Source organism: Bacillus sp. EB106-07-01-XG149, assembly GCF_058791555.1.
In genome coordinates, this window is the sequence record NZ_JBYTDP010000002.1 from 1,073,476 (window position 1) to 1,131,146 (window position 57,671).

The 57,671-nt window shown below is 35.6% G+C and carries 58 protein-coding genes and 2 pseudogenes; 18 read left to right on the forward strand and 42 right to left on the reverse strand.

The annotated features are described in order from the left end of the window. The first annotated feature begins 46 nt into the window (after positions 1-46). On the forward strand, positions 47-661 hold the full coding sequence (thiT, locus tag AC3WTA_RS11785; RefSeq protein WP_001246580.1) for an energy-coupled thiamine transporter ThiT: 615 nt from the start codon (positions 47-49) through the stop codon (positions 659-661). A gap of 209 nt (positions 662-870) precedes the next feature. Here the strand turns inward: thiT and AC3WTA_RS11790 are convergent, their stop codons facing one another. The 6 genes from AC3WTA_RS11790 to AC3WTA_RS11815 form a co-directional block, all read right to left on the reverse strand. Continuing rightward, on the reverse strand, positions 871-2,724 hold the full coding sequence (locus AC3WTA_RS11790) for a sensor histidine kinase (protein WP_001225372.1): 1,854 nt from the start codon (positions 2,722-2,724) through the stop codon (positions 871-873). After that, positions 2,721-3,410, reverse strand: a complete 690-nt coding sequence (locus AC3WTA_RS11795) for a response regulator transcription factor (protein WP_000041851.1) — start codon at positions 3,408-3,410, stop codon at positions 2,721-2,723. Before AC3WTA_RS11795 ends, AC3WTA_RS11790 begins: the two co-directional genes overlap by 4 nt. Positions 3,411-3,449: 39 nt before the next feature. Next, a complete protein-coding gene (gene srtD / locus AC3WTA_RS11800; protein ID WP_000771570.1) occupies positions 3,450-4,070 on the reverse strand; it encodes a class D sortase, LPxTATN-specific in 621 nt (206 codons plus the stop codon). 88 nt (positions 4,071-4,158) lie between these two features. After that, positions 4,159-4,605 (reverse strand): LPXTG cell wall anchor domain-containing protein, encoded by a 447-nt coding sequence (locus AC3WTA_RS11805; protein ID WP_000728026.1) that lies wholly within the window; start codon positions 4,603-4,605, stop codon positions 4,159-4,161. A gap of 177 nt (positions 4,606-4,782) precedes the next feature. Then, positions 4,783-5,115 (reverse strand): hypothetical protein, encoded by a 333-nt coding sequence (locus tag AC3WTA_RS11810; RefSeq protein ID WP_000415593.1) that lies wholly within the window; start codon positions 5,113-5,115, stop codon positions 4,783-4,785. A 183-nt stretch (positions 5,116-5,298) separates the two neighbouring features. Continuing rightward, on the reverse strand, positions 5,299-5,514 hold the full coding sequence (locus tag AC3WTA_RS11815) for a hypothetical protein (RefSeq protein ID WP_002096247.1): 216 nt from the start codon (positions 5,512-5,514) through the stop codon (positions 5,299-5,301). Positions 5,515-5,674: 160 nt separating this feature from the next. Here AC3WTA_RS11815 and hpt point away from each other — a divergent pair, with 160 nt between their 5' ends. After that, positions 5,675-6,202 (forward strand): hypoxanthine phosphoribosyltransferase, encoded by a 528-nt coding sequence (gene hpt, locus AC3WTA_RS11820; RefSeq protein ID WP_001019292.1) that lies wholly within the window; start codon positions 5,675-5,677, stop codon positions 6,200-6,202. A gap of 82 nt (positions 6,203-6,284) precedes the next feature. Then, a complete protein-coding gene (locus AC3WTA_RS11825) occupies positions 6,285-7,187 on the forward strand; it encodes a diacylglycerol/lipid kinase family protein (protein ID WP_000167909.1) in 903 nt (300 codons plus the stop codon). A 40-nt stretch (positions 7,188-7,227) separates the two neighbouring features. Here the strand turns inward: AC3WTA_RS11825 and AC3WTA_RS11830 are convergent, their stop codons facing one another. Both AC3WTA_RS11830 and AC3WTA_RS11835 read right to left on the reverse strand, forming a co-directional pair. After that, complete coding sequence (locus tag AC3WTA_RS11830; RefSeq protein WP_000830219.1) at positions 7,228-7,737, reverse strand: DUF2199 domain-containing protein; 510 nt, start codon at positions 7,735-7,737, stop codon at positions 7,228-7,230. A gap of 24 nt (positions 7,738-7,761) precedes the next feature. After that, positions 7,762-8,433, reverse strand: coding sequence for a DUF7003 family protein (locus tag AC3WTA_RS11835; RefSeq protein ID WP_001168082.1), 672 nt, complete (start codon positions 8,431-8,433; stop codon positions 7,762-7,764). 182 nt (positions 8,434-8,615) lie between these two features. Between AC3WTA_RS11835 and AC3WTA_RS11840 the strand changes: the two genes are divergently transcribed. Continuing rightward, positions 8,616-9,611, forward strand: a complete 996-nt coding sequence (locus AC3WTA_RS11840; RefSeq protein ID WP_000492764.1) for an Rpn family recombination-promoting nuclease/putative transposase — start codon at positions 8,616-8,618, stop codon at positions 9,609-9,611. A 301-nt stretch (positions 9,612-9,912) separates the two neighbouring features. On the opposite strand, the gene AC3WTA_RS11845 is transcribed toward AC3WTA_RS11840, so the two are convergent. Together AC3WTA_RS11845 and AC3WTA_RS11850 are read right to left on the reverse strand one after the other, a co-directional pair. Beyond that, positions 9,913-10,092 carry a hypothetical protein gene (locus tag AC3WTA_RS11845; RefSeq protein ID WP_002096244.1) on the reverse strand — a complete coding sequence of 60 codons (180 nt, stop codon included), beginning with the start codon at positions 10,090-10,092 and terminating at the stop codon, positions 9,913-9,915. A gap of 74 nt (positions 10,093-10,166) precedes the next feature. Next, positions 10,167-10,518, reverse strand: a pseudogene (locus tag AC3WTA_RS11850) (YxeA family protein). A 216-nt stretch (positions 10,519-10,734) separates the two neighbouring features. Here AC3WTA_RS11850 and AC3WTA_RS11855 point away from each other — a divergent pair. Both AC3WTA_RS11855 and AC3WTA_RS11860 read left to right on the forward strand, forming a co-directional pair. Then, positions 10,735-11,193 (forward strand): helix-turn-helix transcriptional regulator, encoded by a 459-nt coding sequence (locus AC3WTA_RS11855; RefSeq protein WP_000360680.1) that lies wholly within the window; start codon positions 10,735-10,737, stop codon positions 11,191-11,193. 489 nt (positions 11,194-11,682) lie between these two features. Beyond that, a complete protein-coding gene (locus AC3WTA_RS11860; RefSeq protein ID WP_000289929.1) occupies positions 11,683-11,862 on the forward strand; it encodes a cold-inducible protein YdjO-related protein in 180 nt (59 codons plus the stop codon). Positions 11,863-12,020: 158 nt separating this feature from the next. Here the strand turns inward: AC3WTA_RS11860 and AC3WTA_RS11865 are convergent, their stop codons facing one another. The 11 genes and pseudogenes from AC3WTA_RS11865 to AC3WTA_RS11915 form a co-directional block, all read right to left on the reverse strand. Next, positions 12,021-12,200: a hypothetical protein gene (locus AC3WTA_RS11865; RefSeq protein WP_000924556.1), complete on the reverse strand. Its 180-nt coding sequence runs from the start codon at positions 12,198-12,200 to the stop codon at positions 12,021-12,023. 204 nt (positions 12,201-12,404) lie between these two features. Then, positions 12,405-12,518, reverse strand: a pseudogene (locus AC3WTA_RS11870) (LPXTG cell wall anchor domain-containing protein); the annotation flags it as partial. 145 nt (positions 12,519-12,663) lie between these two features. Next, positions 12,664-13,320, reverse strand: a complete 657-nt coding sequence (locus AC3WTA_RS11875) for a YkyA family protein (RefSeq protein ID WP_070169178.1) — start codon at positions 13,318-13,320, stop codon at positions 12,664-12,666. Positions 13,321-13,337: 17 nt separating this feature from the next. Further along, positions 13,338-14,159 (reverse strand): peptidoglycan-N-acetylglucosamine deacetylase, encoded by an 822-nt coding sequence (locus AC3WTA_RS11880; RefSeq protein WP_000517280.1) that lies wholly within the window; start codon positions 14,157-14,159, stop codon positions 13,338-13,340. Between the two features lie 83 nt (positions 14,160-14,242). Next, complete coding sequence (locus AC3WTA_RS11885; RefSeq protein WP_000924809.1) at positions 14,243-16,105, reverse strand: FtsX-like permease family protein; 1,863 nt, start codon at positions 16,103-16,105, stop codon at positions 14,243-14,245. Positions 16,106-16,746: 641 nt separating this feature from the next. Next, positions 16,747-17,508 carry a rod shape-determining protein MreC gene (gene mreC / locus AC3WTA_RS11890; RefSeq protein ID WP_001198151.1) on the reverse strand — a complete coding sequence of 254 codons (762 nt, stop codon included), beginning with the start codon at positions 17,506-17,508 and terminating at the stop codon, positions 16,747-16,749. A 200-nt stretch (positions 17,509-17,708) separates the two neighbouring features. Further along, positions 17,709-18,062 carry a YxeA family protein gene (locus tag AC3WTA_RS11895; RefSeq protein ID WP_000724320.1) on the reverse strand — a complete coding sequence of 118 codons (354 nt, stop codon included), beginning with the start codon at positions 18,060-18,062 and terminating at the stop codon, positions 17,709-17,711. Between the two features lie 112 nt (positions 18,063-18,174). Beyond that, a complete protein-coding gene (locus tag AC3WTA_RS11900; RefSeq protein WP_001225801.1) occupies positions 18,175-19,683 on the reverse strand; it encodes a sensor histidine kinase in 1,509 nt (502 codons plus the stop codon). Next, positions 19,667-20,368 carry a response regulator transcription factor gene (locus tag AC3WTA_RS11905; protein WP_000033681.1) on the reverse strand — a complete coding sequence of 234 codons (702 nt, stop codon included), beginning with the start codon at positions 20,366-20,368 and terminating at the stop codon, positions 19,667-19,669. The genes AC3WTA_RS11900 and AC3WTA_RS11905 overlap by 17 nt, the downstream gene beginning before the upstream one ends. Positions 20,369-20,396: 28 nt before the next feature. Then, entirely contained in the window at positions 20,397-21,011 is a 615-nt protein-coding gene (locus tag AC3WTA_RS11910) for a DedA family protein (RefSeq protein WP_000418951.1), read from the reverse strand. After that, positions 21,011-21,589 carry a class I SAM-dependent methyltransferase gene (locus AC3WTA_RS11915; protein ID WP_001176096.1) on the reverse strand — a complete coding sequence of 193 codons (579 nt, stop codon included), beginning with the start codon at positions 21,587-21,589 and terminating at the stop codon, positions 21,011-21,013. The genes AC3WTA_RS11910 and AC3WTA_RS11915 overlap by 1 nt, the downstream gene beginning before the upstream one ends. Before the next feature lie 308 nt (positions 21,590-21,897). Here AC3WTA_RS11915 and AC3WTA_RS11920 point away from each other — a divergent pair, with 308 nt between their 5' ends. Further along, positions 21,898-22,356: a hypothetical protein gene (locus AC3WTA_RS11920; protein ID WP_001064712.1), complete on the forward strand. Its 459-nt coding sequence runs from the start codon at positions 21,898-21,900 to the stop codon at positions 22,354-22,356. A 67-nt stretch (positions 22,357-22,423) separates the two neighbouring features. On the opposite strand, the gene AC3WTA_RS11925 is transcribed toward AC3WTA_RS11920, so the two are convergent. Then, positions 22,424-24,373 carry an ABC transporter permease gene (locus AC3WTA_RS11925; protein ID WP_000176143.1) on the reverse strand — a complete coding sequence of 650 codons (1,950 nt, stop codon included), beginning with the start codon at positions 24,371-24,373 and terminating at the stop codon, positions 22,424-22,426. Beyond that, complete coding sequence (locus AC3WTA_RS11930; protein WP_000859659.1) at positions 24,360-25,130, reverse strand: ABC transporter ATP-binding protein; 771 nt, start codon at positions 25,128-25,130, stop codon at positions 24,360-24,362. The genes AC3WTA_RS11925 and AC3WTA_RS11930 overlap by 14 nt, the downstream gene beginning before the upstream one ends. Positions 25,131-25,436: 306 nt before the next feature. Between AC3WTA_RS11930 and AC3WTA_RS11935 the strand changes: the two genes are divergently transcribed. Beyond that, positions 25,437-26,309, forward strand: coding sequence for an AraC family transcriptional regulator (locus tag AC3WTA_RS11935; RefSeq protein WP_492332887.1), 873 nt, complete (start codon positions 25,437-25,439; stop codon positions 26,307-26,309). Positions 26,310-26,351: 42 nt separating this feature from the next. Here the strand turns inward: AC3WTA_RS11935 and AC3WTA_RS11940 are convergent, their stop codons facing one another. Both AC3WTA_RS11940 and AC3WTA_RS11945 read right to left on the reverse strand, forming a co-directional pair. Beyond that, on the reverse strand, positions 26,352-26,987 hold the full coding sequence (locus AC3WTA_RS11940; protein WP_000716341.1) for an SdpI family protein: 636 nt from the start codon (positions 26,985-26,987) through the stop codon (positions 26,352-26,354). Next, positions 26,984-27,256, reverse strand: coding sequence for an autorepressor SdpR family transcription factor (locus AC3WTA_RS11945; RefSeq protein ID WP_001070539.1), 273 nt, complete (start codon positions 27,254-27,256; stop codon positions 26,984-26,986). Before AC3WTA_RS11945 ends, AC3WTA_RS11940 begins: the two co-directional genes overlap by 4 nt. A 207-nt stretch (positions 27,257-27,463) precedes the next feature. On the opposite strand from AC3WTA_RS11945, the gene AC3WTA_RS11950 reads away from it, so the two are divergent. The 6 genes from AC3WTA_RS11950 to AC3WTA_RS11975 all read left to right on the forward strand — a co-directional run bounded on the left by AC3WTA_RS11950 (position 27,464) and on the right by AC3WTA_RS11975 (position 36,025). Then, entirely contained in the window at positions 27,464-28,159 is a 696-nt protein-coding gene (locus AC3WTA_RS11950; protein ID WP_000276736.1) for a response regulator transcription factor, read from the forward strand. Positions 28,160-28,161: 2 nt separating this feature from the next. Then, a complete protein-coding gene (locus tag AC3WTA_RS11955) occupies positions 28,162-29,184 on the forward strand; it encodes a sensor histidine kinase (RefSeq protein ID WP_000765339.1) in 1,023 nt (340 codons plus the stop codon). A 94-nt stretch (positions 29,185-29,278) separates the two neighbouring features. Continuing rightward, positions 29,279-31,258: an FtsX-like permease family protein gene (locus AC3WTA_RS11960; RefSeq protein ID WP_000145074.1), complete on the forward strand. Its 1,980-nt coding sequence runs from the start codon at positions 29,279-29,281 to the stop codon at positions 31,256-31,258. 68 nt (positions 31,259-31,326) lie between these two features. Then, positions 31,327-33,282, forward strand: a complete 1,956-nt coding sequence (locus tag AC3WTA_RS11965) for an ABC transporter permease (RefSeq protein WP_000145019.1) — start codon at positions 31,327-31,329, stop codon at positions 33,280-33,282. Positions 33,283-33,302: 20 nt separating this feature from the next. Beyond that, on the forward strand, positions 33,303-34,055 hold the full coding sequence (locus tag AC3WTA_RS11970) for an ABC transporter ATP-binding protein (protein ID WP_000393250.1): 753 nt from the start codon (positions 33,303-33,305) through the stop codon (positions 34,053-34,055). Continuing rightward, on the forward strand, positions 34,052-36,025 hold the full coding sequence (locus AC3WTA_RS11975; protein WP_492332888.1) for an FtsX-like permease family protein: 1,974 nt from the start codon (positions 34,052-34,054) through the stop codon (positions 36,023-36,025). Before AC3WTA_RS11970 ends, AC3WTA_RS11975 begins: the two co-directional genes overlap by 4 nt. 54 nt (positions 36,026-36,079) lie before the next feature. On the opposite strand, the gene AC3WTA_RS11980 is transcribed toward AC3WTA_RS11975, so the two are convergent. The 16 genes from AC3WTA_RS11980 to AC3WTA_RS12055 form a co-directional block, all read right to left on the reverse strand. Further along, positions 36,080-36,271, reverse strand: coding sequence for a YjcZ family sporulation protein (locus AC3WTA_RS11980; RefSeq protein ID WP_001290386.1), 192 nt, complete (start codon positions 36,269-36,271; stop codon positions 36,080-36,082). 170 nt (positions 36,272-36,441) lie between these two features. Further along, positions 36,442-37,767 carry a gluconate permease GntP gene (gntP, locus tag AC3WTA_RS11985; protein WP_087982671.1) on the reverse strand — a complete coding sequence of 442 codons (1,326 nt, stop codon included), beginning with the start codon at positions 37,765-37,767 and terminating at the stop codon, positions 36,442-36,444. Positions 37,768-37,880: 113 nt separating this feature from the next. Next, the gene (locus tag AC3WTA_RS11990; protein ID WP_000539289.1) at positions 37,881-38,606 is read right to left on the reverse strand and encodes a GntR family transcriptional regulator; all 726 of its coding nucleotides are present in this window, start codon (positions 38,604-38,606) and stop codon (positions 37,881-37,883) included. Next, complete coding sequence (locus AC3WTA_RS11995; RefSeq protein ID WP_001227488.1) at positions 38,606-39,622, reverse strand: sugar kinase; 1,017 nt, start codon at positions 39,620-39,622, stop codon at positions 38,606-38,608. The genes AC3WTA_RS11990 and AC3WTA_RS11995 overlap by 1 nt, the downstream gene beginning before the upstream one ends. Beyond that, positions 39,615-40,370 (reverse strand): 2-dehydro-3-deoxy-phosphogluconate aldolase, encoded by a 756-nt coding sequence (gene dagF, locus AC3WTA_RS12000; protein WP_000181913.1) that lies wholly within the window; start codon positions 40,368-40,370, stop codon positions 39,615-39,617. Before dagF ends, AC3WTA_RS11995 begins: the two co-directional genes overlap by 8 nt. Position 40,371: 1 nt before the next feature. Continuing rightward, complete coding sequence (locus AC3WTA_RS12005; RefSeq protein ID WP_070169184.1) at positions 40,372-41,475, reverse strand: DgaE family pyridoxal phosphate-dependent ammonia lyase; 1,104 nt, start codon at positions 41,473-41,475, stop codon at positions 40,372-40,374. Next, complete coding sequence (locus AC3WTA_RS12010; protein ID WP_070169185.1) at positions 41,453-42,553, reverse strand: amidohydrolase/deacetylase family metallohydrolase; 1,101 nt, start codon at positions 42,551-42,553, stop codon at positions 41,453-41,455. The genes AC3WTA_RS12005 and AC3WTA_RS12010 overlap by 23 nt, the downstream gene beginning before the upstream one ends. 278 nt (positions 42,554-42,831) lie before the next feature. After that, a complete protein-coding gene (locus tag AC3WTA_RS12015) occupies positions 42,832-43,692 on the reverse strand; it encodes a D-Ala-D-Ala carboxypeptidase VanY (RefSeq protein ID WP_000759418.1) in 861 nt (286 codons plus the stop codon). A 91-nt stretch (positions 43,693-43,783) separates the two neighbouring features. After that, entirely contained in the window at positions 43,784-44,881 is a 1,098-nt protein-coding gene (locus AC3WTA_RS12020; protein ID WP_001085282.1) for a HAMP domain-containing sensor histidine kinase, read from the reverse strand. Next, complete coding sequence (locus tag AC3WTA_RS12025; RefSeq protein WP_000790344.1) at positions 44,874-45,572, reverse strand: response regulator transcription factor; 699 nt, start codon at positions 45,570-45,572, stop codon at positions 44,874-44,876. Before AC3WTA_RS12025 ends, AC3WTA_RS12020 begins: the two co-directional genes overlap by 8 nt. Before the next feature lie 195 nt (positions 45,573-45,767). Next, positions 45,768-46,874: an o-succinylbenzoate synthase gene (gene menC / locus AC3WTA_RS12030; RefSeq protein ID WP_070169186.1), complete on the reverse strand. Its 1,107-nt coding sequence runs from the start codon at positions 46,872-46,874 to the stop codon at positions 45,768-45,770. Then, positions 46,875-48,320 (reverse strand): o-succinylbenzoate--CoA ligase, encoded by a 1,446-nt coding sequence (locus tag AC3WTA_RS12035; protein ID WP_000210386.1) that lies wholly within the window; start codon positions 48,318-48,320, stop codon positions 46,875-46,877. Positions 48,321-48,522: 202 nt separating this feature from the next. Then, the gene (gene menB, locus AC3WTA_RS12040) at positions 48,523-49,341 is read right to left on the reverse strand and encodes a 1,4-dihydroxy-2-naphthoyl-CoA synthase (protein WP_000963888.1); all 819 of its coding nucleotides are present in this window, start codon (positions 49,339-49,341) and stop codon (positions 48,523-48,525) included. Positions 49,342-49,409: 68 nt separating this feature from the next. After that, positions 49,410-50,222, reverse strand: a complete 813-nt coding sequence (menH, locus tag AC3WTA_RS12045; protein WP_098251595.1) for a 2-succinyl-6-hydroxy-2,4-cyclohexadiene-1-carboxylate synthase — start codon at positions 50,220-50,222, stop codon at positions 49,410-49,412. Beyond that, a complete protein-coding gene (gene menD, locus AC3WTA_RS12050; RefSeq protein ID WP_001059226.1) occupies positions 50,219-51,973 on the reverse strand; it encodes a 2-succinyl-5-enolpyruvyl-6-hydroxy-3-cyclohexene-1-carboxylic-acid synthase in 1,755 nt (584 codons plus the stop codon). The genes menH and menD overlap by 4 nt, the downstream gene beginning before the upstream one ends. Further along, positions 51,970-53,364 carry an isochorismate synthase gene (locus AC3WTA_RS12055; protein WP_000616713.1) on the reverse strand — a complete coding sequence of 465 codons (1,395 nt, stop codon included), beginning with the start codon at positions 53,362-53,364 and terminating at the stop codon, positions 51,970-51,972. Before AC3WTA_RS12055 ends, menD begins: the two co-directional genes overlap by 4 nt. Before the next feature lie 194 nt (positions 53,365-53,558). On the opposite strand from AC3WTA_RS12055, the gene AC3WTA_RS12060 reads away from it, so the two are divergent. Both AC3WTA_RS12060 and AC3WTA_RS12065 read left to right on the forward strand, forming a co-directional pair. Further along, positions 53,559-54,512 carry a 1,4-dihydroxy-2-naphthoate polyprenyltransferase gene (locus tag AC3WTA_RS12060; RefSeq protein ID WP_000425755.1) on the forward strand — a complete coding sequence of 318 codons (954 nt, stop codon included), beginning with the start codon at positions 53,559-53,561 and terminating at the stop codon, positions 54,510-54,512. A 148-nt stretch (positions 54,513-54,660) separates the two neighbouring features. Next, on the forward strand, positions 54,661-55,392 hold the full coding sequence (locus AC3WTA_RS12065; RefSeq protein ID WP_000957359.1) for a yteA family sporulation protein: 732 nt from the start codon (positions 54,661-54,663) through the stop codon (positions 55,390-55,392). Between the two features lie 44 nt (positions 55,393-55,436). Here the strand turns inward: AC3WTA_RS12065 and cspD are convergent, their stop codons facing one another. Beyond that, the gene (gene cspD / locus AC3WTA_RS12070; protein WP_001193051.1) at positions 55,437-55,637 is read right to left on the reverse strand and encodes a cold-shock protein CspD; all 201 of its coding nucleotides are present in this window, start codon (positions 55,635-55,637) and stop codon (positions 55,437-55,439) included. A 321-nt stretch (positions 55,638-55,958) separates the two neighbouring features. Here cspD and AC3WTA_RS12075 point away from each other — a divergent pair, with 321 nt between their 5' ends. Further along, the gene (locus tag AC3WTA_RS12075; protein ID WP_001147831.1) at positions 55,959-56,741 is read left to right on the forward strand and encodes a TIGR00266 family protein; all 783 of its coding nucleotides are present in this window, start codon (positions 55,959-55,961) and stop codon (positions 56,739-56,741) included. Positions 56,742-56,913: 172 nt separating this feature from the next. After that, positions 56,914-57,636, forward strand: a complete 723-nt coding sequence (locus AC3WTA_RS12080) for a lipase family protein (protein ID WP_001260114.1) — start codon at positions 56,914-56,916, stop codon at positions 57,634-57,636. The last annotated feature ends 35 nt before the right edge of the window (positions 57,637-57,671 follow it).

The window sequence follows — 57,671 nt, forward strand, 5'->3', positions numbered from 1 at the left end:
TGATATCTATTCTTTTTTGTACAACTTGGTTTTAGGGGGAGACAATATGCGTAACACCAATTTACAAGCGATGATCGAATCTGCTATTCTTGCAGCCTTCGCCATGATTATCGACATTTTACCATTATCACTTAAACTTCCAACAGGCGGTTCCATTTCATTTGCTATGATTCCTATTTTTATTATTGCATATCGCTGGGGCTTTAAATCTGCTTTCTTAGGTGGCTTAATTTGGGGATTATTACAAATTGTTGTAGGTGATGCTTACATTTTAACACCTGTTCAAGCATTTATTGAGTACTTCATTGCCTTTGCTTTTATTGGATTTGCTGGTTTATTCTATCGACCAATTCAAAAAGCACTTTTAACTTCCAATGAAAATAACGAAAGAAAGAAAGTTATTGGTTACATTATTCTTGCTACATTTGTTGGTAGCTTTGCACGCTATTTCTGTCATTTTATTGCCGGTATTATTTTCTTTGGGCAATATGCACCGAAAGGTCAATCAGCTGTGCTATATTCATTAATCGTAAATGGTGCCACAATGCTTGGTTCTTTTATTTTATGTACAGTTTTACTTATATTTTTATTCCTTACTTCACCACGCTTATTCAAAAGCATCAGTGCTTATCAAATGAATACACAAAAAAAGGGCGCTTAATGAGCGCTCTTTTTTTCATATCGTAATATCAATTAAAAATACAATAAATGCACAAAAGAAAATAAATACCATTATACTTAGCCACTTGCTATGCACGGTTCATCGACTCCTTACATAACCTCATTTTCTATCCAAAGTATACTGTTTAAAAATAAAGATTAGGTAAAGATAATATGAAAATAAATTAAAAAAAGCGTAGCATGTACCATCTACGCTTTTTTTGGTAAGTAGAAGTAAAATAATACACCGTCTTCTGTATTCTTTACCCCATATTCAGCATCGTGTAGTTCTAAAATATTTTTAGAAATAGCTAGCCCAAGACCCGTTCCACCTTGTGAACGCTGACGAGCTGCATCCACGCGATAAAAACGGTCCCAAATTTTATCTAATTGTTCTTCTTCAATGTGAGTACCTTTATTTTCAATACACACTTTTATACGATCCTGCTCATCTATTGTGGAAATCATAATATCCTCTTTATTTGGTGTATAACGTATGGCATTCGTAATGAAGTTTACGATGACTTGTTCAATCCGACTTTGATTTGCCATCACTTCAACTGAACATATATTTTTATGCACACGAAGTTCTTTTTTCTCTATGTCCACAGAAAGGTATTCACATATATCTTCAATTACTGAATCAATATAAAATAAACCCTTTTTCATTTTATATGTACCTGACTCAAATTTAGCTAACTCAAGCATATCCAAAATTAAAGTATCCATTTTATCTACTTCTCGTTCCATCGCCTGAAAATAGTACTCTTTTTTATGTTCAGCTACTCCATCTTTTAAAATAGAAATACAGCTTTTCATAATACTCAGCGGTGTTTTCAATTCATGCGACACACCAGAAATAAATTCTTTCCGCGTATTTTCTAACTTTCTTTCCTTTTCAATATCTTGTTCTAGCTGTCCAATATGCGAATGGAGCTTATTAGATAATACATTAATATTTTTCGATAAATCACCAATTTCATCTTTTGAAGTAATCGGTATTTGTTCTGTGAAATCTAAGTGTGCTATTTTCTTCGTCGTATCATTTATTTTTAATAACGGCTTTGCAATTTGTTTTGAATAATAAAACGAAGCTAGAAAAATGAGAACGACTACAAATGCAATGATGTAAATGTAGTAATCTTGCACCATTTGTACTGCTTCATCTACAGGCTGTAAAGAAGCCATTGCATAAATATATGTTACTGATCCGTCTTTTTCTTTTATTGGCTTAATTAATAATTTATATTTTATATCATTCTTTTCATCGTCCATTGTTTGTGTTGTATATTGTATGTGTTTGTTCTCTTTTAATAATAAATCAGTTTGAAAAACCTTAATATTATCTAAAAATATGCTATTTTTATAAATTGGATTCACAGGACCGTTTACATCTGGTAACTGTACTTTTGTAACACGTCCTCCTATGTAAAAATCTGGTTCTTGGGCAGCTTGCTCCTGAACGGCCGGCCTCTTCTCCTTAACAACTTGTTCCCCGACTGCTTTCTTTTTCTCCTCATATAATTTACTCATTTTCTCATTAAATGCTTTTTCTAACGGTTTATTAGATCCGCTTAAATTCTGCTTAGATAAAGAAAAAGAGAATGGAATAAAACTATCTTCTTTTCTCACTCCAGAAAAATAAATTTCTTGTCCTAAAAACTGCTCTGATGATTTATTATCAATCTCCTCTATATTGACGAGATTACCTAAGGGAATCTTGAATATTTGTTGTCCAAAGCTCTTTTGTTGCATACGATTTATTGTTACTTCAAAATAAAAATCATCCGCATGTTTTAAATTCCCATTCTGATCTAACGTTGTAATCCACGTATTATTTTCTCTTAAAAAATCTTGCTCCAGCTTCTGAATTCCTTCTGCACTTCCTGCATAATTCAAATAATTCTTCTCAAAAGTATTTAAATTCACTTTAATATCTTCTACTTTTCGATTCGCATAATATTGTTTAAAAAATATCGTTTGTCCAATAAATATCGTCACTAAAATTAACATGCATAATGCTGTTGTGAGGGTAAATAATTTTAGTACAATCCCTTTTCTCATACATTTCCCTCAAATTTATAACCTGTTCGTACTACAGTTGTAATGCACTTTGCTTTCTCTCCTAATTTATTTCTTAAATTACGAATATGACTATTAACCGTTCGATCATCACCAGCAAATTCATATCCCCAAATTCTTGAAATTAATTGTTCCCTTGTTAGTACAATTCCTTGGTTTTTCATGAAATACACTAATATTTCAAACTCCGTATGCGTTAAACTAACATCTGCCTCATCAACAGTAACAGTACGTGACGGAAAATGGACGTGGATGCCATGAATCGATAAAGTATCATCTTCGTTCTCTAAAGGTTTCTTCGATCCTTTTCTACTTTCTAATAATCGTTTCGCTCTTGCTAATAGAATGGGTGGACTATACGGCTTCGTCACATAGTCATCTGCCCCAAGTTCAAAACCAAGTAACGTATCGTCTTCATCTACGCGCGCCGTCAGCATAATAATAGGCACCTCAGACGTCTTTCTAATTCTTCGGCAAACAGACCATCCATCGAGTTCTGGCAACATAATATCTAAAATAACTAAATCAACCTCTTCTTCCTCAAATACAACTAAAGCTTCTTTCCCATCTCTTGCTTCAAACACTACATATTGCTCGCTCAAAAAATAATCTTTTAATATTTCACGCAAAATATCTTCATCTTCCACAATTAAAATGTTTTTTGACATAACTTATGTATCCCCCTTCCGTTTTCAGAAACTATCACTTCATTTTGAATAACTAGCCGTTAACTTCGCCTCGATAATATATCTATCTGGTGCATCCCCTATATAATCAAATGGATAGCAAGTCGTCAGTGTTAATATCGGTTCTTCTTTTTTTATAATAACAGTACGATCATCTGCATGGGTAATCCATGTCTTTTGAATTTCATATGTGTAAATTTTATTATCATACTCTAAAACAAGAGTATCTTTTTCTTTTAACTCCCCTAAATCGGTAAATACAGTATCCCGGTGCCCACTCAAAACAGTATGTCCACCTCCAGATGGCGTTGTCGTTAAATCACTAACGAACATTCCAACTCCTTTCTTCAACGTTGTCTCATCTGCTCCCCAATATATAGAAAACTTCTTCTTTATTTTCGGTATATGTAACAGTGCAACCTTTTCTCCTTCTTTATGTTCTGTTTGAGAAGAAGGTACTTGGGAAGTTACAGGCGTTTCATAAGAAAGTTGATTATCTTGTATATTTTCAAGGCTCTTTAATTCTTCTTTTGTTAATTGTTGAGCAGAGCTTTTTCCTTTATACCATTCCATAGCGTAATATGATCCCATAAATAGTCCTATGGCCATCAATATGATACCGATATAATTGAGTAACTTCATGTTCATCCCTCCATGCCAAAAATGGTAGGAATAACCTACCATTTTTAATATATGAAATTATTCCATTCTTTATAGGACAATATTTTACTTACGCCTTAACTTTATTGCGACGATTCAAACCAAATAATGTCCCTATCCCTACAAGACATGCGCTTAGTGCCATCATTGCTACATTATTGGATGCTGTGTTTGGTAATTTTTCACCTTGTACAACTGGCTTTGCTACTTCTTTTTTTGCCATATCATTTTTCAACTGTTCTTGTGCTATTCTCTTTTTCTCTTCTTCACTTTTTTGCTGTTCCTTAATCGCTGCTTCTTTTTTCGCTTTATCGTTTTTCAACTGCTCTTGCGCTATTCTCTTTTTCTCTTCTTCACTTTTTTGCTGTTCTTTAATCACTGCTTCTTTTTTCACTTTATCTTGCTGCAGTTGCGCCTGTTCTTCCTTCGTTACTGTTCCAGTATCCGCGCTTGCTACTGAAGAATATCCTACTGTTAAAAGTGCCATTGCACAAATTGGTAATAGTTTCTTTTTCATTTTATTTCTCCCTTTTTATACTTTTTACATCACTTCGCATCGGATGTATCACTAGAATAAACAAGAGATATAAATATAAAATGCAGATGAAATATATTTCATTTAAAGATTTCATTGTAGAAAAATAAAAAAACATCGCAATATATACGATGTTTTTTCGGGTGTGTGTCTCAATATTTACATGTTACTTTCGCATGATTTAGAAGTAGAACGGGCCGGAGCGATAACTAATTGTCTCGGCTCAGTTTTCTTTAAGTGATTTTTGACGTTACACTTACGACGTTGAACAACCCACGCTTTAATAGGGTTTGTCAAAATAATCTTTTGCTCTTCATTAGGGGCCTCTTCTTCAAACCTACAACTTTCGCTCCATTTATTCCATTTCATTGTAAATTTAGAAGAAGAATGATCGTCTTCTCGATCAAACAAGTGCAAAAAATCCATTTCGCCAGCTAGCATTACGGTGTTGCTAGTTGCTAAAAAAGAAAAGGTCGTCCAACGTTTCTCCATGCCCTCCTACTCCTTTTTCACATATAGAGTGCCTAAAACTTAATTTACCTAAAATATGCTTGCCTTTTACCTTACACTTATAGTTTATCCAAAACACTACTATGCAACTATCGATTTGCCTTACAACTACCTTACATTTTTGTAAGAAACAAAAAACCTTCACTCTCTATACGTGAAGGTTTCTCAGTTCTCATCTATATGATCTTTCATATGATCGACTCCAGCTTCTTGCAGCTGCGACATCATACCGTGGGAAATTGCGCCTAATACTAAAGTCATTCCAATTAGTGAAATCCGAATCGCTGGTACATCAATTATGTAAGCCAAACTACCAAGAACAATTGTTAAAAACAATGCTTTTATAAATGTTGCACTTGTATACTCTTTCTTTCTCATCATAATCACCCTTTTGGAAGCGTTTTCTTTATGTAATCAGTATATCATATCATCTGACTATATTGTGGGGATTTCTGTAAAAAACTTATATCTTCTTTGACTTTTCCCTTTCTTTCCTTTACAGTCGAAATGTTCACAAGTTTTACACTGTAGGAGGACTCCAATGAATATTGAAATAAAAGATACTTTAATTTCTGAAGAAAAATTACAAGAAAAAGTAAAAGAACTAGCACTTCAAATCGAACGTGACTTTGAAGGAGAAGAAATCGTAGTAATCGCTGTATTAAAAGGATCTTTCGTATTCGCTGCCGATTTAATTCGTCACATTAAAAACGATGTAACAATCGACTTTATTTCTGCATCTAGCTACGGAAATCAAACAGAAACAACTGGAAAAGTAAAACTATTAAAAGATATTGATGTAAACATTACTGGAAAAAACGTAATTGTCGTAGAAGACATTATCGATTCTGGTTTAACACTTCACTTCTTAAAAGATCACTTCTTTATGCATAAACCGAAAGCATTGAAATTCTGTACGTTACTTGATAAACCTGAGCGTCGTAAAGTAGACTTAAAAGCTGAATATGTTGGCTTCCAAATTCCAGACGAATTTATCGTTGGCTACGGTATCGACTGTGCAGAAAAATATCGTAACTTACCATTTATCGCTTCAGTTGTAACGGAATAATATAATAGAATAAACTTTCATCAATTATTGGTGGAAGTTTATTTTCTATCACGATTCGTAAAAGACAAAGGGAGAGAAAAAAATGACAAAGACAAAATTTGAAAAAGTACTCCTCATCGTAAATCCAAAAGCAGGGCAAGGCGATTTACATACGAACTTAACGAAAATCGTACCACCTCTTGCCGCAGCTTTTCCTGACTTACATATCCTTCATACGAAAAAGCAAGGTGATGCAACAAAATATTGTCAGGAGTTTGCTAGTAAAGTAGATTTAATTATCGTCTTTGGTGGTGACGGCACTGTATTTGAATGCACAAACGGCTTAGCACCTCTTGAAACTAGACCTACACTTGCAATCATTCCAGGCGGAACTTGCAACGACTTCTCTCGCACACTCGGTGTTCCGCAAAATATTGCAGAAGCAGCAAAACTTATCACAAAGGAATATGTAAAACCAGTTGACGTTGCAAAAGCAAACGGACAACACTTCTTAAACTTTTGGGGCATTGGACTTGTATCTGAAGTATCAAACAATATTGATGCAGAAGAAAAAGCAAAGCTTGGGAAAATTGGTTACTACTTAAGTACCATTCGAACTGTCAAAAACGCTGAAACATTTCCAGTAAAAATTACGTACGATGGACAAGTATATGAAGACGAAGCTGTCCTTGTTATGGTTGGAAACGGTGAATATCTTGGTGGTATCCCGTCCTTTATTCCGAACGTAAAGTGCGACGACGGAACACTTGATATTTTCGTAGTTAAATCAACTGGTATTCAAGCGTTTAAAGATTATATCGGAAAGAAACTATTTGAAGACTCAAATGAAAATGACATCTTCCACGTAAAGGCGAAATCCATTCATATTGAAACAGAAGAAGAAAAAGAAGTAGATACAGATGGAGAAAGCTCGCTTCATACACCTTGTCATATTGAATTGTTGCAAGGGCACTTTACGATGATTTATAATCCTGCGGTTGTGTAATAAAAAAACGAGTGCTAGCACTCGTTTTTTCTCTTCTAATCTAGTTATATCGTTGAATCATTTCTTGTATTTCTTTAACTCTCTCTAAAGTAATTCCATTTCTTTGTTCGATCGCTAAAGGATGCTCGGTTGGTTCTAATTCAACATACGGTGCCATTCCAACTTCTCTTATATGTATATTTGTTTTTAAATTTAATGTTTCTGGATAAACTGGTATTTCTACAGATAACCACCCAAAATAAGGGTCACTATTTTCTCGGCCTCTCTCATCCCACTTTTCTAATACTTCATCATAACTTTCTTTACTAAGTGATACCCATACAGTCCATATGAAATTTTCGTGGTAATCAATGATAGGAATCTCTAAACAACCTCTAATAAAGTAATGTTCATCGTCCATTACACAAAGTTCTGATGTTAAATGGAAGCGTTCCTCTCTTTCATGAGGCGCTACCTCGTAATAATAATATGGTGCTTCACTTCCATAGCATAGAGGTAGTGCAAAACGATTCATTTGTACTTTTTCTCCGGATTTTCTTCTTCTTTTCATTTATTATTCTTTCTCCTATCCTTTTCAGTCACAAGCAAACTCCGCCCAATCTTTCCAGTGCGTATTAGAATCCTTATTCACAATAATGGTTAGATCTTTCTGCTCTATTGCAGCGGCTACTGATTGGAAAAATTCATTTTCACTTACTTTCTCGTCTTCAACATGTTGCCATTTTTCCGTTTCATATGCTACTTCCCAATCACCTTCTAAGCCGAACTCTTCTAAAATTTCTTCTTTTTCCCACCATAATAAATTTCTAGCTTCATCATTAGTCGCAAGCATACGCATGAAATCTCTTGGATAAGACTCTATCGTTTGTACCTCTATTTCATTATTCATATAATCTTCTTCTGTAAATTGATATTCAAAATGATGTTCGCGAATTTTTACACTACCGCTATGAATATTAGGTATAAATTCACCTTCATCATCAAATAATTCATAATCTCCATCATTTAATTGCAAAATACCATCATCACCAATTGTATGATTTATTCTATCACCGTATACGTGGATATCATTACATACACCTAATGAACCTACACCGACAACTTGAAATACCATTAACCAATCCTTATTGTCTTTAAAGAAAAGAGAGAATTTCACTTGTGAAATATCCATATATTCATTATCAAAGGTAGGAAATTCATAGTTATTTTGCTTTTTATCTAATAGTTTCAAAATATCTTTTTGCATCTGTATCATCTTCACCTCTATATAAAACTTTCAATTTCACCAGAGTATAGCATAGACATAACTGCCTTTCATTTTCTAATAATACTTCTAATAAAATAGCAAAATGGCCTGTTTGCATACCCTAGTTCTTTTTAGATACAATGAAGGAAAGAAGCAACCTGACACAAGGGAGAGGAAAAGCTGTGTTCAGCCAACAGTTAGTTAATTTACGCATTGATTTTGCATTTAAACAATTGTTTGGTACGAATGGTAGTGAAGATATTCTAATTGCATTTTTAAACGCTATGTTACAAGAGTCTTTAGATTCACCCATTACTTCTCTACAACTAGAAGATCCGCATTTACATCGGGAATATGAAGAGGATAAGTTATCTATTTTAGACATTTCAGCGACATTAAACACAGGTACAAAAGTAAATGTAGAAATACAGCTCAATAATAATCACGATATGATGAAACGTAGTTTATATTATTGGGGAAAATTATACACATCTCAATTACAAAAAGGAATGCCATACAGCGCTCTTCGTAAAACCATCACCATTAATTTATTGAACTTCATAATGTTTTTAGATCACAAAGAATTTCATACAACGGGCACATTATGGAATACACAACAACAAAAACTCTTGAGTGATGACATAGAAATTCACATTGTAGAAATTCCAAAGTTAACAAAACAATGGCATGAAGAAAAAGTAAATCCGTGGAAAGATCCATTTGTTCGTTGGCTTTTATTGCTTTCAGCAAATGAGGATGAGCACTTAACTAAAACATTGGAGGATATTGCTATGAACCAAGATCCTATTTTAAAAAAAGCGATAAATAAATGGGAACGTATGAGTCAAGATTCTTCTTTCCGACAAGCCTATGACGCAAGGGAGAAAGTTTTAATGGATGAAGCAGCAAAATTCGCCCACGCAGAGACAGAAGGAATAAAAAGAGGAATGGAACAAGGAATAGAACAAGGAATAGAACAAGGAATAGAACAAGGAATGAAACGAGGGCTTGAAAAAGGGCTCGAAAAAGGTATTGAAAAAGGGCGAAAAGAAGGGGTTCAACAAGGAAAAATTCAAATGATTAAAGGTATGCATGATCTTGGTATACCACTTGAAACAATTGCTAAGGCAAGTAAATTAAGTGTGCATGAGGTTGAGCATATTTTAAAACATAAATAGTAATAAAAAAGGGCTTGAGTTGTTTCAAGCTCTTTTTTATCAACTTTCCTCGATATCATCCAATTTAGTCTTATAACATTCATTACACTCTAGCATAGTAGAAAGAATCCCTCTTTCATCAGGTAATAACACCCTCAAAACTTCTCGATCTATCTCTACGAAATACTTCATAATAATGGGATATCCTTCAATAATATTCGTATACTCAATTCCTTTTTAAAATTTTTTTCCGCTCTTTATTTCTTCTATTTTCAACATAAAAAATCCGAAACCATACAAAATGATTTCGGATTTCCTATAGTTAAAATATTAAATTACATTTCGAACAAAAAGGAGCAGAATTTCCTCTCCGAATTTTCGCATCACATTTTGGACAATATACATATCGCTCTTCTATCCTTTGTCGTTCTATCATCTGTAAAGATACGACTCTCATACTACACATAATCCCAATTAATATAAGGCTAACGATGAGTAGCATAACCCTCACTCCCCTCTTTATATTTTACCATAAAATAACAAAAGCGATTTCCTTATTGAGAATCGGTTTTATCTTTATAATCCTAACTTCGCCTTCGCGCCATCAGCAATTTTATCTACCTCTATTTCTACTTTATCATGTAAAAACTTACCTCTCGTAATGACATGCCAGTATGAGCCTTTTTGTAATTTATCTACTCCATCAATTGTTACTTCTTTCTTATCTCCATTCTCATCATAAGCTGTAACTGTATATTCAAACCCTTTATTTCCACCTAACTCTTTTTCATCTGTATCAATAATTGCGTAACGATATTCTAAATCAAGGAATGGATGGATTCATTCTATCAATCGCAGCACTCCCGTTTAATAAATATGCCGCTCCTGCGACGATAACAAGTAATGCTCCAAAAATAAACCTTTTCATCTATATTCCGCCTTTCATTATGTTTTCTTTAAGATGTTTCTAAGTATAGAGCGTATTTCTTAATAAAAACTCATACGGTTTCTTAACATCTCCTTAAACTAAAAGTGAAATATTAATTAGAAAGATCCAAACAGCAAAAAGTAACTTTTCACACTACCATTGACAAAATCACACCCGTAGTGTAATTTTACACCACAAGAAAAAAGGAGCTGCATTATGGATAAACAAGAATTTATTGAACTCGTTAATTCAAAATTAAAACTCATTCGTGTTGAGAACGATTTGTCACAAGAAAAAATGTCAGAAGTTATTGGTTTATCGAAGAAAACATTAGTAGAAATTGAAAAAGGAAGACGCACGCTAACATGGTCAGGTGCAGTTTGCGTCGTAACACTCTTCGAACAGAGCGATACAGTCCAGATGACATTCGGGGATGATGTGAATGAAATTATAAAAACAATCGCTTTTACACATTACAATACGCCCTTCCCGAAGACGTTAGGAGGAAAAATGTGGTGGCGACAAATAAAAGAATTAAATGGTTACCAAATACAACAAAATATTTTATCTCAACATTACAGAATTTTAGATAAAGAAGACCGCAGAATATGCCATTCATTCGAATTGGATGAAATTGAAAAGCGATTTATGGAAATGGCAAAAACATCTCAATAAAGTTCAACTAATCGGGCTTTTAAGGGCAGCCCGACTCCCACCTAACTTCTTCGCTCCAACCAAATTTTGAGGTGGGGTCCCTACTTACCCATTTATGCCGGATAAATTTATTAAACTTCATAATGTTTTCAAAACAAAAAGTCTTCCATGCAACGAGCATACTATGGAAGACACAACAGCAGAAACGCCTAAGTGATGACATAGAAATTCCAAATTTAACAAAACAATGGCATGAAGAAGATGTAGAAAAACACCGAGAAGGTTGCCGGTATACACTGTATCAAATTGAATGATTACCAAAGCTTTCAACGATGATTTATAATCCTCAGCTTATATAAGCCTTATTTTGCTATACTTTAACAATTACTAACCTTCGCATTTTTTCAAAAAATAAAGTATAATGAACTAATATAAAAAAGGTTGTTAACAAAATCGTTAACAACCTTTTTTGTTTTTCTGAAAAACTTTTCAATTTAAGGGAGCGATCACATGTATTGGAGAAAAAATGATAAACCTGTAGTAGAACCAGAAGCAATTGCTGTATGGGAATGCCTAGAAGAAAACTGCCGTGGATGGATGCGTAAAAACTTTGCATTAGAAGCAGAACCGAAATGTCCGTTATGCAAAAGCGATATGGAAAGCGGCGAACGCTTATTACAAAAGATATAATAAATTCTCTTCTTCACCTTTTATAAACTGAAACATAGAGGATTCTCTTTCTCCTTATTTACAATGTGCATCGAAAGCAAATAAACTATACAAAAAGTTTTGCGTATCCTCGCAAAGCTTTTTCAATATCTCAAACTCATTCCAACTATCATTCTTTACTAAAAAAATAAATTACATTTTGAATAAAAAGGAGCAGAATTCCCATTTCCAGTTCTCCCATTCCCCTTAAGACAATACACATAAAAATCTTTTTTTCTCTGTACCTCTACTATCAAAGAAATTACTACTTTCATCCCGGTCATAATTCCTATCAAAATGATGCTAAGAATCAATAACATAGTGTATCCTCACTTACAAAAAAAGTGAAATATTAGGAAATCTTATTTCATATTTTATACCCCTATATTCATTAGATCAATTCGCTACAATCATTTCTATATGGTTTCAAAACAATCTAATATAAACTTTTACTAGATTTATATCTAGGATTACATACTACACCTCTTTCGGAAGGACAATTTTTTATAGGCTCATACAAAATTTTATGCTTGAATCTTAAGACGAGTAAATCCAAATACAGATCCTAACGCTACAAGACATGCACTTAGCATCATCATTGTTACGCTATTTGATGCTGTATTTGGTAGTTTTTCTCCTTAAGAATATTAAAAAGCCCCAAACTATAATAGTTTGAGACCCTTGAATTCTATATTCTATTTTTGAGTAAGAAACAAACTTTTATTTTTGATTTTTTCCTTTTGTACTTAATAAATAAGATTAAATGATATAGGAATAAAGTATTTACTTCTCATCTTTAATTTTAATTTTCGCTTGTTTATAAAAATCTAATTTCTCTTTGTTATATTCTTTTGTATATCCATTAAATTTCTCTTTTTCTCGTTGAATGTCCTCATTCATTTGATTTACACCTTTAATCTTTTCACTAATCTTTTTTAAGTTCGTTTCTTTTTCGCCTAAGCTTTTATATACTTCTCTTTCAAATCCCATTAATTTTTGATACGAATCATTTATCTTATTAAAAGATGCATAGCGCTTTTTATAAATATCCTGTATGTTTTTTGCTTGTTTTTGAAGAGCAGCATCTTCCATTTTATCTATAGTTTTATGAACTGATTTTATTTCTTCCTGTGCTTTTTCAAAAGCTTCTTTTTCTTTGTTCCATACTTTTTCACGTTCGTCCATACTTTTTGTAGCTTGCTCTATCTTCGGCATAATTGCTTGGTTACTATCTTTACCATCATTTATAATTTGATTGTATAACTCTTGATCTTGTTTTTCTAAACCCTCTAGTTTTTTCGCATCTTCAGAAACCGCCTTTTCTTGCTTCGTTGCATTTTCAAATGCGACGTACAATTCTGCTTCTGGCTTTGCGCCAAAACACCCTGTCAATAAGCTTATAGATATAATTCCGGTAATCGTTAACGCTTTATAAGTCAATGTCAATTCCTCCTATGTTACATTCGTTTATCATGCATAAAGTTCAAGGGGAAATGATCATCTTCATGATATGCTTCAAATTCATACCCTTTTTCTTTTAAACCTTTAATAATAGCCGGTACTGCAGCGATAGATTGCGGATGAATATCGTGCATTAAAATAACTTCTTTGGGATTTGTCGCACTAGCAAGTACATTTTGAACAATTTTCGCTTTCGCAGTATCAATTGGTATACTATTATATTCCCAATCTAATGAATCAATTGTCCAATCCCATACTCTAAGACCATTTTCTACAACTTTATTACGAAGTTCTTCGTGTAATCCTGGCTTTGAACCATATGGTGGGCGTGTTAGTTTTGGGGCATGTCCGAGAATACTAGCAATTAAGCCTTGATCCTCTTTCATTTCATCTACGTAGCCACCTTGGGCATATAATTTTCTATTATTGTGCGTCATACTATGCATACCAACATAGTGTCCTTCCGCTTCTTCTCGTTTTACTAAATCAGGGTATGATTTTACATTTTGACCGATTAGAAAAAATGTTGCTTTTGCATCATTTTCCTTTAATATGTCTAGTAACTGTGCCGTATATTTTCCTGGTCCGTCATCAAAAGTAAGATAGGCAATTTTCCTAGTTTGACCATTAAATTGCGTTGGTGCAACCTTATTCATCTCCACTTTTATTTGTTCATTTGCATTTTGAACTGGATTCTCTTGATTTGCTATCGCTTTTGCAGGTGAAGTTATTGCTTGAAATACAAAAAAAGCCCCTCCCACTACAACTATAGCTACCATCATTACAACTATATTCTTTACCTTTAACAGTTTCCCCATTCTATTAATTCCTTTCTACGTCCATTACTTACTTATACTAAAAATATTACTCTAGTTTTTTACCCCTTCCCCCGGCATCCATTCTATTTTTCCTTTGGAAGCACAATCCTCTTATATAATTGAACAGTGATCAAATAGTAGACACCGTAAATGATTAAAAATATACAAATCGGAAGTCCAATATTCACATATGGATTTACAAAAAACTTAACAAATGTAAATATATTCATTCCTACCAAAACGTGTATAAGACCCAATATGGCTGGAAATAAAAATACAATGCCTAATTCTTTATACATAGATTGTATAAGTAATTCTTTACGTACCCCAATTTTCCGAAGCATCTCATACCGCCCTATATCTTTCGTAGCTCCAGAAAGGATCTTAAACATTAAACAACTTGCCATCATAGCTAAAAAAGCAAGACCTAAAAAGAATCCCATAAAGGAAGTTCCTTTTGAGAAGACGAGCATAGATTCATAATCACCATAGTTTGTTGGTAAATATACGTCTTCCTTAGGCTTATTAATAGCAACGGCTATTTTTTCGATTTGACGATTATCCATCTCTTTTAACTCTGTCTTATACCGTAAAATATTATCGATTTTAGCAATAAAAAACGTATGCTCATTACCTTGAATTGCTTTATACCGGTTTTCGTCGACGATATATACAGGTTTACGATTATATACAGTAATATTCGATCTAAAATCACTATCCATACTCTTATCCCAATTCAGTGGTAACGTAGAACTAGATGGATCAACTTCCTCTCCCTTAAACATCCTATAGCTCGAAGATGGAAGTTGTTCAGAAATATGTGTTGTCTCTTTCTTTCCGAACAGAAGTGGCGGATTCTCTAATAATTCCTCTTTTAAATAGTAAACAGCCTCATTATCAACTTTATATTTATATTGTCTTTTATCTATAATTTTCATTTTTTCCATAGCTTTATAATCCGCTGCTTCTGGATCATGAATTGTAATATCATACCCTGACATTCTTTCTGCTGTAAGGATTACGTTTTTCTGTAAAGACATGCCACCAGCCATTGCCCCCACGCCAAGACCAATTAACATCGTTACCGTTCCTAATATTTTCGCCAAACTACTTACACGGAACTGCAATTGTGCAAATGTAAATGCATTTAATTTCTTCTCATTTAAATAGCGCGTTTTCTTTAGCCTATTAACAATCATAGGTAAGAACGAAATAAATATAAGATATGTCCCAATTGTAATCGTGAATAATGGCAGCATAATGGCGCCAGCACCTTTTATTCCTACGAAGATTACGAAATAATATCCTACACCTAGTCCTAGCAAACTACATAAGAGTAACAATATCGTGGCTGGTCCTTTCATTCGTATGCGCTCCGTTTGCTGCTCTGTACGAATTAAATCTAGTTCTGTTTTAAGTGCTATACGAATGGCATTCACAACGGATGTAAGTAGAAATAACGCACTAAAGAATATAAATGTTATTTTGAATGCAGGACCATAAAATGCTTGATAACCTTCCGCTGAAATTTCCAATTGTTTCGTTAGAAATTTGCTAACGAAATTGGAAAGAATAGCTCCGAATACACTCCCTAATGCTAGTGAAATCATTCCCATAAACAATGTCTCAAAAAATAAAAGTTGGCTGATTTTACTCTTTTTGGCCCCTAAAATAAGATACATGCCGAGTTCCTTCCGCCGGAGTGAGAGAAGAAATGAGTTTGCATAAAAAATATAAAAGAATGTAATAAACGCCACCAAAATCGATCCTATTTGAAATACAAATACGATTGAACCAATAATACTGTTATTCATTGTAAACTCTTTATTTAACGCAAGCGTTTGAAACATATAAAAAATAGAAATTGAGATGACAAGACCTATTAATAAAACGATATAATCCTTAATCATTTTTTTCATACTAGAAATAGAAAGTTTTAATAACACACTCTACACCCACGCTTCTCTACAGTGTGGTGTACTACATTCATCTTTTTACTATAACCTCTTTGTACAACGTTCTCTTCAAATATTAAAGTTTTCATATTGCCTCCTGTCATTTGGCTAGTGCTGCGATCATGCTATTTTCATAGCCACTAACTATCATTTTATCTTTTCCCTACAAACAGCAATATTGATTCCTCTTACATTATCCTTACATTTTTGTAATGTACACTTCCGAAAAAAACATTACAATATACAAATCAAACATTTTATAATCCGATTCATATACCTTTTGACATCAATATTCTCACGCTCAAATAATATATTTACACATATAAAGTCGAAGGATATTATATAGGTTTTCTAGCCTATTTAAGAGGTTATATAAATAATTAATATTAAAAATGTACAAAAAAAAAGCCCCACTGTAATACTTAATAACTTTGCACTTATCATCAGTTTACCTCTTCATTATAATTGTCCGAGATAAAGATAAGATAAAGATAAAATAAAAACATTATAAATATATAACCATATATTATTAAATTTAGTACCGTTTTACTTTTCCTTATCCCTCTTACTCTTTATTTTACGTTCATTCTCTTCGTTTCTAACTCACCTCTCAAAGGCACTACATAAAACTATTATTTAGGTTCTATTAAAATTACATCTTCTAAATCATATAAATTCGCCTTTGGTTTTGCATAAATAATATAAGCAAGACCATATTGATCCGGTTCTTGCTCTATCACCTCTGCTACTTCAAGGCCAGGTGGTATTTTCTGACTCAATTCAGAGGTAATAATACTATCACCTATTTTTATTTCTTTCGCTTTATCTGATGGAATATTATCAATTCGAAGAGCCTGTTTTTTCTTATCATACCCTGTAACAAATCCTAAAATGGATGAATTATTTTGAAGGGTGATTGCTAAACGATTCGTTCGTTCATCATTCGTAATTAATTTCACAACAGATGTATATTGATCTACACTCTCTACCTTTCCAATAAAACCTTCCACTGTAATAACAGCCATACCAACCTTTACACCATGTTGTGCTCCTCTATCAATAGTGACTTCTCCATACCACTCTTCTGCTACACGAGTTACTACTGTAGCTTGAATTAAATTGTATTTTCCTTGTTCCTTTAATTCTTTCGTTTTGTTGATAAGTTTAGTAAGGTTTTCTTTCTCCTCACTTAATATTTGCACTTTACTCTTTAACGATTCTTGATGTTCAATTTTCCCTTTCAATACCTGATTCTCTCTATATACTTTATAGATGTCTTCTATATTATGAACAATATTTTGGACATGCTTATTATTTGTACATACATACACCATCAATAAAGCCAAAAGAATAATTGAAAGAAATAATAATATTTTCTTCTTAGAAACCTGCATAATTATCCTGCTACTCCCTACTATTTTTTATCTACATACTATAGAATACTAGTCATTGTACACAGAAGAAATGCAGTTTAAATAAAGTTAAGATAAACTTTATCTTCTTTATAAAAAATTTAGAACTTATCATATACTGCTACAATCTTCGAAGTTTGCTCGTTACCTTATCCATGGAATGCCACTTATAATTTCTATAACTAATTATGTTGTATTTGTACTTTCTTAGGTATTTCATCTATTTGTACTTCTTCCCATTCCATACCATAACTTCCTTTAGATCTAATCTTTAAATATGCTCCTATTCTTAAATGTTTTGAAGCAGTCATCGCAATCTTTTGCTCTTGACCAGATTCATTATATCCTTTGAATTTATATTCCCATCTAGCAAAACCTTTGTTTTCAGCTCCATATTTACCATCATTATCAACAACAGCATAATAAATATCTTCTTTAATAAATGGATTGAATTGATCTACAATCGGTCCCCCCTTTCCTATAAGTAATGTAACTCCAACTATAATCAATACGATAAACGAACTTATTTTTTTCATGAAACTTTCTATTCTCCTCTTCTCAGATACTTCCCCTTAAAGGACTTCCTCTAAATCCATCGCAGCGCTATTACGTATTAAAATGTAACCAAATTTCCTAGTGCTCTTCTAATTAAATTGGCAATAAGATAATAAATTGAATAACCCCATTTTCATATTCTGCTCGAATTTCTCCTTTGTGCAATTCAACAATGCTTTTTGCAATTGCAAGTCCCAAACCTGAACCTTCTACAGCTCTACTTCTCGATTGATCTTTTTTATAAAAACGCTCAAACAAATTCTCTAATTCTATTTTTGTAAATTCTTCACTATGATTCGCTATAGAAATTTTGATATGCTGTTCTTCTCTTTGAAGTAAAACCCGAATTTCTGCTTTATCTATACTGTATTTAATTGCATTTATTAAAAGATTTTCAAACACACGTACCATTTTTTCTGAGTCCACAACAGCATATATACGATCTTCTTGAAATTCTTTTACAAAAGAAATATTATGCTCCTCCGCTTGTGGTACTAGCTCTTCTATTAATTGATCAAGTAGTTCATTTATACACACTTCTTGCGAATCTAACGCCATATTTTCATCTGTTAGTTTTGTATACTCAAACAAATCTTCTATTAACATCTTCAACTGCTCTGATTTTGAAAATGCAATTTTTATATACTCATCATGCTGTTCTTTATTTTCATATTTCGCATCACCTAGTAAACGTAAATACCCCATAATAGAAGTAAGTGGTGTTCTTAAATCATGTGATACATTTGTAATCAATTCACTTTTTTGCTTCTCTATTTGTTTTTCCTTTTCTATATTAGCCAAAAGCTTTTCTGCCATTTGATTAATATTAGAAGTTAATAAACCTATTTCATCTTGACCTGCCTGTTTGATTTTATATTGTAAATTACCTTTCGAAAACTCCCTTACTCCTTCTGCCATCGCTTCAATCTGATTCATCTTCCTTTTCGTTATATAAAAGAAAGATAGTATAAAAGTGATAAAACCTAGTAAAGATGGAAATGGGCTGCTATCATTCACTATATACTTCACATTTCCTTGTGGTATACCACTTGCAATGATATACATATTTTCCGTATTAACAGTAACCGGATAAAAAGTTGTAAACTCCTTACGCTTTTGTTCAGTTCCATCTTGAATTAAATTTTGCGCCTCTACATATCGTACTTGATCCATTTTAAAATCCATCACATTACGCATCGTCTCATGAAGATTGATTTGTTCTTCCGGCGCTCCCTTTGTTTTATAAACGACTTTCCCATTCTCATCTATTATTAAAATCTTCAGTTGATTTTGGTGATTCAATTGATCAAGCAATTCTTGTATATTAATTTCCTTACCTTCCTCGGTTATACTTTCAACAAGCCTTTGTGTCTGTCCATCAATGGCTTCCATACCTGATGCATAATCAATGATAGAAATTTTATTCGCATCCTCGAAAAAAGAAGATGAAGACCATCCTACTAATACCCCGAGTAACGTACAAAAAGTAAATGTAGCCATTAGCTGTATCCGTATGCTCTTTTCCAAATAACTCACTATTTTACCTATCATTTTTTTAAAAACTTGATTCATCCATATTATCGGTTCAAATATCTTTCTCAATCTTATAGCCAACTCCCCATACCGTTTTAATGTACCGAGGCTTCCTTGGAATCGCCTCTATCTTTTCACGTATTTTCCGAATATGTACCATCACAGTATTATCGGATTGGAAAGCTTGCTCTTTCCATACTCTTTCATAAATTTGTGCTGCATTTAATACCATTCCTTGATTTCGTGCAAGCAATTCTAATACCTCAAACTCTCTCGGTGTCAATTTCGCCTCTTTATTTGCAATAATGACCTGCCGTGTTACTATATTAATTTTCATATCTCCAATTTCTATTTCATTTTCATCCTGTACACTTGTCCCGCTCATTTTCATATATCTCCGAAGTTGTGATTTAATACGAGCAATGAGTTCCAGTGGATTAAATGGTTTGGCTACGTAATCATCTGCCCCAGTTGTTAATCCTAAAATCTTGTCCATATCTTGCGTTTTTGCCGAAAGCATAATAATAGGCATTTCCGCTATTTCTCTCACTTTCATACACATATGAATACCATCTATTTTCGGCATCATAATATCAAGGACGATTAGATGCACGTCTCTTTTCTTTACTATTTCTAAACCCTCTTCACCATCTCCAGCTTGTAATACTTCGTAACCTTCATTCTTCAAATAGATAGTGATAAGTTTTCTAATTTCCTTCTCATCGTCCACGATAAGTATCGTTCCTTTACTCACAAAATCTCCTCCAGCATCATTTACCAAACTATGAATGTTGCTTTATTTCACTCACTACTGCATTCCTCTTTTGAATGTACACATAAGAAATGATAGTAATAATCATAATGCCCCCACCTAAATACATCCCATATTTCGTCGCAAGTGCTACAATCGTTTCTATCTGTTTTCCGAATAGAGAGCCCAGCATAAAATAAGCTAGCGTCCAAACAAGTCCTGCCATATAGGAATACAATGCATACGTTTTAAATGACATATTATTCATTCCAACCAAATACGGTACGATATGTCTCACAACGGGGATAAAATAACTTATTACTAATGCATAATGACCATATTTCCCTACTATTTCTTGTGATTTTAAAAGGTACTTCGCCTTTTTCTTTTTCATCAATTTATTAAGCACTTTTATGCCAAATATTTTCCCCAGTATATACCCTAAAGAAAGACCTGATACAACACCTAAATACGTTAATAAAAAGGCTGGAATCATACTTAATATCCCCATTGATGATACAAATCCACCGCTCATGACAATCATTTCATCTGGAATCGGCATACCGATAATACCAAGCCATAAACAAAAAAATAGTGCCCAATAACCATACTGCTCAATGTATGACATTAATTCATGTAACTCCATTATGCATATGCTCTCCTTAGCTCTTTTCTACAACTAAAGACGTAAGCTGGTGGGAAATTAAGCCACACCTTTTCTAGTGTAATTTCAGGAAAGAAATTCTGTATAAATCCTTTTTTCACAAGTGAATATTGAAATGTAATAAATTCCCCGTTCTCATGTATCGTTTCCATTACACTGTTTAAAATGCGCTTTGAAACCTCTTCTCGTAAAGAAGTAAAAGGCAATCCTGATAAGACGTAATCAATACATTCTATATTTAATTGTTCCATATACTTCTTTATATTTTCAGCTGAACCGTGTATAACAATCACGTTCTGCTCATCTTTAAATTTTCTCTTTAACTCTTTAAAAAATACTTCATTAATTTCAACAAGGAGAAATATTGTCTCCTTCTTCTTTCTCTTCATAATCTCTTTCGTAAAAGCTCCTGTACCAGGCCCTAGCTCTACAATGCATTTCGCTCTATTAAAATCAATTACATCTACCATTTTCCTTGCTAATATTTTTGAGCTCGGTACAACCGCACCAATATGTTTCGGATGTTTTATAAATTCAGTTAAGAATGTTATGAGCTGCATATACTCCCTCTCCATTCGTTCAATAGTTTTTAACTTGTGTTTAAGTATAACTATCGTTTCTTAACAAATATTGAGGAGATTTCTTAAGATTTTATGAAGATGAAGGAAATCTTCATCTTTACTATAAACAAACATAAAAAATTGAATTCCAAAGATAAGCGCATCAAACATATACAAATAAGTCAGCTTGTTTATTTACCATGAATGATCATGATCCTACTCCGATTTTGTATAGCGAAGTTACTATTTTTATGTTAAAATCCTCTAAGATATTTGGAATTAGTATAGAAATCATTTTTGGAGGCTTTATGAATAATCAAAACGATAATAAATCAAATGCATTATTTGCAGCTATACAAATAGTGCTACCACTTTTATTACCTATTCTTGTCCCTACCTTTTTAATAGTGGGAATGAAAAAGTGGATGCCCGATGAAGTTAAGTATCCAAGCATAATATCATTGTTCGCATTATGTATGGGATTTTTCATAGTAGGAATTCTCTTCTCTATTGTTTTACGTTTATGTAAATTATCTGAGGAAAAATTAAAGGAATTAGGATTTTTAGGATTTACACTTTCGGCTGTTAGCACATTTCTAAGTTTTTATGTAGGTTACTTTTGGTTGGCAGACCTTAACTTCACATCAGTTGAATTATCACCTCATGCCGTATTAATTTTCGCTATTTTATGTACCTTGCTATTAGAAGGTATTTTTAAAGTAATGGACATGTTTGATAGTTCGGACGAAAATAAAGCTCACGTATAGACAAAAAAAGCATTCGACTAACATGTTAGTCGGATGCTTTTTTACTAAGATAAAAACAACTCTTGCATTACTTCGCACTCACAATCTTATAATAAGAACGAACTGTTAAGAAGTAATATCCGATATAAATAACGCTATATACTCCGATACTAATTAGAAGCGGAACCATAATTTCAAATGGTAGTATGTTTCCTAAACCTTTTAATGCAAACAAACTGTGTAGAATTCCGATTACTAGTGGAATTGCAAAGATAAAGCTCACTTGTTTTGCAATAGCTTTCTTCATCTCTTGTTTCGTTACACCAACTTTATGAAGGACAATGTAACGATCACGGTCAGCACTTGCTTCTGTAAGCTGCTTGAAGTAAATAATGGAGCCTGTCGCTAATAGGAAGACTAAGCCTAAGAATAGTCCGATGAACATCATTAGTCCAGTTGCTTCAAGTCCCATATGGAAACCAGTGTAGAAGTCTCTAAATGGTGGTGCCATTTCTGATTCACCAGCTGGCATCACTTTTGTTAATTTTTCTGTTAATACTTTACTGTTTCTTTCATCTTTTACATCAATATTTTTTACAACACGTGTTCCAAATGCTTGCTTCGCTTGTTCATACATTTCATCTGGAACGACAACAACTAATTCACCTAAGTTCGTAATTGCAGTATTATTTACACCTTGGATCGTCAATGTCTTCGTTTCATTTCCAATTTGGAATACCGCTTTATTTCCTTTATATTCAGGGCTAAACTCATACCCTTCCATATAAGAACTATCATATATAAATGCTTCGCCAGTAGCTACATTCACTGTTTCCGCATCGATTTTTTTCGCAATTTTGTTGAATTCAGATTGAGATATAAACTGATATTTCTCTGAGATCGTGTAATTCATATTAAGAATGAAATCAACTTTATCTCCTTCGAACTTCCCTTTGACAGGAACCGTTTCAATTTCAAATTGATCTTTAACAGGGTGATCCTGCTTTTCCTCCACAAGAATTGCATTTACTTTCTTATCCAATTCTGCATCTTTTTTTTCATAAGAGTAACTGTATGGCATGGATGTTTTTGATTGCGTAAATGTGTTGTAATACATCGTAACTGACGTACCAACCGCTGTTAATGTCACTGCACTTAAAATAGATATTGTCGCAAGTGACTTTGCATTTCCTTTAATACGGTATAGTAACTGTGACGTCGTTATCATATTCATACCATTATAAAACGCTGACTTATTATTTCTTGCACGTTTCAATACGAATACTGTAAAGAACATAAATAGTAAATACGTACCTAATACTGTTGCAAGTAATATATAAAGTGCAACTACCATAAAGTTTGCATACATAACTGCCTTCATAAACATTAACGCTAAGAAATAACCTGAGCCGATTAAGAAAACTGAAATTAACGCCATAATGACAGAGCCTTTTGGCATTGCTTCTCCTTCACGTTCTGCTCGGAAAAGTTCAATTAGCTTAAATCGATAAATTAAACGATATCCTTGAAGTGATGTATACAAAATAATTACAAAGAAAATAATTGCTGTATCAATAACTGCAGCCATCGGTACTTCAAAATGAACATTTAAGTTTATTCCCATCATATTTATTAGTAGTTCAAGGAATAGTTTTGAAAGAACGCTACCGATGGCAATACCGATTACTAATGACATTAATCCCATTAACATATTTTCATAAAAGAGCATTTTACCAATCTGTCTTTTACGAATACCTAATAAAGAATATAACCCAACTTCCTTTTTTCGCTTTCGTGTAAAGAAACCGTTCGAATATATAATGAACACTGCTACGAAAATAATAAGCATCACGCTTGAAACTTGGAACGCTCCACTAATCTTTTTAGAAGCTTCCGCTGCTTTTTCCATTTGTGAATTGTATTGCAGTGCTTTAAATGTAAAATAAATGACGATACTAAAAATCATAGATGCAAAATATACAAAGTAGTCTTTAAAGTTCCGCTGTATGTTGCGGAGGGCAATGCTAGATAAGGTCATCAGCCATACCTCCAGAAATGGAAGACATTACGTCAACGACTTTTTGGAAGAACTGTTTACGTGTTGATTCACCGCGGTGCAATTCTTTATATAACTCACCATCTTTAATGAAAATAACTCGTTTACAATAACTCGCCGCAAACGCATCGTGCGTTACCATTAAAATTGTAGAGTTATCATATTCATTTAACGACTTCATACTTTCTAATAAATCTGTCGCTGATTTAGAATCAAGCGCTCCCGTCGGCTCGTCACCAAATATCATACTAGGACTTGTAACAATCGCACGCGATGCTGCGCAGCGCTGCTTCTGTCCGCCCGACACTTGATATGGGAACTGACTTAAAATATGATCAATACCGAATTTCTTTGAGATTTCAAGAACGCGGCGATCAATCTCACTTGCTTTCACCTTTGATAACGCAAGAGGTAACGCAATGTTCTCTTTTACCGTTAACGTATCTAATAAATTATAATCTTGGAAAATGAACCCTAAATGATCGCGGCGGAATAACGCTAACTTATCATCGTTCATCTTCACGATATCTTTTCCATCAATTAAAATTTCACCGTTCGTCGCATTATCAATTGTAGAAAGAACGTTTAGTAAAGTAGTCTTACCCGAACCAGAAGGTCCCATAATTCCAACGAACTCACCTTCTTTTACTTGTAAGTTAATACCTTTTAACGCTGCAAATTTATTACCACCCGTGTCATACACTTTTTCGATATTCTTTGCTTCTAACACTGTTTTCATCTCGACATCCCTCATTTCTTCTATTCTCTATTTTCAACTATATACACTCTCTACTCTTGCCACTATCGATGTTTCTTACACAAACATGACAGTTATGTAAGGCCGGTAAGTAGAGAAATCAAAATTTAACATACTGAACAAAAGTACTTTGTTACTATAACATTGGGATATCATGCCATCCATTCATTCTCCTTACAGGAACATTACAATTTTGTAAGGTTAAAAATGTACCCTACAAAGTTGTGCATGAAATGTCGGATGGACCTGTTTTTTTCCTGCTATTCTATTTAACAAGGAGGTCATGATATGGATTCACTTAAAAACATGAATGCGGCAATGCAATATATTGAAAACAACCTAACAGATGAAATTGATTTTAAAGAAGTCGCAAAAATAGCTTTCTGCTCCGAATATCATTTCAAAAGAATGTTCTCTTTCCTAGCTGGCGTATCACTATCAGAATATATTCGCTGTAGACGTCTTACTCTTGCTGCTTTTGAACTAAAAGATAGCGCTGCAAAAGTCATTGATGTTGCTATAAAATATGGGTACAACTCGCCAGATTCTTTTACACGTGCTTTTCAAAACTTGCACGGCATAACACCTTCAGAGGCCCGAAATAGTAGTCATTCTTTGAAAGCTTATTCACCAATGACCTTCCAGTTATCGATTCAAGGAGGAAATGAAATGAACTATCGAATTGAAGAAAAAGAGCCATTTCAAATCATTGGTATTACAAAACGCGTACCGATTGTATTTAACGGTGTAAATGAAGAAATTGCTTCTATGTGGAAAAGCTTAGATCCAGGGACCATTCAAACATTAAAGTCCCTTTCAAACATGGAACCTACTGGAATTATTAGTGCTTCTACTAACTTTTCTGAAGGAAGAATGGAGGAAAATGGAGAACTCGACCACTACATTGGAGTAGCCTCAATGAAAGATTGTCCAGAGCAATTCGCACAACTTGAAGCCGCAGCTTCAACGTGGGCCGTATTTGAAGCTGTCGGTCCATTTCCTGAAACATTACAAAATGTATGGGGACGCATTTATTCCGAATGGTTTCCTTCCTCAAACTATGAACTAGCAGAAGGACCAGAAATATTGTGGAATGAACAGAAAGATACATCCTCCCCAAACTTTAAAAGTGAAATTTGGATACCGGTTTTGAAGAAATAAAAAATAAAGCTGCTCCTCCTTAAAAGGAAAAGCAGCTTTTATTTATATTTTTAGTTCTTTTTTATAAGCGACGTAGGAATATCCCATTGTTAATCCTACTGCACCAACAATAATGCCAATGATTAGGAAAGTTTTCCACGCTACCGGAGCAAAAATACTTAAAATCATAATAACTCCTAATACAACAAACACCTTTCCACTAAAACGGTGCGTTTTTCTCCACACTTCCTCATTACTTAATGTCCACGGCGTTTTTATACCGACAAAGTAGTTTGGTTTGCACTGTGGTAAATAGTTGCCGATGACTATAAATAAAATACCAACTAATAATTCAGGCACTCGATTAATGAATAAGTTGTATCCTAATCCACTTGTAATAATATCTATGTTCCCTACAAATAGTAGCAATAATATTCCGTTATTCATCATCATAAAAGCTTTAGAAAACTTCTCGTAATTTGCTTTCTTTGGGTCAATTTTTGGTAATACATTTAGAAATATATATAACACAATCATAATTCCAACCATCGAAATCATTCCATAAAGTTTAGAAGAATAACCATCTGCCTTACCGCCGCTCCAATGTGTCGCAATTGTATCCGGCAAATGTGGCCAAGCAAACGCCCAAGCTAAACAAGTTGTAACAATTAATATAATTGCAAAAAGATGCTTCTTCATTTCCCCTCTTCCCCCTTATTCGTAAACGTAAACACCCAAGTTAATAAATCTTGAAAGACAGTTGTGTTTAAAGAGTACATAACAAATTGACCTTTCTTTTCATCTTGAATAAGTTCAGCATTTTTAAGCGCGCTTAAATGATGTGAAATACTTGGTTTTGTCATATTAAATTGTTCAGCAATTTCTCCAGCGGTTAAATCACCTTCTTTTAATAAATCTAAAATTTTTCGCCTTGTTGGGTCTGCTAATGCTTTGAATGCTTGATTCAATGTCTTTCTTCCTTTCGATAATTAGACATTTAGATATTTATCTAAATATTAAACAACTTCCAATTAATTGTCAATTATGCATACGCCCTTTTTACTTTTCACACTTTTGACCTATACTGTTTATTAGCCTACATTTCAACATAATGAAAAGACTTGAAACACATGATACACTATAGCTACAATTGTTTTTTTAGGAGGAATATACATATGTACAAAATTTTAATCGTTGAAGACGATCCAAATATTTCATCATTACTACAATCTCACATTCAAAAATATGGCTATGAAGCTGTTGTTGCAGAGAACTTCGATGATATTATGGAATCGTTTAACGCAGTGAAACCACATCTTGTTTTACTCGATGTAAACTTACCGAAATTCGATGGTTTCTATTGGTGCCGTCAAATTCGTCATGAATCTACTTGTCCAATTATTTTCATTTCAGCGCGTGCTGGCGAGATGGAACAAATTATGGCGATTGAAAGCGGTGCGGATGATTATATTACAAAACCGTTCCACTATGACGTTGTAATGGCGAAAATTAAAGGTCAATTACGCCGTATTTACGGTGATTATGCGCCAAATATTTCTGAACGTATCGTTGAAGTAGAAGGTTTAAAACTATTCCCAGAACGCCCAGAAATCCATTTCGGTGCTGAACAAGTTCTTTTAACGAAAAAAGAAGCTATTTTAGCAGAAATGTTATTATCTAAATTCCCTCGTACAGCGAGCCGTGAAGATTTATTAGCTGCCCTATGGGATGACGAAAGTTTCGTTGAGGAAAATACATTAAACGTAAACATTACGCGTCTTCGTAAAAAGTTCAATGAGCTTGGTATTGAAAATGCTATTGAAACAGTACGTGGACTTGGGTATCGTTTTAACGCAACTTGGAGTGAATAAGCATGAAGCTATTTTTACGTGATCATTTTGCATTTTTTCTACTATATGTATTAAACTTCGGCATCATTTTCGTTCTTTATGATGCAGTAGATGGATTTCAAAATAATAAATTTTACTTCGTCGTTTTAAGTTTATATTTATTCATTTGTTTCCTCGCTTATCGTTACGTCCGCAATCGTAGAATGTACCATAGATTAAGTGAGCAACCAGAGAAAATGGAAGATGCGTTTATTGAAAGAGCAACTGCTCCGATGCCTCACGGTGTAAATGAACTCGTGCGCACGCAGTATCGTCTATTCCAAAAAGAACTACAATCGTATGAAGTAAAACAACAAGAACATCAATTATTCATTAACCACTGGGTGCATCAAATGAAGACACCTGTTTCTGTTATGCAGCTTATGGTGCTCGAAATGGAAGATGAACATTTGATTCCGAAATTCAAAAAAGAATTAGAACGATTAAATCAAGGGCTCGATATGGCTTTATATATGGCAAGGTTAAATAACTTCCATGAAGATTTCCATGTTGAGACGATTTCATTAAAAGATGCGGTAACAAAAAATATTAACGGATTAAAAGAACTATTCATTCGAAACGGGGTCTTCCCTGTTTTAGAAGTTCATTCCGATTTAAAAGTTGCTTCTGATGCGAAATGGCTAAAGTTCATCATTTATCAGTTAATGACAAATGCAGTTCGTTACTCTGGTGAGCGCGGAAAGAAAGTATTCCTATCTGCTTACCGAAACGGAAAAGATATTATTTTAGAAGTTCGCGATGAAGGTGTTGGTATTCCGCAAGAAGATATTCGAAGAGTATTTGAACCGTTTTACACTGGGAAAAATGGTCGCGCATTCGGAGAATCTACTGGTATGGGACTTTATATTGTAAGTAAAATTTGTGATTATTTAGGTCACTCTGTCAAACTAGATTCTGAAGTTGGTAAAGGAACGACGATTAAAATCATCTTCCACAACGCTGCAAATAATCAAGCAGAAACTACGGAGAAGGTGACCGAAGCATGATCGGAACATATGCTAGCAAAATGTATGAGAACTTACTCTCATACATTTTTTGCAATAAAACTACATATTTGCCTTCTAGCGAGAGGTACATATTATGACATTTTGGCAATTTGCATTTAAAAATGTAACGCGCAACTCGAGAGCTTATTTTGCTTACTTTGTAAGTAGTTCCTTTTCCATTGCTGTTTTCTTTTCGTTTGCTGTTTACTTATTCCATCCGAAATTACAAAACTTTAGCATGAACGCTGAAATTTCAGGATTAATGATATTTTCAGAAGTTGTAATTGTATTTTTCTCTTTCTTCTTTTTACTATATTCCATTGGTACTTTTTTAAAAGTTAGAAAAAAACAATTCGGAGTTTTGACCGTTTTAGGTATATCGAGAAAGCAATTACATCGTCTCGTTTTTATGGAAAATATGTTAATCGGTATTTTATCTATCTTTTTCGGTATGCAGTTTGGACTTGTATTTTCACAATTTTTCTTATTAGTCACAGCAAAAATTACGCACGTCCCAGGCATATATTTATACTTGCCTATTAACGCCTTTATTTTAACGACTATCGTCTTCCTTAGTCTTTTTATCATTGTATCTACATTCACACCAATGCTTATTCGTACAAAAAAAGCGGTACGCCTTTTAAAAACAAATGGCGGAAAACAAAAAGAAAAAAAACCGTCCATACTTGTTTCCTTATTTGGTGCGATTTGTTTATTAGGTGGTTATGCTTTAGCTGGAAATCCTAAATATTTCGTATCAGTAAGCCCGCAAATAGGTGTTATATATATGGTTTCAAGTATTTTTGTTATCCCAACGCTTGTTACAATCGGGACATATTTTTTCTTTTCACAAATTAGTTTCTTACTCATTTATATTTTAAAGAAAAGAAGAAAGTTTTATATGAAGCGGGTGAATATGCTTTGGATTTCTGATTTAGCAAACCGTATTCGAACGAATATTAATATGCTTTTTATTGTAGCGATGCTCTCTACAATTGCTTTCACAATGATTACGTTCCTATATGGATCTGGGAAGTTTATTAAACTAGAGGTTAATAGAACTTCTCCTTTCCCAATTTCTTATTTTTCTTATGATGCAAATCCTTTTGTTACTGAGCATTTAAATTGGCTTGAACAACAGTTACAAAAAGAGCATTTTCCTTATGAGAAAATCAAAACTGATATATATGAAACACCACTAAGAGAAGATAAAGATGTAGCTATTTATAATGACGTATACGCAATTAAGCAAAGTGACTATAACAAACTTGCTGCTTCTTTACGAATGAAACAACTATTTATGGATGATAACGAAGCATACGTGTTAACGGGGACCTCTTATATCACTATATTTAATGAATTTGAGCAAAGCTACAAAAGAGATTACATTACACTCTCTAGTACAAATACGAAATTAAAAGTAAAAGGCTATGAGCATGTTAATGCAATTCCATCTGGCTTTTCATATCAAACGATAGTTTTACCTGATATTCTCGTAAATAACTTACCCAACACGGTAAAACATATATCAGCATACAATTACAAAATTCAAAACTGGGAACAGACATATAAAATTGCGGATGATTTTATAGAAAAGGTGCAAAAAGATCGAAATAATTCCCAGTATGAAGGGCCTCTTATTCGATCCTTTGAATCAGCAGGAACGTTATATAAAATAACGTCTGGTAGTGCCGCATTCTTCCTAATCGGAACATTTTTAGGAGTTATTTTCTTCATTGGAGCTGGTAGCGTTCTTTACTTTAGAATGTATACAGATTTGACGAATGAACAAGAGAAGTATATAACAATCTCTAAGATCGGTGTGACAGATAAAGAGATGAAACGATCTGCAACCATTCAGCTTAGTATTTTATTTTTCGTTCCTTACATTATGGCATCCATTCATACAATGTTTGCAACGAAAATGCTACAAGATGTAATAGATCTATCTTTGTTCAAAGAAGTTGCAGCCGTTCTTATTATTTTTGGAGTCGTTGAAATTGTATTTTTCTTATTCATTCGTTCACTTTACATGCAAAAATTATCACAATATACGAATGGACAAATTATTTAAGACAAACGTGATAAAAAGAGTATCTTTCATACTCTTTTTATCTTCACTTTATTAGGAGGTTCAGTTGAATGACATTTTGGCAGTTTGCATTCAAAAACGTAACCCGGAACGCCAGAGCTTATTTCGCCTATTTTGTAAGTAGTGCGTTTTCCATTGCAATTTTTTTCTCGTTTGCGGTTTATTTATTTCATCCTAAATTGCATATGACAGGCGTGAATGCTGCTCTGAACATATTAATGACAATTTCAGAAGTTGTCATTGTATTCTTTTCTTTTTTCTTTTTACTATATTCAATCGGTACTTTCTTAAAAGTACGAAAAAAACAATTTGGGATTTTAACAGTACTTGGTATATCTCAAAAACAATTAAAAAGACTTGTATTTCTAGAAAACATGTTAATTGGTGTTCTTTCCATATTTTTCGGCATTCAACTTGGACTTGTCTTTTCACAGTTCTTTCTACTAGTTACCGCCAAAATTACACATGTACCTGGTTTATATTTATATTGGCCAACGAGTGCTATTATTTTAACTATGATCATCTTTCTTGGACTCTTCATTCTCGTTTCATCTTTTACGCCGATGCTCATTCGGACGAGAAAGGCTGTACGTCTTTTAAAAGAAGGAACAAAGCAAAAAGAAAGAAAAGCATCCGTGCTCATCTCTCTATTTGGTGCGACATGTTTAATAACTGGATATGTATTAGCAGCAAATCCGTTATATTTTATGTCCCTAGGTGATATGATTGGAATCTTATATGCCGTCTCTAGCATATTTGTTATTCCTTCACTTGTCGCAGCTGGAACATATTTTTTCTTTTCACAAATTAGTTTTTTACTCATTCGTATATTAAAAACGCGAAGAACATTTTATATGAAGCGTACGAATATGCTTTGGATTTCTGATTTAGCAGCGCGCATTCGGACAAACATTAACATGCTCTTTATTGTAGCGATGCTATCAACACTCGCTTTTACTATGATTACATTCTTATACGGTTTTGGGAAATTTACAAAGTTTGATGCAATAAGACAAAACCCTTTCCCTTTTACGTATTTATCACATACTGAAAATACGTTAGCGGATGAACATTTAAATTGGTTAGAACAAAAATTTAATGAAGAGCACTTTACTTATAAAAAACTTAAAACGGATATATATGAAGTATCTTCGGCTGAAGAAAACCCAAAGCTCTATTATGCAATTAAACAAAGTGATTACAATATACTTGCTAAGGCGTTAAATTGGGAACATCTCAACGTGAAAAATAATGAATCTTATATCCTTATAAAAGACATAGATGATCAATTCATTGGCACAATTTATGATACAGAAAGGAAAGATATTCTTACACTTACTCAAAACAGTCTACAGCTCCAAGTGAAAGAATATAAAAATTATAATCCTTTCCCAAACAGCTTAATCTCACAATTACTCATACTATCTGATGAAAATGTAGAAGCATTATCATCAGTTTCAAAACAGATGAGTGTGTATAGCTTTACAGTTAACGATTGGGAAAAAGCTAATAACATCGGTTCGGCATTTATAACAAAAATTGATAATGATAATGAAGCGATTAAGGCTGAGCACCCACCATTCCATGCAAGTGAAGCGAGCGATTCTCTATACACAACTAAACTAAATGTCGCTTCATTCTTCTTAATTGGAACTTTCTTAGGTGTTATTTTCTTTATCGGTGCTGGCAGTGTTCTTTATTTCCGGATGTATACAGATTTAACAAATGAGCAAGAAAAGTATGTAACGATTACAAAAATTGGTTTAACAGAAGCCGAAATGAAACGATCTGCTACCATTCAACTTGCTATTTTATTCTTTGTTCCTTACATTATGGCATCGATTCATACGATGTTTGCGACAAAGATGCTACAAGAAATATTACATCTCTCGTTCTTCGCTGAGATTACAGTCGTACTGATGATTTTTGGAACAGTTGAAGTTATATTTTTCCTTTTAATTCGTTCCTTCTATATGCAAAAATTATCACAACACATTAAGTTCTAAAGGATAGAAAGGTGATTACTATGGAAGAAGTATTACACATAAAAAACGTCTCAAAAGTGTATGAAGGAAAAGTCCCTCATACTGCTTTAAAAAATATAAATTTACATGTAGATAAAGGAGAATTTGTCGCTATCATGGGACCATCTGGTAGTGGTAAATCTACATTTTTAAACGTTATCTCTACAATTGATTCACCTACTTCTGGTGATGTCGTTATTAACGGAAAAAAACCGCACACATTTCGTAGAGAGAAGTTAGCTATTTTCCGCCGACAAGAGTTAGGATTTGTTTTCCAAAACTTTAACCTACTAGATACACTAACAATCGGTGAAAATATCGTACTACCTTTAACATTAGATAATGTTCCATTAAAAGAAATGGACGAAAAGCTTGATAACATTTCAAAAAAGCTTGGCATTGATCATATTTTAGACAAACGTATTTTTGAAGTTTCTGGGGGCCAAGCACAGCGTACCGCAGTAGCACGTGCTGTTATTCATCATCCGTCACTTCTACTTGCCGATGAACCAACAGGAAACTTAGATTCGAAAGCAGCGATCGATGTAATGGAGTTATTTACGAAGTTAAATAAAGAAGAAGATGCAACAATTTTAATGGTTACGCACGATCCATTTGCAGCAAGTTATTGTAACCGCGTCATTTTCATTAAAGATGGTGAGCTTTACAACGAACTACACCGCGGACTATATCGCGAGAAATTTTATCAAGAAATATTAGATGTTTTAGCATTATTAGGAGGGAGACGTGGATGACATTTTGGCAATTCGCATTTAAAAATGTCTCGCGTAATTCGAAAGCATATTTCGCCTACTTTGTAAGTAGTGCGTTTTCTATCATGGTTTTCTTTTCATTTACTGTATACGCGTATCACCCGCGGTTACAGAGTGTACAAAGCTTTCAAGAACGTGATCCTCTAATGAACTTAGCTAGTACGGCACAGCTTGTGATTGTTATGTTCTCGTTCTTCTTTCTCTTATATTCAATTGGAACATTTTTAAATGTACGGAAGCAGCAATTCGGGATACTTACAATTCTCGGTATCTCACAGAGACAATTAAAAAGACTGTTATTTACTGAAAACATGATGATCGGGATATTGTCCATCTTTATCGGTATACAAGGTGGCCTCGTGTTTTCTAACTTTTTCTTATTAGTCACTTCGAAATTAACAAGTGCGAAAGGCCTTTATTTATATTGGCCAACAGAGGCGATTATCGTTACAACCGTAACGTTTATCATTTTATTTTTAATCGTTTCTACGTTTACACCAATGTTTATTCGTACTCGAAAAACAGCCCACCTCATTAAAGGGAACAAGAAAATGCCAGCTGAAAAAAGACCATCTATACTCATCTCTTTATTCGCTTTAATTTGTTTAGGGCTATGCTATTATATCGCTGGTTATCCGCGAGGCTACGTAACGGAAAAAAATGTGCAAAATGGATCTGTCTTTTTTATTATGTTATCTATTTTACCACTCGTAGTAGTCGGGACATATTTATTCTTTTCACAAACATTTCTTCTTTTTATCTATATTTTAAAGAAGCGTAGAAAGTTTTATTTGAAACAAATAAATATGTTATGGATTTCGGACTTAGTTGCTCGTACCCGTAGTAATATTAACGTACTCTTTATCGTTTCTATGCTATCTGCACTTGCATTTACAATTATTATTGGGTTATTCGCCGCTAATAACAATACGAAGGCATCAGTACTAGAGCGATATCCCGTCCCCTTCACTTATACATCAGAAGGTGAAAATTCCCTTGAGCAAAAGCATATTTCTACAATTGAAACGGAGCTTACAACTAGTAATTTTCAGTACAACAAATATAAGTTTACAGTCTTAAAAGATACAGCTTCAAAAGAAGATATTATGCTTATGAAGATGAGCGATTATAACGCAACCGCTCAACAATTGAAAAGACCGGAAATAACAATCGATTCTACAGAAGTGTATATTATTTCTCGCCACTCACCAGAACTTCTCGATCTCGTATCTAATCCATTTGCAAAGCAAAATACGATTACACTCGGATCTAATAAAAAAGAATTTCATATTAAAGGGTTTATTAATAAGGGAATAGAACCATCCTTTGCATTCCCACATTTAGCTGTCGTACAAGATTATGTATTTGATAATATGATTCCTCATATTGAAACAACCGTAATCTATAACTACTTCGTAGAAAACTGGGAAAATGCAATAGTTCCAACCAGAAATATGTTACGCGTTATTAGTGGTGATGCACGTGCGTTCTACGAAAAGCATACAGAAGAGAACGCTCAAGTTCCTTTCTTCATACATACGGCTACGGATGAACTCATTTACGGTAAAGGAAATGCAGTTGCTCAATTCTTTATTTGGGCATTTCTTGGTTTTATCTTCTTTATCGGTGCGGCTAGTGTCTTATATTTCCGTATGTATAATGACTTAACAACTGAAAAACAAAAGTATATTACGATTACAAAGCTTGGCTTAACTGAATTAGAAATGTTTCGCTCTGCAACCATTCAATTAGGAATTTTATTTTTTGTTCCGTATATCGTTGCTGGTGTTCACACGTTATTTGCGGTTAAGTTTTTACAAAGCATGTTTTCTTTCTCCTTACTAAAAGAGACATGTATCGTACTCACCTTTTTCGGGATTATCGAGATTATTTTCTTCTTCTTAATCCGTTCTCTGTATATTAATAAATTATCACAGCATATAAAAATATGAATAAAATGGCCTTGTGCGTATTGCACAAGGCCATTTTCAATAGTTTTTAAAAAATTAGCAGCAATATCCACCATAGCCGCCTGCGTAACCGCCATAACCACCATAGCCACAACCGCCGCCTCCGCCGAAGCAGCTAGCACCGATGATAATTAATAAAATAAACAATACGATTAGAAGCGCAAAACCGCCTCCGCATCCACGTCTACGGTCGCAATCATCATGTCTGTGTTCACACTTTTCGCTCATTACCCTATTCCTCCTTTAGTATCATTCACAACAAGTTCCTCTTGTTCTAAATGAGGGGATTCCATTTATAGTATGTTTTCAGGGCGAATAGGAAGCTTGGCTCACCTAAAAAAGGGCTTGTTTTCGGAAATGGGCTTCATCAAAAAAAAAGATACCAATTAAGGTATCTTCTAAATAAACATATTCAATAAAAGTGCAAAACCAAATGCGATAAATGATAACAATGTCTCCAGTACCGTCCATGTCTTAAATGTTTCCTTCACCGTTAATCCTAAATACTCTTTTACAAGCCAGAAACCTGCATCATTTACGTGAGAAAACATTAATGATCCTGCACCCGTTGCAATAACGAGTAATTCTAAATTCACTCCAGACATGTGCTGAATAACTGGTGAAACAATTCCAGCTGCTGTCGTTAATGCTACTGTCGCTGAACCTGTTGCAATTCGAATTAATCCAGCTACCATGAACGCTAATACAATTGGTGATAACGATATATGTTCTGCCATTTGTGCAATCGCCGTTCCAACGCCGCTTTCAATTAATATTTGTTTAAATCCACCACCTGCACCGATAATTAAAATAATGGAACCGACCGGTAATAAACTTTCATCCGTTAATTTTTTAATGACCTTTTTATTAATTCCTTGTCTTATTCCAAGTAAATAGAATGCTGCGAAACATGAAATAAGTAAAGCAATTACTGGACTTCCTATAAAAACAAAAAATTCAGTTATTTTTTTCGGTAATGAAATATATGGTGCAACTACTGATAAAATCATTAATACAACCGGTAATAAAATAATAAAGAATGAAACTTTACGACTTGGTAAATCAGTTGATACTGTCGTAACTCGAACAAGCTCTGGTTCATTTTCAGGTATAACCCTTTTATGTACCCACTTTGCAAATATAGGTCCTGCGATAATGGCTGTTGGTAACGCGATAATTAATGAATATAAAAGTACTTTTCCTAAGTTCGCGTTATAAATACCGATTGCTGTCATCGCCCCTGGATGTGGCGGTACGAGCCCATGCACAATAGATAATCCAGCAATAACAGGTAACGCAATTAATAATATATTTTGCTTCGTCGTTTTTCGAATGGAAATAACAAGTGGTAATAAAATGACAATCCCCACTTCAAAAAATACCGGAATCCCTATAACAAATCCTGCAAATAACATAGCCCAAGGTAGTTTCTTCACACCGAAAAATCGAATAAAGAAATCTGCCACTTGCATGCCGGCCCCTGAATCGGACATCATTTTTCCTAAAATTGTTCCGAGAGCTAAAATACCAACTAAATGCCCTAGTACACTACCAACACCAGTTTCATAGGCAGTCACTATTTTCGTTAAATTCAGTCCAGACATGATGGCTAAAAATAAACTCGCAACTGTTAAACTAATAAATGCATGCCATTTCCACCATGATACCCCTAAAATAACAATCGCGATTGCAAGTAACGTGACGATTAATAAGTATATATCCATCTCTCATTCCCCTTACTTTTCCCCCGTATTTGTGGACAGTAAACACCTAATTGGTGCGGGATGAACCCAATTAAAGTTTCACTTTATAAAAAAAGAGGGCGAATACCCTCTTTTTATACGTCATAATTCACTACATAATGCTGCATTTCTGTGTTGTAGTAGCCTTCGCTATATTCAATTACTTCGCCAACTTCATCGTAAGAATAACGCATACGTTTTAATAGCGCTGTCCCCTCTTTTTCACCTAACGCTTCTGCAACGAAACTAGGCGCGAGTCCAACTGCGAATTCATCTCTGAAGTTTTCTAAATGTATACCTCGGTCTTCAACTAAATCATAAAGCGATTGTAAATCAAAGTCCGATAAATCTGTACTTGCCATGTGTGCTGAGAAATAGTGCGTATAATGAATGTACGGTGCATCATTTAACGTATATAAACGTTCGATACGAAAACTCTCCTTACCGAATAATCGAAATGGCACTGTTCCTTCTTCATTATGAACGACTTCTGCTTTTAGTAATTTCTTTTGTACTTTATATCCTTCTTCCACTAACACTTCTGTAAATTTCTTTCCCTTTGACAACTTTGTCGCAGAAGTATTACGGATGACTTTCGTTCCTTTACCGCTTTTCTTTTCCAAATATCCTTCTTGAGCAAGTTCTTTAATCGCATTACGCACTGTAATTTTACTCACTTTGAACTCTTCTTCTAACTGCGGTTCGGAAGGAATATTCGTATGAATCGCATATACACCATGCAATATTCGATCACGAATAATATTTTTTATTTGTAAATATAATGGTCCTTTTTTCCTCGTTACGTTCACCGTTACACCCACTACCTTTCTACATCACCTACTGATGCCGTCATTGCCCGAAGTATATCCTTCTCTGATGACATTGGCGTATCACCGACGATTGTATGTGCAAGCATTCCAGCTGCTGACGCAAATGAAACAGCTTTCTCTGGTGCAAACTCTTCTATCTCGCCATGAATAATCCCGCTCGTATAAGCATCTCCAGCACCTATTCTATCATATACAGAAAACGTAAGTGTTTTTGCAAAAGTGAACGCACCATCTTTACATATAAACCCGCGAAGCGAGTGTGTATTATCGCTATTAATAGAGCGATGTGTACCAGCAATTGTAGCAATATGATATGTTTCAGCCACTTTCGGAATAAGATCAACAAGTTGCGCCTCTCGCTCTGTCTCTTCTGTTTTCATTCCAAGAACGAACATTGCATCTTTTTCATTCATCATAACGATATCAGCAAGAGCCAGCATTTCTTCATAATGCGGTTTCGCCTGCTCATATCCATCCTCTCCCCAAAGAGATGGACGATAATTGCAATCAAAAACGACAGTGCCTCCGTTTTCTTTAACTGCTTTCGCCAAAGATTTCATATGATGGCGCACCGTATCATTCATCGCAAGTGTAATTCCACAAAAATGAACGATATCAATTTCCTTGGCGATTTCTTCAAATTGATACATCTCTTTATATGCCGTATTAAAGCTACTTTCTAGGCGATTTGAATATGTAACGCGGCTTGCACGTGCTCCAAATCCATTTTCTAAAAAGTACATGCCGACATATTTACCACCTCTTGAAATAAACGGTGCCTGAATCCCTAACTTTTGAATGTGCGATATCGCAGCATCTCCAACCGAGTTTTCCGGTAAAGTTGAAATAAGAAAACCTTCATGCCCGAGATGAGAAATCGCCGCTGCAACGTTCACACCTGTACCAGAAAATGAGTAATTTAATGTGTTAGCTTGTGACAACAATTCATATCCTGGTACTTGCAGGCGCATCATTACTTCGCCAAATGCTGCAATTTTCTTACGCATATTGATCAACTAGCTTCTTCACTACCGCTAATAACTCACGAACATCTTCTGTTTTCGTATTACCAGTTTCTTTATCAATAATAGAAGAGTACACGTGCGGGATAACTTGCTCTACATTTGCCTCTAATGCGATACGTACAATTGTTTCAAAGTTTTCTTTATCAATTCCGCCTGTTGGCTCTAATGCAAAGCCTTCTTCCGCACATGCTTTCGCAACTGCGCGATATTCTTCTTCATGCGCTAATCCTTTCATTGGGAAGTATTTCAATGAATTTCCGCCCATATCACGTACAAGTGCGATTGCTGTTTTAATTGGAACGATTGCTTTTTCTTCTCCAGCTGCACTAATTGGACCAGTAGAAATGTTTACGTACCCTACTTTTCCTGTTGGTGATACTAAACTATTAATCCAGCTATCTTTTCCGCCAAGATTTGCACGTGTCGCTCCAACTGAAGGGAACACTTGGTTAATATGGCTACCAGGATAATGCTTCGCAATTTCAGCTACAACTGCCGCTTGGCGATTATCCCCTGCTCCTAGTCCGATTGATACAGCGTCATCAATTTCTTTTCCGTATGCTTTCATTGCAGTTACTGCTTCTTCTACTGTTGGATAGTCTTTTGATAACACTCCCACTACTACATAACCTTCTGCCGCTTCAAAAATGTCTTTTGCATTTTCGATATTGTTTGCTAATACATTTAATGCTACACGGCCTTTATAAAAACGTTTTTGAATGTTTGTCATTTTAGTTTCCCCCTACGATTTCTCTCATTTTTTCTTCAATTACATGTATGTCATCACCTTGAAGTGGACGTGGGTCAATGTCAAAGAATCCTTGTCTTACTCCATAATCACGTGTGTAAATTGCGATTTCCCCTTCGCGTAATGCTGTTACAACGTCTTTTGCTGATTTATTTAACTCTTTCTCGTTAATATGAATACGCGCTCTAAAGATTGCTCTTCCTGCTTCATCTTGAACGATCGTTACATTTACACCATTTAATTCTTTTAGCGGCATAAGTACTTGTAATAACTCTTTTTCTTGCTCACTCTTATCTTCTTTTACTCCGTACTCATCAAGCGCTTGAAGTAAGCCGAAAGTTGTTTCTTTCCCAACTTTCATACTTCTACCACTGCAATGTAATTGTACTTTCAGCCACTCGATATATTTTCGTTTACCGCCGACAATACCAGAAGTAGGTCCTTCAATTGCCTTTGAACCGCTATAAATGGCAAGGTCTGAATACTTTACATACTTTTGAATATCCTCTTCAGCTGCCGCATCGACGATAAGTGGTACGTTATTTCGCTGCGCAACTTCCCATGCTTCTTCAACAGAAATCATATTTTTTTGCACGGCATGATGGGATTTCACATATAGAATCGTTGCTGTATTTTCACCAATCGCATCTTCAATATGCTCTGCTTTCCCTTCATTTGCGTAACCCACTTCAACAAGCTTACCGCCGCCTAAATAAATCATCGTTTCAACAGGAGCACCATATTGAACGTTATGACCTTTTAACATAATCACTTCGTTTTTCGCGATGACCTCTTGATGAAGTCTTTCACTTTTACGGCGATTTCCTTCTGTAACGATACCAGCGATAGAAAGCGCAATTCCGCTCGATGCTGAATTCACAACGACTGCTGCCTCTGAATCTAGAATTCTCGCAATATGATCTCCTGCTTTATCTACTAAATCTGCAATTTCCACATAATTTTGTCCACCATGTTTCATCGCATCCATAACTGTATTTGTAGGAGCGGATACACCTAAAATACTCATTCTACCGCTCGCATTAATTACTCTTTTTAATCCATACTTAGCATTCAATGAATGACCCATTGATTACAACCCCTTTCGTATCAATTCTTCTTTCAGCAATGCGCTGATCCCCTTCTGAATCAATTAACGTAATCGGTTCATCTTTCACCGTAAATAAAGTTAAGTTTGCAATATCGCCTTCTTGAATACGGCCAAGCTCTGGTTTCTTCAGCCACTCTGCCGCATGTTTCGTCACCGCATCAATTACTTCTTCTAGCGGATACCCTAAGTAAAGGAATTTCGAAAGAACGTGAGCCATACTATACACTGGACCGTGTATACGATTCTTCCGGTAAATGTCTGTACTAATTGTATTAAAGGCAATACCGTGACGCTTCGCCGCTTCTGCTACTTTAAAAGAAAAACTAGCATTACCGTGACCAACATCTAAATGAACACCGCGCTTCACTGCATCTATTAATACAGGTAGCGGTTTGCCTTCTTCATCAAATAAATTATTTTCTTTCCCGTTTAAGTAATGTGTAATCACATCATCTTTTTCTAAAAGAGGTACAACTTCCTCAATGCGAGGAGGCGCTGAACCGATATGTACCATAATCGGTAATGATGTTTCACGAGATAAAGAGCGTGCAACATGAAGCGGTTCAATTCCGCTATCACAAACGACACTTTTACTCATTCTCGCCTTTAACCCAACGATTACATCTTTATACTTTTCTACTGCTTCTATTACTTTCTCTTTATCTATCCATTCCATATTGGATAATTCATCAATTCGTTTCAAACCGATGCGAGAAATATTTAAAAAGGTAAATAAATTCGTTTTCGCCTGCTCTCTACTTTGTACTAAATCTGCAATACGATCAGCTCCGCAGCTACCCGCATCAACAATTGTCGTTACCCCTTGCTTAACGCCAATTTTATCTACCTCATCGCCATACGGATCAAACTCTGGAAAAGCATGAACGTGTAAATCAATCCAGCCACTCGATACGTAAGTACCAGAGTAATCAAGAACCGTTCCACCTTCACCAGCACCAGCTTTCGTCACCTGTGCGATTTTATTATTTTCAATTACAATGTCAATCTCTTCCCCGTTCACACGTTTCACATTACGTAGTACGAATCGTTCTGTCATTGTATTTCCACCCTTTTCTATAAGAAGCCATAAGAATACGCTTACATTAAAGTTTCATTTTTTACGTCTCTTTCACACGTTTAGCGTAACACAAAAAAAAGAAGAAGTAAATATAACGTTATAATGTTTAAAAGTAAAATAAGAGATACTCCTCAAAATTCTGATAGTACAGGAAATTATATCAACGATTCGACAAGGAGTATCGATTTACCGACAAAAAACGCCAATCCCTTTCTTATATAAGAAAAGGCTGCTCCAAAACGGAACAACCTCTTTATCTATTCCTGAACCGTCACAATAACCCCGTCCACATTGTTCCCCGAAATTTCATACTGCTTATTTACCGGAACATTCACTTTCATGTCCCCGGAAACTTTATAATAAGAAACCGTATATTTCTTACCTTCTACATTCGTTGAAATTTCTTTTTTCTCTTTTAAGAAGTCTAAGTATTCCTCTAATGTAATTTTCTCTTTTTGCATAATAGCACTATGAGGTAAGCCGACGTAACGTATATGCCACGGCTCATATTGAATGCCTGTAATATGACTTTTATTTTTCGGATAACGTAAAACAAATCCGTGTTTCCATACGTTCTCTTCAATCCATTTTCCTTCAGGCGCTTTCTCCATTTTCTTTTGCGTAGATCCAACATCCAGTGATAATCCTAAATTATGTTCACTATATCCTGCTGGAAGTGCATAATCAGAGCCCATTTTTTCATATAACTTTTCTTGCTCATTAAAATCTCGATATCCGCTATTCATTAAAAAATGCTGTACGCCATCTTTCCCAGCTGCATCGACAACGTTCAAAAACTTGCTCACAACATCCTTTGATAAACGAAGATTTCTATCAAATATCACATAGCCTCTTACTAATTCACTATTGTGATTTACATTTATAATATCGGATCTAATACTATCTTTTTTAACGGGGTAATCTTTATTAACTAATAATAGATTACCTTTATAAACTTGTTCTTTTGTAACCTCTACCTTTTCAATATTCGCCGATTTTACCTTATTATCTTTTCCCGCAATTTTAACATCGATCTCCTTTTGAAATAACGGTGATATATAAAAGCCTACACAGACTGTACATAATATAAAAAGAGAAATAAATACCCACTTTTTCATTTCTAGTTCCTCCTTAACGTGACTTACGTATAGAATAGAAAAAACTCTTAAAATAAAAAGTGGGGTAAAGTTTAAATTTTTATTAAATTGCTTAGCTTTCTTCTTTTGGTAATCTTACTTCAAATATCGTTCTAATTACATTACTTTCAGCAGAAATCTTCCCATCATGCTGTTCAACAATATTTTTCGCGATAAATAAACCAAGACCTGTACTACCTTGTTGCTCTGACCTTGCTTTATCACCTGTATAAAACATATCAAAAAGATACGGTAAATCTTCTTCCGGAATGCTATCTCCGTAATTAATAATTTGTACGACTACCTCTTCACTCTCAATATATGCGTTCACATCGACAAACTTTCCATCATACCCGTAACGAATCGCGTTCGTTAAAAGATTTTCAAATACCCTCGCTAATAATTTTCCATCACCGCTAATAGGTAAATAAGAATCCATGTTCAATCTCGCTTCTAAACCCTTTTTCTCTAATAACGGATACAATTCTTCCTCTAACTGTATAAGCAATTCACTTATATCAATTGGTCTTTTGTCCAGCTGCAACATCCCATAATTCATTCTCGTAATTTCAAATAATTCATCAATTAAACTTTCCAGCCTTTCGGATTTCGTAAAAGCGATTGTGGAAAAATGTTTAATTTGTTCTTTCGTCAAATTCTCATCTTTAAGAATTAAATCTAAATAACCTAAAACAGATGTTAACGGCGTTCTTAAATCGTGAGCTAAGTTAACAATAAGCTGGTCTTTACTACTTTCCGCAAAGTCTCCTCGTTCCACTGCTTCCTTTAATTTTTCACTCGCTACATTTATTTCACGTGCGATATATCCAAACTCATCATTTGATGAAACGTGCACTTCATTTGTAAAATCTCCGTTCGCCAAATGGTGAATCCCGTTTGAAATCTCATCAAAATATTTTACATAAGGCCTAGTAAGGAAGAAGAAAAACATAATAGACAGAGGGATAAAAATAATTAAAAAGAAATTAACATCCCCAATTTGTCTTACCATTGAACGGAATTGGGCTAATGGATCTTCAAAACGAACGACTAATTTATAGTAGATCCGTAAGCCTTCATAAATGATATACGTTACCCCACCAGCTAATATCATACTTAACGCAAATAGCATAACCATCTTCGAGCGAAAGCTTCTCATCTTTTTAGCCATTGAAAGTATACCCTACTCCCCACACTGTTTTTATTAACTTATTCTTTCTTTTATCTTCTCCAAGTTTTTTCCGTAGTGTACGAATATGTACCATAACTGTATTTCCACTTTCATAATAACCTTCAGCCCATACTTGCTGAAAAATATTTTCCACATTGTACACTTTCTTCGGATGGCTCGCTAATAAATATAAAATATCAAACTCTTTCGGTGTTAATTCAACTTGTTCTCCGTACACATTTACTGTTCTTCGCTCAGGATCAATAACAACTCCGCCTACCTCTAAAGCAGATTTATTCTCCGCTACTTTCGGCTGATTTAACGTAAGAAATCGGCGTAATTGTGCATTTACACGTGCAACTAATTCAATCGGTGTAAAAGGTTTCGTCATATAATCATCTGCACCTAATACTAAACCTGTCACCTTATCAAAATCAGACGTTTTCGCACTTAAGAAAATGATTGGCATATGATGCTTCGCGCGAATTTGGCGCGTCACTTCATAACCATCCATTTTTGGCATCATAATATCTAAAACTACTAAGTCGATTGGCTGCGTTTTAATAACATGAATTGCCTCTTCTCCATCAGCTGCCTTCACGACGTGGTAACCTTCTTTTTCTAAATGTATCTCAATTAAATCAGCAATTTCTGCCTCATCATCCGCTATTAAAATTGAAATGTTCTTCATTTTACTCCCCCTGTTTCTCGTTCCCTTTTTATACGATCGATTGTAAACTAGTCTATCCAATTTGTACAATACGAAAAGGTTACTCGCGGGAGTAACCTTAATAAATAAAATTATAGCAGCGATTATTGAAATATATCGACTTACCGACAATTAACAACAAAATCCTACCGTTATTTGCGGGCATCCTGATTAAATTCACCGCTCCAAAACTATCCGCTGCTTCGTGATTTGCGCCAGCCTTTCTCGATTTACTTCATACTCAGTGTCAACACTTTGCGGTACAATCACCTTTCCGCCCTCAAGCATCACTTCCGGCGAAATAATATCCTTCTCCCAATGTCGACTAGAAGCAGATATATCTCCTGGAATCGTAAAATTCGGCAATGAAGCAAGCGCAACATTTTGTGCTCGTGAAATCCCCATCTCTACCATACCACCGCACCAAACTGGTATGGTATGCTCCATGCAGTAATCATGAATTTGAATGGATTCTGTTAATCCACCCACTCGCCCTGGTTTAATATTAACGATGCGGCAACTACCAAGCGTAATCGCAACGCGCGTGTCTTCTAAACTATGGATGCTTTCGTCTAAACAAATTGGCGTTTCTATTTTCTTTTGCAGCTCTGCATGATCAAGAAAATCGTAGTCCGCTAGCGGTTGTTCAATCATCATCAATTGAAAATCATCTAATCGCTTCAACTTCTCCGTATCCGCTAATGTATACGCTGAATTCGCATCAGCCATTAACGGGATGCTTGGAAACTCTTTACGAATTTCTTTCAATAACTCGTAATCATGCTCTGGCTTTATTTTCACTTTAAAACGCTCATATCCTTCTTCTGCATACTTCTCGATTTGTTTTAACATAACCGGAATTGTATTGATACCAATCACAACGCCTACTTCAATTTCAGTCCTAGTTCCGCCAAGTAATGTCGCTAATGACTTCTTTTGACGCTTTGCATATAAGCCCCAAACAGCCCCTTCAATTCCGGCCTTTGCCATTCTGTTTCTCTTTATATGCTTGAACAAATCTGGTATTTCATTCGGATGAGAAATTTCAGCTTTCAATAAATCCGGTATTAAAAAATCTTGAAGTACATGTAGCGCTGTCTTCACCGTTTCTTCCGTATACCACGGTTCAGAGAACGCAACGACTTCGCCAAACCCAATGTATCCGTCCGTATCTTCTAATTCAATGACGATACTTTCACGCTTTTCATAAGTTCCGTAGCTTGCAGCAAACGGAATGACGAGTGGCATTTCCGTTATATGAAGTGTCGCTTTTTTTATTTCCACTTACATCTCCCCCACTAATTGTCTTAACTCTCGTCTTAACAATTTTTTCGAAGCATTTCGTGGTAATTCCTCTAAGAAACATGCTTTCTTCGGCACTTTATATTTCGCTAATTTCTCCTCGCAAAAATGCAGAATTTCTTCTTCTGTTACCTCCCCACTTTTTACAACAAAAGCAGCAGGTACTTGTCCCCATTTATCGTCAGCCATACCAACAACACCAGCTTCTGCTACCATCGGATGAGAGAGTAACACTTCTTCAATTTGAGCCGGATATATATTCTCTCCGCCAGAAATAATTAAATCACTGCGGCGATCTAGTACGTATAAAAATCCTTCTTCGTCTAAATAACCGAGGTCACCAGTATGAAGCCAGCCGTTTTGAATCGTTTCGCGCGTCGCATCTTCACGGTTAAAATAACCGCCTGTTACGTTTGGTCCTTTTACTACGATCTCGCCTTCCGCAAATGGCGGCACTACTACGCCATCTTTTTCAATACGAAGTTGGCACTGAAATAGTGGTTTCCCGGCTGATCCTACTTTCGTTAACATGTAATCTGCGGATAACGTACAAATTTGCGACGACGTTTCTGTCATACCGTACGTTTGATACACAGGAATTCCTTTTTCTACACATGTTTCGAGTAACGGTTTCGGCGCTGGTCCTCCGCCAAGTAACATGCATCGTAAAGAAGATGGATATGTCTCTTCTCCAAGTCTCTCTAATAAATCAGTTAACATTTTTGAAACGACAGAAATAATCGTAACACCTCTCGTTTGAAGTGATTTATGAATAAAATCAGCATCGTATTTCGGAACGAGTAAAATGCGCATGCCGTACATAATATTTTTCATTAGAAGAGATAACCCGCCAACGTGGAACATTGGCATACAAGCTAACCAGCAATCATCATCACGAAGTCCTAAATTAAACGAAGAACCAACTGCGCTCGCCCAATGATTGCCGTACGTTAAAATAACGCCTTTCGGTTTCCCTGTCGTCCCAGACGTATAAATAATTGTCATCGCTTCTTCTAAGGAGAATTCTTCTTGTATAAATGCTTCCGCCTTTGGCCCATTCATCACTTCGGCGAACGAATATACAGAAACATCTTTAGCCTCGAAATCTTGATCCGTCACTAAGCATACAACTTCAGCATCATCCATTTGCCAAAGTAGCTCTTCTCTTGAAAGACGCGTATTTAAAAGCACAGCTACTGCACCTACGTAAGATAGGGCGTGAATAACTGTAATCATCTCCATACCATTTTTCATCAGAACAGCCACCTTTTGCCCACGCTTCACTCCTACATGCGTGAGGTGTTCACAAAAAGATACTACTTTTTCATGCAGCTGCATAAAAGTAACTTTCTCTTCCTCTATTTCAATTGCAGTGCGATCTGGTGTTAAAAATGCACGTTGCTTTAACCAATTCGGCATCGTCGTCATCATTCATTCTCCTTTCATGAAAGAAAGAGACTTGATATGACATCAAGTCTCTTAGTTGTTTTGTTTCCGGTTTGATCTCATCTAGCTGCGCCTCCTAGCCCTTTCCGTCTAAGAACCTTCCGCACGAGAAAGTAAAAAACACTTTCTGTGCGAAAGAACCTTAGCCTACGAGGCTAAACAGTCGGCTCCGCTTTTGGTTTGATCACGGGAAACGAGGGAATTGACCGAAGTCCGGACTGCGTTTTTCTTTAAACGCGTCGCGACCTTCTTTTGCTTCGTCAGTTGTGTAGTACAATAACGTTGCATCTCCAGCTAGTTGTTGAATACCAGCTAGACCGTCTGTGTCTGCGTTGAATGCAGCTTTTAGGAAACGAAGTGCCATTGGGCTGTTTGCTAAGATTTCTTGTGCCCATTGTACTGTTTCTGCTTCAAGCTCTTCTAATGGTACTACTGTGTTTACTAAGCCCATATCAAGCGCTTCTTGTGCGCTGTATTGACGGCATAGGTACCAAATTTCGCGAGCTTTCTTGTGGCCTACCATACGAGCTAAGTAACCAGCTCCGTATCCACCGTCAAAGCTTCCTACTTTAGGACCTGTTTGTCCGAATACAGCGTTGTCTGCAGCGATTGTTAAGTCACATACGATATGAAGTACGTGTCCACCACCGATTGCATAACCTGCTACCATTGCGATAACTGGTTTAGGAATTGCGCGAATTAGACGTTGTAAATCTAATACATTTAAACGAGGGATTTGGTCGTCACCTACATATCCACCATGACCGCGAACTTTTTGGTCGCCGCCAGAACAGAATGCACGTCCACCTTCACCTGTTAAAATGATAACGCCAACATTTGCATCATCACGAGCGTGTGCAAAAGCGTTGATTAACTCCATTACCGTTTTAGGACGGAATGCGTTATGTACTTCAGGACGGTTAATCGAAATCTTTGCGATACCATTGTATGTTGAATAAATAATATCTTCGTAATTGCCTTCTTTTACCCATTCAATAGCCATTACAACTACCTCCTTGTATATTTTTGATCTCCTCTATAAGTGTAGCTTCCTTCTTAGATGAAAAAGCATCACTGCATAGTTTTTAGAAATCCCTTTACTATTGTATCAAACTTTTCCGGTTGTTCCACATGAATTGCATGGCCAGCACCATCAATTTTGACAAATTTCGCGTCAGATACGCATTTTCCGATGTTTTTTAATATGCGAAAGAACTTTTCATCATACTCCCCGTTCATTAAAAGAACAGGTATTTTTAAATTTTGCAGCTCGTTCCACCATGAAGGCTGAGCCCCTGTTCCCATGCCGCGCAAGCTATTTGCAAGTCCTTTTGGATTGTTAGCAAGTCGTTCTTTTCGCACTGCTTCTTGTACGTTTTGTGCTAAACATTTTTGCGTTTCAAACAGCGGAATATTTTCCCACATCGTTACAAAACTATTGATGCCTTCTCGCTCAATTTTATTGGCAAGTCGCTCATCTTTTTCACAGCGTTCTTTTCTAGCCTCTTCACTTTCAAGCCCAGCTGTACAATTTTCTAATAAAAGAGAATGTACATACTCTGGATATAGGCACGCCATCGTAATCGCCAGTCTACCGCCCATTGAATAGCCAAGTATGTGTGCTTTTTCAATATGAAGATAATCTAGTAGTTCTTTCATTTGTAGCGCCGCATTTCGAATATCATAATGAGTCACATCTTCAGGACTTTCCGTTTTTCCGTGCCCCACAATGTCTACTAAAATGACTTGAAACTGCTCGCGCCAAGAAGGAACGAAGGAACGCCACGTTTCCATGCTTCCCGTAAAACCATGAAGAAGTAGAAGTGGTTGCCCGCTTCCGACTACTTCATATTCATACGATACACCTTGCAGCGTTACGTTCATTTTGATTCACCTTGCAACGATGCAGTAATTACGTCCTGCGTTTTCGCCCACAATTTACGGTGCAATATTAAGTTTTCATCACGGTTCGTACAAATTTCTACAACGTGTAAACCTTCCGTCGTCGTTCCCTTTTGTACCTCTTCTCGAAATTGCTCCCAACCATTTACACGACTAAATGAACCGCCGTACATTTTGACAATATGCTCGTAATCAAGTCCAATTGGCGTTCCAAATAATGATTCGAAATGTTCCTTTTTCTCATATTGTGGTAAGAATGAGAAAATACCGCCACCATCATTGTTTACAACGACAATCGTTATATTTAATTCATGTAATTTTGCGGCTAATAATCCGTTTAAATCGTGATAAAATGATAAATCACCAATAACTAATACGAGCGGATCGCAAATAATGCTCGCTCCTAAAGCTGTCGAAATGATTCCATCAATCCCGTTTACACCACGGTTTGCCATCACTTGAATATTTTTATCCGATGTGAAGAAGAATGAATCTGTATCACGAATTGGCATACTATTACTCGCAAATAATGTTGCCCCTTCTGGTAGTACGCGGACGATATCCGTAATAACTTTCCCTTCAAATGCAGTTTCATATGTTTCCATTTCACGAAGCGTTTCCTTCGTTTTTTCGTTTATATGTTGCCACATTCCGAACCAATCATTCTGTTTCATAGCTGGTATTTTTTCTATTAGTGCCCTGCAAAATGCAATATCACTTGCCTGTACAACTTCTGTCGCAACGAGAGCTGGGTCTCTCCATTGGCCAGATTCTTCAACAACGATATGAACAGCTTTCGTCTGTTTTTTAATGAACTGCGTTAATGCTTTAGAAACAGGCATACCACCAAAGCGAATCATAACTTCTGGCTTCCACGTTTCTTTTAACAATTCATTTCGTAAAAATGTATCGTAACAGTCAATTACCATCGTTTTATCGTGATGTCCGCTACGAATGTTAGAAAGTGGATCCGCTAATATTGGATATCCCGTTTTTTCAGCTAGTTCTGCCGCAAACGCTGCGATTTCTGAATGACTATCATCTCCACAAATAATAAGCCCCTTTTCCATATGTGAAAGGCGCCCTACAAGAGAATCTACATATTCACTCGGCATCATCACGTTCCCTTGCTGAACTACTCCTGTATATTCCCCGCGTCCTTGATCCCATAAACTTTCTAATGAGAAATCTGGGATAAGCGGCTCGCGAACTGGAAAATTAAGATGAACAGGTCCTTGCGGCGCTAGAAGTGCGCTTGCTATCGTGCGCTGCGTCGTCATGCGAGCATAATGATACATCGCTTCACTCGCTTCTGGAAGTGCCATCTCTGTAAATTGCTTCACAAATGTACCGTATAAATTGAATTGATTCATCGCTTGTGGTGCACCAACATCTCTTAATTCATGCGGTCTATCTGCCGTTAAGACGATAAGCGGCACTCGTGAATGAAAAGCTTCACATACAGCTGGATAGTAGTTCGCTGCTGCCGTTCCTGACGTACATAATAATGCAACAGGACGTTTTTTCGCTTTTGCAATGCCGAGCGCAAAAAATCCTGCTGATCTTTCATCTACATGTAAATATGTGTTCATTCCTTCATGTTGTTCCATTAGTAGAGCAATCGGTGTTGACCGTGAGCCTGGACTAATGACAACATCACATACATTTAGACGCGTCAGTTCATCCACGAACGCGCCTAAATAATATGATAATGCTTCTATATGATTGTTCATTTCATTAATTCCTCCAAAGCACCAAGCATCGGTCTAAACTTCAAGCTTGTTTCTTCATATTCAAGTTGCGGTACTGAATCAATTACAATCCCGCACCCGGCAAATAAGGATGCTTTCGCGCCATTTAATAATCCGCAGCGAAGTGCAACCGCAAATTCACCATTTCCTTCATCATCTATCCAGCCAATCGGTGCACCATATAACCCTCTGTCTAACAATTCAACATCACGAATCAGTTTCATCGCTTCCAAACGAGGTGTCCCGCCAAGAGCTGGTGTTGGGTGTAATTCTTCTACCATTGTTAAAAGACTCGCATCGCCTTTTGCCTCTACAGGCGTATATAAATGAATTAAGTTTTTCGTTGTTAATAAGCCCGGACTTTCCGGAATATTAACGGATTCGCAGTGCTCATTGAGTACTCCTCGAATCATGTTCACAACATAACCGTGTTCAGCTAAATTCTTTTCATCATGAAGAAGCGCATTACTATTTCGTTTACTTTCTTCTATAGATTGACCATGACCAGTTGAACCAGCAAGACACATCGAAGTAAACCTCTCATCTTCTTTGCGAATTAATCTCTCTGGCGTCGCTCCTAAGAAGCATGCTCCTTTATAATCAAAAGAAAATACGTAACAATCCGGTTGCCCAATGCGAAGCGCTTCTAAAACAAGAGCAGAATCAATATGATGATCCATTTCTACTTTTAGCTCCCTCGCTAATACAACCTTCTGCACGTTCCCCTGCTTCATCTCATCTTGCACTGTCTCAATGGCCTTCATCCAGCCTTTCGGATCTACTTCTACTTTAGAAGTAACTGTTAATTTCGATCCTTCTAGTGCACATTTACTCTCCCCAAAAATTTTCTCTTCTAAAGAAACAATTTCGTTATAAAGAGTTTCTGCACAATCAGTTGCTGAAACGAATGTATTCATTGTTAACCATGCTTTTTCATTTTTTACAGTTAATAAAAATGCTGGTAGTGAAAATGTCGTATCATCAAATTCTTTCCATAAGTCGGTTTTCTCTTTTTCTTGGTCAAATGAAAATCCACCAAATAAAAGAGGACCTGTTCCAAATTCGTATCTTCCTCTTTGTACAAATGCTTTCTCTTTTACTTTATCCCACTCGTCACGAGCCGTTTGAAAGCGTTTGTGAGAAGAAGTTGCTATAGTGAAAACAGAGCCAATTCCAGCAAATATTACATGCTGAGCTGGGTCTGCAAAATAACATCTATTTTCGAATGAGATCCTTTTTCCTGCTGCATAAAACAGAAGCGGATCTATCCAGTCTATTTGTTTTACGAAGCTAACCAATATTTTTTCATCAGTTGCACGCTTAATGGCTGCACTAAGAACTTCTTGCAAGCCTATTTGTTTCGTTTGAATCACAATTGTCTCCCCCCTATGGGCGAAAAATAGTCATAATTACGCTTGATTTTAAGATACACCTCAAACGAAAGGCCTGTCAACGTTTAGCATTTCTGAGAAATTCACCTTCTCTTCCTAGAAAATAAACGTTGACACTAAATGATGCTTTTTCTACACTTAGTTGTGTACAATATGTGACCAAAGGAGGATTCAACATGGAAATGAACGTCGAAACGAATTCCTCTCCTACGGCGCCAAAGCCAAGTAAGCAAACCGGCTGGCGCATTTGGTGGAGTTTACTACGTCCCCATACATTAACAGCAGCTTTCGTTCCTGTTTTCATCGGAACAGCCTATGCGATGCAGGTCGGAGGTATAAATCAAATACATCTCCCTCTTTTCCTTATGATGCTTCTCGCTTGTCTTCTCATTCAAGCAGCAACAAACATGTTTAATGAATACTTTGATTATAAAAGAGGACTCGATCACGAAGGGTCAGTTGGTATCGGCGGCGCTATCGTTCGCGATGGCATTCAGCCGAAAACAGTGCTTAACTTAGCATTTGGATTTTTCGGGATCGCAATACTATTAGGTGTGTATATTTGTATGAATTCTAGCTGGTGGCTTGCTGCAATCGGTCTTGTTTGTATGGCCGTTGCCTACCTTTATACAGGTGGCCCACTTCCAATTGCCTATACACCATTTGGAGAGTTAACAGCCGGATTATTTATGGGTGTCATTATTATTGGGATTTCATTCTTTATTCAAACTGGAACGGTAACATCAGAAGTCATTTTATTATCTATTCCAAGCTCCATTTTAATTGGTGCCATATTATTAGCTAATAACATTCGTGACTTAGATGGCGATAAAGAAAACGGTCGTAAAACGTTAGCAATTCTCGTCGGACGTGAAAGAGCCGTTGGTGTACTCGCTTCTATGTTCATCGTTTCTTATATTTGGACAATCGCTCTAATTATCGTGAACATCGTATCACCATGGATGCTTATCGTATTTTTAAGTGCACCGAAAGCATTGAAAGCGACGAAAGGCTTTATCGGTAAAAGTATTCCAATGGAGATGGTACCTGCGATGATTGCAACAGCAAAAACAAATACAATCTTCGGTCTCCTCATGGGAATCGGATTATTGCTCGGATATTTCCTATAAAGTGAAACTTTAATCAACTGCCCGTTAATGCGGGATAAAAAGGAGCTGCTGACGTGGCTCCTTTTTCATATACCAATTTCAGCTCATAATTCCCACCTCCAACGCTCATACTATGTAAAGAAACTGAATTGTAGGAAGGTGGACGACTATGTTAACTCCACAACAAATAAATCAATTTAAATCTATTTTAGAAAAACAACAGCAAGAAGTTGAACAAACAATACAAACTCATGAGAATACAGATCGTGCTTCTGAACGTGATTCAGTGGGAGAATTGTCTAGCTATGACAACCATCCAGGTGATATGGCTACAGAATTGTACGAACGTGAGAAAGATTTCGGACTCATCGAATTTTGGCATAAACAACTAGAAGATACGAAACATGCCCTGCAAAAAATTGAGGCTGGTACGTACGGTATTTGCGAAGTGTCTGGTGAGGAAATTCCGTTCGAAAGATTAGAAGCAATGCCGACTGCTACAACGTGTATACAGCACACTACAAATAAATTGGATATGAACACGCGACCAGTTGAAGAAGAGGTGTTGGCTCCTTCGTTTCATAAGCACGATGAAGATCATTCTGTAGAGTACGATGCTGAAGATGCATGGCAAGACGTCGCAAATTACGGAACGTCTGAAACTCCATCTGATTTAGAAAGACAAGATTCCAAAAACTATAATGGCATGTACGTAAATAGTGAAGAGAATGTAGGCTTCGTTGAGGATTTTGAAAACTTTATTGGTACGGATATGTATGGCAAAAACCCACAAGTTTTCGCTACAGAGGAGCATGAAGAATATGAACAAATGCTCGATGACTTTGAAGAGCGTACTTTCAAAGGCGAACTATCTTCAAATGAGTCAAGTTCCAAAGAATAAAAAAAAGCATTCCGAAATTCGGAATGCTTTTTATCGCTAGCTAATTAGTTTTTTGTAACGTTAGCTGCTTGTGGTCCGCGGTTTCCATCAACGATTTCGAAAGAAACTTCTTGACCTTCTTCTAAAGTTTTGAAGCCGTCGCCTTGGATAGCTGAGAAATGTACGAATACGTCTTCTCCGCCTTCAACTTCGATGAAGCCAAAACCTTTTTCGCCGTTAAACCATTTAACTTTACCTGTTTGCATGTCATGTACCTCCTAAATAAAAATGAAACTATGAATCCACATGAAAAGGTGGATATAAAGGACATGAATGTATAACAAGCTTACAGCCTTTAATACAACGTGCTTTATTTCCGTACCACATTATGTAGCTCAATAGTGTTTTCACTATATCATGCTATGTCAAAAACGTCAAATGAGAACACTTTCAAACCATCGTTTTTTATAATCCTAGTATAACCTTAAATTTTCATTCTATTTTTATTCAAAAATTAACAAATCTACAGTATTCTAATTCCTTTGATTTTTGTACAATATAATTACTACATATGATGAGGTGAAAAAATGCAAGCACATGAAATCGAGTATAAATTATATGGCGATGATATGCAGTTTGTTGAAATTGAATTAGATCCAGAAGAAAGCGTTATTGCAGAAGCTGGCGCAATGATGATGATGGAAGATCATATCGAAATGGAAACCATTTTCGGTGATGGTTCTGGTCCATCTAGTGGGCTATTCGGTAAATTAATGGGCGCTGGTAAGCGTCTTGTTACAGGTGAAAGTATGTTTATGACTGTCTTTACAAATACAGGTCATGGCAAGCGCCACGTATCATTCGCCGCTCCTTATCCAGGAAAAATCATCCCTGTTGATTTAACACAATATCAAGGGAAAGTCGTTTGTCAAAAAGACGCGTTTCTTTGTGCAGCAAAGGGTGTTTCTATCGGAATTGAGTTTACGAAAAAAATTGGAACTGGTTTCTTCGGTGGTGAAGGTTTCATCATGCAGAAACTTGAAGGTGATGGACTCGCTTTCATGCATGCAGGAGGAACTGTATATAAGCGTGAATTAAAACCTGGCGAAAGACTTCGCATCGATACAGGTTGTCTCGTTGCCATGACAAAAGACGTTAACTACGATATTCAATTCGTTGGAAAAGTAAAAACAGCTCTATTTGGCGGTGAAGGTTTATTCTTCGCAACGTTAGAAGGTCCTGGAACGGTTTGGATTCAGTCCTTAACACTTAGCCGTTTAGCAGCACGCCTTACAAGCCCAGCAGCTCAAAACAGCGGTGAAGGCAGCGTTTTAGGCGGACTTGGACGTTTATTAGATGGAAAAGAGTAAACAGTGCCCTTATGGGGTGCTGTTTTATTTTGGCATGATTCGTCCATAAGTCGCTATAATTTCATCCACTAATTTATATACGCAATACAAACTATTTGCCCCTCCAAAAGAATGAATCAAGTCCCTCACTGCATATATTGAACTATACCTTTTCTTAAGGAGGGCTTCCTTAATGCGTACTCCTTTATCCTTCGATAAAGATACTGCCATATTGTTAGCTTCTTGTTGTGAGTTAACGTATGAACAATATAAACAAAATGGGATTTTCGAAATACCGGATGGTTTTCAATATGTACAAGGCTTTCAAGGAAAAACCATTCACATGACAGATTGGTTCGGATTCATACTAGAATCTGAGGATACAATTATTGTAGCTTTTCGCGGGACACAAACAGATACAGACTGGATTATCGATTCACTCGTTAACCAAAAAGCATATCCATATGCTTTAAACAGCGGAAATGTCCATAACGGCTTTCTTTCCATTTATGAATCTTGCCGAGATTCTATTATGGATATGCTCGTATCACTACCAGCCCATAAAAAACTTCTTGCAACAGGTCATAGCTTAGGCGGCGCGCTCGCCACACTACATATACTCGATGCGCGTATAAACACTGCCTTTGCACAGTACGGTCTTTATACATTTGCCTCTCCAAAAGTCGGAGATATTGCATTTCGCAATTATTATAAACTACAAGTAGCTAGTAGCTTTCGCTTCGTTAATCTATTTGATGTCGTTCCTCTTCTCCCTCCGCGCAATGTCCATTTTAATAACCAAGACTGGGAATATGCACACGTTCATCACAACATGACATTTACAAAAAACACAAAATCTATTACAAATAATCATGCCATGACAACATACAAAACATGTCTGACTTCTCATTTTTAACCAGGTAATGATTGGAAACCCTATATCCTTATACT

Excerpts from the sequence above, each read along its gene's own strand:
- AC3WTA_RS11855 (WP_000360680.1), top strand. The coding sequence starts at position 10,735 with ATGGATAAACAAGAATTTATTGAACTCGTTAATTCAAAATTAAAACTC.
- AC3WTA_RS11795 (WP_000041851.1), bottom strand. The coding sequence starts at position 3,410 with ATGTCAAAAAACATTTTAATTGTGGAAGATGAAGATATTTTGCGTGAA.
- dagF (WP_000181913.1), bottom strand. The coding sequence starts at position 40,370 with ATGACAAACATTCAAAAACGTTTTTATAAAGGCCGTGTAGCATTAAAT.
- AC3WTA_RS11810 (WP_000415593.1), bottom strand. The coding sequence starts at position 5,115 with ATGGAGAAACGTTGGACGACCTTTTCTTTTTTAGCAACTAGCAACACC.
- AC3WTA_RS11955 (WP_000765339.1), top strand. The coding sequence starts at position 28,162 with ATGAAGCTATTTTTACGTGATCATTTTGCATTTTTTCTACTATATGTA.
- menD (WP_001059226.1), bottom strand. The coding sequence starts at position 51,973 with ATGAACAATCATATAGAAGCATTATCATATTATTTAGGCGCGTTCGTG.
- AC3WTA_RS12025 (WP_000790344.1), bottom strand. The coding sequence starts at position 45,572 with ATGAAGAACATTTCAATTTTAATAGCGGATGATGAGGCAGAAATTGCT.
- thiT (WP_001246580.1), top strand. The coding sequence starts at position 47 with ATGCGTAACACCAATTTACAAGCGATGATCGAATCTGCTATTCTTGCA.
- AC3WTA_RS11995 (WP_001227488.1), bottom strand. The coding sequence starts at position 39,622 with ATGCGTAAGAAAATTGCAGCATTTGGCGAAGTAATGATGCGCCTGCAA.
- AC3WTA_RS12065 (WP_000957359.1), top strand. The coding sequence starts at position 54,661 with ATGTTAACTCCACAACAAATAAATCAATTTAAATCTATTTTAGAAAAA.
- AC3WTA_RS11845 (WP_002096244.1), bottom strand. The coding sequence starts at position 10,092 with ATGCTACTCATCGTTAGCCTTATATTAATTGGGATTATGTGTAGTATG.
- AC3WTA_RS11940 (WP_000716341.1), bottom strand. The coding sequence starts at position 26,987 with ATGAAGAAGCATCTTTTTGCAATTATATTAATTGTTACAACTTGTTTA.
- AC3WTA_RS11915 (WP_001176096.1), bottom strand. The coding sequence starts at position 21,589 with ATGCAGCTCATAACATTCTTAACTGAATTTATAAAACATCCGAAACAT.
- AC3WTA_RS11965 (WP_000145019.1), top strand. The coding sequence starts at position 31,327 with ATGACATTTTGGCAGTTTGCATTCAAAAACGTAACCCGGAACGCCAGA.
- AC3WTA_RS11790 (WP_001225372.1), bottom strand. The coding sequence starts at position 2,724 with ATGAGAAAAGGGATTGTACTAAAATTATTTACCCTCACAACAGCATTA.
- AC3WTA_RS11865 (WP_000924556.1), bottom strand. The coding sequence starts at position 12,200 with ATGTTATTGATTCTTAGCATCATTTTGATAGGAATTATGACCGGGATG.
- AC3WTA_RS11925 (WP_000176143.1), bottom strand. The coding sequence starts at position 24,373 with ATGACCTTATCTAGCATTGCCCTCCGCAACATACAGCGGAACTTTAAA.
- AC3WTA_RS11975 (WP_492332888.1), top strand. The coding sequence starts at position 34,052 with ATGACATTTTGGCAATTCGCATTTAAAAATGTCTCGCGTAATTCGAAA.
- AC3WTA_RS12060 (WP_000425755.1), top strand. The coding sequence starts at position 53,559 with ATGGAAATGAACGTCGAAACGAATTCCTCTCCTACGGCGCCAAAGCCA.
- AC3WTA_RS11835 (WP_001168082.1), bottom strand. The coding sequence starts at position 8,433 with ATGCAAAAAGATATTTTGAAACTATTAGATAAAAAGCAAAATAACTAT.
- AC3WTA_RS12075 (WP_001147831.1), top strand. The coding sequence starts at position 55,959 with ATGCAAGCACATGAAATCGAGTATAAATTATATGGCGATGATATGCAG.
- menB (WP_000963888.1), bottom strand. The coding sequence starts at position 49,341 with ATGGCTATTGAATGGGTAAAAGAAGGCAATTACGAAGATATTATTTAT.
- AC3WTA_RS11805 (WP_000728026.1), bottom strand. The coding sequence starts at position 4,605 with ATGAAAAAGAAACTATTACCAATTTGTGCAATGGCACTTTTAACAGTA.
- mreC (WP_001198151.1), bottom strand. The coding sequence starts at position 17,508 with ATGCAGGTTTCTAAGAAGAAAATATTATTATTTCTTTCAATTATTCTT.
- AC3WTA_RS11970 (WP_000393250.1), top strand. The coding sequence starts at position 33,303 with ATGGAAGAAGTATTACACATAAAAAACGTCTCAAAAGTGTATGAAGGA.
- menH (WP_098251595.1), bottom strand. The coding sequence starts at position 50,222 with ATGAACGTAACGCTGCAAGGTGTATCGTATGAATATGAAGTAGTCGGA.
- AC3WTA_RS11815 (WP_002096247.1), bottom strand. The coding sequence starts at position 5,514 with ATGATGAGAAAGAAAGAGTATACAAGTGCAACATTTATAAAAGCATTG.
- AC3WTA_RS11895 (WP_000724320.1), bottom strand. The coding sequence starts at position 18,062 with ATGAAAAAAATAAGTTCGTTTATCGTATTGATTATAGTTGGAGTTACA.
- AC3WTA_RS11910 (WP_000418951.1), bottom strand. The coding sequence starts at position 21,011 with ATGGAGTTACATGAATTAATGTCATACATTGAGCAGTATGGTTATTGG.
- AC3WTA_RS11860 (WP_000289929.1), top strand. The coding sequence starts at position 11,683 with ATGTATTGGAGAAAAAATGATAAACCTGTAGTAGAACCAGAAGCAATT.
- AC3WTA_RS11930 (WP_000859659.1), bottom strand. The coding sequence starts at position 25,130 with ATGAAAACAGTGTTAGAAGCAAAGAATATCGAAAAAGTGTATGACACG.
- AC3WTA_RS12015 (WP_000759418.1), bottom strand. The coding sequence starts at position 43,692 with ATGAAAAAGTGGGTATTTATTTCTCTTTTTATATTATGTACAGTCTGT.
- srtD (WP_000771570.1), bottom strand. The coding sequence starts at position 4,070 with ATGAAGTTACTCAATTATATCGGTATCATATTGATGGCCATAGGACTA.
- AC3WTA_RS12010 (WP_070169185.1), bottom strand. The coding sequence starts at position 42,553 with ATGACAGAACGATTCGTACTACGTAATGTGAAACGTGTGAACGGGGAA.
- AC3WTA_RS11825 (WP_000167909.1), top strand. The coding sequence starts at position 6,285 with ATGACAAAGACAAAATTTGAAAAAGTACTCCTCATCGTAAATCCAAAA.
- AC3WTA_RS12035 (WP_000210386.1), bottom strand. The coding sequence starts at position 48,320 with ATGACGACGATGCCGAATTGGTTAAAGCAACGTGCATTTTTAACACCA.
- AC3WTA_RS11960 (WP_000145074.1), top strand. The coding sequence starts at position 29,279 with ATGACATTTTGGCAATTTGCATTTAAAAATGTAACGCGCAACTCGAGA.
- gntP (WP_087982671.1), bottom strand. The coding sequence starts at position 37,767 with ATGGATATATACTTATTAATCGTCACGTTACTTGCAATCGCGATTGTT.
- hpt (WP_001019292.1), top strand. The coding sequence starts at position 5,675 with ATGAATATTGAAATAAAAGATACTTTAATTTCTGAAGAAAAATTACAA.
- AC3WTA_RS11980 (WP_001290386.1), bottom strand. The coding sequence starts at position 36,271 with ATGAGCGAAAAGTGTGAACACAGACATGATGATTGCGACCGTAGACGT.
- AC3WTA_RS11880 (WP_000517280.1), bottom strand. The coding sequence starts at position 14,159 with ATGGGGAAACTGTTAAAGGTAAAGAATATAGTTGTAATGATGGTAGCT.
- AC3WTA_RS11935 (WP_492332887.1), top strand. The coding sequence starts at position 25,437 with ATGGATTCACTTAAAAACATGAATGCGGCAATGCAATATATTGAAAAC.
- AC3WTA_RS12005 (WP_070169184.1), bottom strand. The coding sequence starts at position 41,475 with ATGGGTCATTCATTGAATGCTAAGTATGGATTAAAAAGAGTAATTAAT.
- AC3WTA_RS12080 (WP_001260114.1), top strand. The coding sequence starts at position 56,914 with ATGCGTACTCCTTTATCCTTCGATAAAGATACTGCCATATTGTTAGCT.
- AC3WTA_RS11950 (WP_000276736.1), top strand. The coding sequence starts at position 27,464 with ATGTACAAAATTTTAATCGTTGAAGACGATCCAAATATTTCATCATTA.
- AC3WTA_RS12020 (WP_001085282.1), bottom strand. The coding sequence starts at position 44,881 with ATGGCTAAAAAGATGAGAAGCTTTCGCTCGAAGATGGTTATGCTATTT.
- cspD (WP_001193051.1), bottom strand. The coding sequence starts at position 55,637 with ATGCAAACAGGTAAAGTTAAATGGTTTAACGGCGAAAAAGGTTTTGGC.
- AC3WTA_RS11830 (WP_000830219.1), bottom strand. The coding sequence starts at position 7,737 with ATGAAAAGAAGAAGAAAATCCGGAGAAAAAGTACAAATGAATCGTTTT.
- AC3WTA_RS11920 (WP_001064712.1), top strand. The coding sequence starts at position 21,898 with ATGAATAATCAAAACGATAATAAATCAAATGCATTATTTGCAGCTATA.